Annotated in this window: 44 protein-coding genes and 1 tRNA gene; 24 read left to right on the plus strand and 21 right to left on the minus strand. The window is 42.8% G+C overall.

What is annotated here, in order from left to right; translation table 11 throughout:
- Positions 1-279: 279 nt before the first annotated feature.
- From V6C21_RS10310 to V6C21_RS10325, 4 genes are all read left to right on the plus strand, one after another.
- Positions 280-1,557, plus strand: a complete 1,278-nt coding sequence (locus V6C21_RS10310) for a DUF1015 domain-containing protein (protein ID WP_045085344.1) — start codon at positions 280-282, stop codon at positions 1,555-1,557.
- Positions 1,558-1,710: 153 nt separating this feature from the next.
- Positions 1,711-2,019, plus strand: coding sequence for a hypothetical protein (locus V6C21_RS10315; protein ID WP_034838954.1), 309 nt, complete (start codon positions 1,711-1,713; stop codon positions 2,017-2,019).
- A gap of 39 nt (positions 2,020-2,058) precedes the next feature.
- Complete coding sequence (locus tag V6C21_RS10320; protein ID WP_479268981.1) at positions 2,059-2,970, plus strand: ABC transporter ATP-binding protein; 912 nt, start codon at positions 2,059-2,061, stop codon at positions 2,968-2,970.
- Positions 2,958-4,106, plus strand: a complete 1,149-nt coding sequence (locus tag V6C21_RS10325) for an ABC transporter permease subunit (protein ID WP_479268982.1) — start codon at positions 2,958-2,960, stop codon at positions 4,104-4,106. The genes V6C21_RS10320 and V6C21_RS10325 overlap by 13 nt, the downstream gene beginning before the upstream one ends.
- A gap of 135 nt (positions 4,107-4,241) precedes the next feature.
- Here the strand turns inward: V6C21_RS10325 and safA are convergent, their stop codons facing one another.
- From safA to V6C21_RS10365, 8 genes are all read right to left on the minus strand, one after another.
- On the minus strand, positions 4,242-4,811 hold the full coding sequence (safA, locus tag V6C21_RS10330; RefSeq protein ID WP_479269009.1) for a SafA/ExsA family spore coat assembly protein: 570 nt from the start codon (positions 4,809-4,811) through the stop codon (positions 4,242-4,244).
- A 236-nt stretch (positions 4,812-5,047) separates the two neighbouring features.
- Positions 5,048-6,775, minus strand: coding sequence for an aspartate--tRNA ligase (gene aspS / locus V6C21_RS10335; RefSeq protein ID WP_479268983.1), 1,728 nt, complete (start codon positions 6,773-6,775; stop codon positions 5,048-5,050).
- 334 nt (positions 6,776-7,109) lie between these two features.
- Positions 7,110-7,568, minus strand: a complete 459-nt coding sequence (locus tag V6C21_RS10340; protein ID WP_479268984.1) for a putative ABC transporter permease — start codon at positions 7,566-7,568, stop codon at positions 7,110-7,112.
- A gap of 158 nt (positions 7,569-7,726) precedes the next feature.
- Positions 7,727-8,167 (minus strand): RrF2 family transcriptional regulator, encoded by a 441-nt coding sequence (locus tag V6C21_RS10345; protein WP_479268985.1) that lies wholly within the window; start codon positions 8,165-8,167, stop codon positions 7,727-7,729.
- A gap of 31 nt (positions 8,168-8,198) precedes the next feature.
- Complete coding sequence (locus V6C21_RS10350; protein ID WP_034838939.1) at positions 8,199-8,789, minus strand: HDIG domain-containing metalloprotein; 591 nt, start codon at positions 8,787-8,789, stop codon at positions 8,199-8,201.
- Positions 8,790-8,908: 119 nt separating this feature from the next.
- Positions 8,909-10,669, minus strand: coding sequence for an ABC transporter ATP-binding protein (locus V6C21_RS10355; RefSeq protein ID WP_034838936.1), 1,761 nt, complete (start codon positions 10,667-10,669; stop codon positions 8,909-8,911).
- Positions 10,670-10,687: 18 nt separating this feature from the next.
- A complete protein-coding gene (locus tag V6C21_RS10360) occupies positions 10,688-10,921 on the minus strand; it encodes a hypothetical protein (protein ID WP_479268986.1) in 234 nt (77 codons plus the stop codon).
- Positions 10,899-11,597, minus strand: coding sequence for a M48 family metallopeptidase (locus V6C21_RS10365; protein ID WP_479268987.1), 699 nt, complete (start codon positions 11,595-11,597; stop codon positions 10,899-10,901). The genes V6C21_RS10360 and V6C21_RS10365 overlap by 23 nt, the downstream gene beginning before the upstream one ends.
- A 214-nt stretch (positions 11,598-11,811) precedes the next feature.
- On the opposite strand from V6C21_RS10365, the gene V6C21_RS10370 reads away from it, so the two are divergent.
- From V6C21_RS10370 to V6C21_RS10435, 14 genes are all read left to right on the plus strand, one after another.
- Positions 11,812-12,504 carry a response regulator transcription factor gene (locus tag V6C21_RS10370; RefSeq protein WP_479268988.1) on the plus strand — a complete coding sequence of 231 codons (693 nt, stop codon included), beginning with the start codon at positions 11,812-11,814 and terminating at the stop codon, positions 12,502-12,504.
- Positions 12,504-13,751: a sensor histidine kinase gene (locus V6C21_RS10375; RefSeq protein ID WP_051492430.1), complete on the plus strand. Its 1,248-nt coding sequence runs from the start codon at positions 12,504-12,506 to the stop codon at positions 13,749-13,751. The genes V6C21_RS10370 and V6C21_RS10375 overlap by 1 nt, the downstream gene beginning before the upstream one ends.
- 229 nt (positions 13,752-13,980) lie before the next feature.
- Positions 13,981-14,673 carry an ABC transporter ATP-binding protein gene (locus tag V6C21_RS10380; protein WP_479268989.1) on the plus strand — a complete coding sequence of 231 codons (693 nt, stop codon included), beginning with the start codon at positions 13,981-13,983 and terminating at the stop codon, positions 14,671-14,673.
- Positions 14,663-17,095: an ABC transporter permease gene (locus tag V6C21_RS10385; protein ID WP_479268990.1), complete on the plus strand. Its 2,433-nt coding sequence runs from the start codon at positions 14,663-14,665 to the stop codon at positions 17,093-17,095. The genes V6C21_RS10380 and V6C21_RS10385 overlap by 11 nt, the downstream gene beginning before the upstream one ends.
- Positions 17,096-17,510: 415 nt before the next feature.
- A complete protein-coding gene (locus V6C21_RS10390) occupies positions 17,511-19,262 on the plus strand; it encodes a cache domain-containing sensor histidine kinase (protein WP_479268991.1) in 1,752 nt (583 codons plus the stop codon).
- Positions 19,259-19,390 carry a hypothetical protein gene (locus tag V6C21_RS10395; protein ID WP_479268992.1) on the plus strand — a complete coding sequence of 44 codons (132 nt, stop codon included), beginning with the start codon at positions 19,259-19,261 and terminating at the stop codon, positions 19,388-19,390. The genes V6C21_RS10390 and V6C21_RS10395 overlap by 4 nt, the downstream gene beginning before the upstream one ends.
- Positions 19,390-20,364: an extracellular solute-binding protein gene (locus tag V6C21_RS10400; RefSeq protein ID WP_479269010.1), complete on the plus strand. Its 975-nt coding sequence runs from the start codon at positions 19,390-19,392 to the stop codon at positions 20,362-20,364. The genes V6C21_RS10395 and V6C21_RS10400 overlap by 1 nt, the downstream gene beginning before the upstream one ends.
- Before the next feature lie 65 nt (positions 20,365-20,429).
- Positions 20,430-21,320, plus strand: a complete 891-nt coding sequence (locus tag V6C21_RS10405; RefSeq protein WP_034838915.1) for a carbohydrate ABC transporter permease — start codon at positions 20,430-20,432, stop codon at positions 21,318-21,320.
- Entirely contained in the window at positions 21,310-22,146 is an 837-nt protein-coding gene (locus tag V6C21_RS10410) for a carbohydrate ABC transporter permease (protein ID WP_479268993.1), read from the plus strand. The genes V6C21_RS10405 and V6C21_RS10410 overlap by 11 nt, the downstream gene beginning before the upstream one ends.
- Before the next feature lie 22 nt (positions 22,147-22,168).
- Positions 22,169-24,346, plus strand: a complete 2,178-nt coding sequence (locus V6C21_RS10415; protein ID WP_479268994.1) for a hypothetical protein — start codon at positions 22,169-22,171, stop codon at positions 24,344-24,346.
- Between the two features lie 17 nt (positions 24,347-24,363).
- Entirely contained in the window at positions 24,364-24,909 is a 546-nt protein-coding gene (locus V6C21_RS10420) for a D-lyxose/D-mannose family sugar isomerase (protein WP_034838908.1), read from the plus strand.
- Positions 24,910-24,948: 39 nt separating this feature from the next.
- Entirely contained in the window at positions 24,949-25,995 is a 1,047-nt protein-coding gene (locus V6C21_RS10425; protein WP_479268995.1) for an NAD(P)-dependent alcohol dehydrogenase, read from the plus strand.
- 46 nt (positions 25,996-26,041) lie between these two features.
- On the plus strand, positions 26,042-27,064 hold the full coding sequence (locus tag V6C21_RS10430; protein WP_479268996.1) for a peroxiredoxin: 1,023 nt from the start codon (positions 26,042-26,044) through the stop codon (positions 27,062-27,064).
- Between the two features lie 233 nt (positions 27,065-27,297).
- A tRNA-Pro gene (locus V6C21_RS10435) sits at positions 27,298-27,373 on the plus strand.
- 744 nt (positions 27,374-28,117) lie between these two features.
- Here V6C21_RS10435 and V6C21_RS10440 read toward each other — a convergent pair.
- The 13 genes from V6C21_RS10440 to iorA all read right to left on the minus strand — a co-directional run bounded on the left by V6C21_RS10440 (position 28,118) and on the right by iorA (position 40,336).
- On the minus strand, positions 28,118-28,381 hold the full coding sequence (locus V6C21_RS10440) for a Txe/YoeB family addiction module toxin (protein WP_479268997.1): 264 nt from the start codon (positions 28,379-28,381) through the stop codon (positions 28,118-28,120).
- Entirely contained in the window at positions 28,381-28,629 is a 249-nt protein-coding gene (locus tag V6C21_RS10445) for a type II toxin-antitoxin system Phd/YefM family antitoxin (protein ID WP_479268998.1), read from the minus strand. The genes V6C21_RS10440 and V6C21_RS10445 overlap by 1 nt, the downstream gene beginning before the upstream one ends.
- A gap of 711 nt (positions 28,630-29,340) precedes the next feature.
- The gene (locus V6C21_RS10450; RefSeq protein WP_479268999.1) at positions 29,341-30,576 is read right to left on the minus strand and encodes a hypothetical protein; all 1,236 of its coding nucleotides are present in this window, start codon (positions 30,574-30,576) and stop codon (positions 29,341-29,343) included.
- Positions 30,577-30,650: 74 nt separating this feature from the next.
- Positions 30,651-31,022: a hypothetical protein gene (locus V6C21_RS10455; protein WP_479269000.1), complete on the minus strand. Its 372-nt coding sequence runs from the start codon at positions 31,020-31,022 to the stop codon at positions 30,651-30,653.
- 82 nt (positions 31,023-31,104) lie between these two features.
- Positions 31,105-32,937, minus strand: coding sequence for a type IV secretory system conjugative DNA transfer family protein (locus V6C21_RS10460; protein WP_479269001.1), 1,833 nt, complete (start codon positions 32,935-32,937; stop codon positions 31,105-31,107).
- Entirely contained in the window at positions 32,938-33,390 is a 453-nt protein-coding gene (locus tag V6C21_RS10465) for a prepilin peptidase (protein ID WP_479269002.1), read from the minus strand.
- Between the two features lie 34 nt (positions 33,391-33,424).
- Positions 33,425-34,795, minus strand: coding sequence for an ArdC-like ssDNA-binding domain-containing protein (locus V6C21_RS10470; RefSeq protein WP_479269003.1), 1,371 nt, complete (start codon positions 34,793-34,795; stop codon positions 33,425-33,427).
- A gap of 13 nt (positions 34,796-34,808) precedes the next feature.
- Positions 34,809-35,117 carry a hypothetical protein gene (locus tag V6C21_RS10475; RefSeq protein ID WP_045085331.1) on the minus strand — a complete coding sequence of 103 codons (309 nt, stop codon included), beginning with the start codon at positions 35,115-35,117 and terminating at the stop codon, positions 34,809-34,811.
- 79 nt (positions 35,118-35,196) lie between these two features.
- Positions 35,197-35,718, minus strand: a complete 522-nt coding sequence (locus V6C21_RS10480) for a hypothetical protein (RefSeq protein WP_479269004.1) — start codon at positions 35,716-35,718, stop codon at positions 35,197-35,199.
- Positions 35,719-36,209: 491 nt separating this feature from the next.
- A complete protein-coding gene (locus tag V6C21_RS10485) occupies positions 36,210-36,638 on the minus strand; it encodes an ACT domain-containing protein (protein ID WP_034838819.1) in 429 nt (142 codons plus the stop codon).
- 35 nt (positions 36,639-36,673) lie between these two features.
- Positions 36,674-37,975 carry a phenylacetate--CoA ligase family protein gene (locus V6C21_RS10490; RefSeq protein WP_479269005.1) on the minus strand — a complete coding sequence of 434 codons (1,302 nt, stop codon included), beginning with the start codon at positions 37,973-37,975 and terminating at the stop codon, positions 36,674-36,676.
- A complete protein-coding gene (locus tag V6C21_RS10495) occupies positions 37,972-38,562 on the minus strand; it encodes an indolepyruvate oxidoreductase subunit beta (RefSeq protein WP_034838814.1) in 591 nt (196 codons plus the stop codon). Before V6C21_RS10495 ends, V6C21_RS10490 begins: the two co-directional genes overlap by 4 nt.
- A gap of 16 nt (positions 38,563-38,578) precedes the next feature.
- On the minus strand, positions 38,579-40,336 hold the full coding sequence (gene iorA / locus V6C21_RS10500) for an indolepyruvate ferredoxin oxidoreductase subunit alpha (protein ID WP_479269006.1): 1,758 nt from the start codon (positions 40,334-40,336) through the stop codon (positions 38,579-38,581).
- Between the two features lie 321 nt (positions 40,337-40,657).
- On the opposite strand from iorA, the gene V6C21_RS10505 reads away from it, so the two are divergent.
- From V6C21_RS10505 to V6C21_RS10530, 6 genes are all read left to right on the plus strand, one after another.
- On the plus strand, positions 40,658-41,332 hold the full coding sequence (locus V6C21_RS10505) for a ParA family protein (RefSeq protein ID WP_479269007.1): 675 nt from the start codon (positions 40,658-40,660) through the stop codon (positions 41,330-41,332).
- A gap of 128 nt (positions 41,333-41,460) precedes the next feature.
- Entirely contained in the window at positions 41,461-41,664 is a 204-nt protein-coding gene (locus V6C21_RS10510; RefSeq protein WP_034838809.1) for a 4Fe-4S dicluster domain-containing protein, read from the plus strand.
- A 73-nt stretch (positions 41,665-41,737) separates the two neighbouring features.
- Entirely contained in the window at positions 41,738-42,802 is a 1,065-nt protein-coding gene (locus tag V6C21_RS10515) for a 3-methyl-2-oxobutanoate dehydrogenase subunit VorB (RefSeq protein ID WP_034838806.1), read from the plus strand.
- Positions 42,802-43,554 carry a thiamine pyrophosphate-dependent enzyme gene (locus V6C21_RS10520; protein WP_034838804.1) on the plus strand — a complete coding sequence of 251 codons (753 nt, stop codon included), beginning with the start codon at positions 42,802-42,804 and terminating at the stop codon, positions 43,552-43,554. Before V6C21_RS10515 ends, V6C21_RS10520 begins: the two co-directional genes overlap by 1 nt.
- Complete coding sequence (locus V6C21_RS10525) at positions 43,554-44,090, plus strand: 2-oxoacid:acceptor oxidoreductase family protein (RefSeq protein WP_034838801.1); 537 nt, start codon at positions 43,554-43,556, stop codon at positions 44,088-44,090. The genes V6C21_RS10520 and V6C21_RS10525 overlap by 1 nt, the downstream gene beginning before the upstream one ends.
- Before the next feature lie 183 nt (positions 44,091-44,273).
- Positions 44,274-44,837, plus strand: coding sequence for an HDIG domain-containing metalloprotein (locus V6C21_RS10530; RefSeq protein WP_479269008.1), 564 nt, complete (start codon positions 44,274-44,276; stop codon positions 44,835-44,837).
- Positions 44,838-44,981 lie beyond the last annotated feature (144 nt).

Raw genomic sequence — 44,981 nt, forward strand, 5'->3', positions numbered from 1 at the left:
TTATTCATAGCGAATAGGAAACCTCCTTGCTTTGTTGGTGGGTTGCAGCTCAACTATAGCACAGGCTTTTCCTATTCGCTATCTTTTTTTATCCGCTAGTGTAACACATCTATTGTAATCCTACAATCAAATTAATTTGATATACCCATCCAGTGTTGCCTTATTCCTTTGCCTGCATTATAATGTATATTGTGTTTTCTTGTAAAATATAATTGCATGAAAATTCCGTGTGGAAAATGTTTCACCTTGTCATTATCAATTTATCTGGAGTGAAAGTAATTGAACGAAAAATTTTGTAAACTTGGGTTCCGCCCTGCGGATATCTTACTCCCAAAGAACTGCAACATGGAAAAATGGAGCGTTGTTGCATGTGACCAATATACCTCTGAGCCGGAATATTGGAAAAGTGTTGAAGATTTTGTGGGTAACGCACCTTCTACGCTGCATATGATTCTCCCTGAAGCGGAGTTAAATGCTGACGGCGTTGAAGAGCGTATCTCATCAATCAATAAAAATATGGACGATTACCTTGACAGCGGCGTCTTTAAAGAAATCAAGGAATCTTTTATTCTCGTTGAACGCACCCTCAAAAACGGAGATGTGCGCACTGGCCTTGTCGGAGCAGTCGACCTGGAACAATACGATTATAACAAAGGTGCAGCTTCGCTGATACGTGCGACCGAAGGCACTGTCCTTGAAAGAATTCCTCCGCGCGTCCGCGTCAGGGAAGGCGCAAGTCTCGAACTGCCCCATGTTATGCTGCTGATTGACGACCCAGAGTGCACAGTTATCGAACCGCTAACCGAGCAAAAGGCACAGCTTGAGACATTATATGATTTTGACCTTATGTTCGGCAGCGGACATATAAAAGGCTACAGGGTAAGCGGCAAGGCACTTGACAGCGTTGCTGACGCACTTTCTGCCTTAGGAGACCCCACATCATTCAACAAAAAATATGGGTTAGAAAACAAGCCCGTTTTGCTGTTTGCGGTTGGAGACGGCAACCATTCACTTGCTACTGCAAAAGAATGTTGGGAACGAATCAAAAAGACTTTACCTTGCGGAGAATACAATCATCCGGCGCGGTACGCTCTCGTGGAACTTGTAAACATCCATGACAAATCCCTTAATTTTGAGCCTATCCACCGCGTCGTGTTTGAAACAGACCCTGACAAGATAATTAGAGAGTTCTTAAACTTCTATCCAAGCGCAAAGCTCGGCGAAGGCGAGGGGCAGCGCATAGAATTCGTAAGCGCCCAGAAACGCGGCGTTTTGACGGTTAAGAATCCGGAGAGCGGACTCGCCGTTGGAACACTCCAGAATTTCCTCGACCAATACATAAAGAAAAACGGCGGCAGGGTTGATTATGTCCACGGCGAAGAAGTCGCCGAGTCGCTCGGCTCAAAGCCCGGCAATATCGGATTTTTACTTCCGCCGATGGGCAAGTCGGAGCTTTTCACAACCATTATTACCGACGGCGTTTTGCCGCGCAAGACATTTTCAATGGGTCATGCCTATGACAAGCGTTTCTACCTCGAGTGCAGAAAAATAAAATAATTTATATGCAAATAAGGCTGCCGAAACGGCAGCCTTTTGTTTTGAAATCTATTTAATTATAATTGCTTATGCATTATTTTGTTACTTATTGACTTTTATATGCATAAGTAGTAAAGTAGTAAATAATGGGGGGGAAGATAGGGAGTGATATGTTTGGAGAAAATTAAAAAATCGTTGTTAATAACACTTGCTTCAATCATGACTGTCTTCTCGTTAACTTTTACCGTAAACGCTTCATATATGGAAAGAGTAGTAGCTAGTTTTGACGAAACTTTTATTTTTAATAAGGGTATGCACTATTATAATAACTATTCATATAAAGACCTTATTATTCCAGTTGGCTATACATATAAAAAACTTCCTGATACCATAAAAGAAAAAACTAACATTCTTGAAGGATTGATGCAAATAGCTATTTTGCACCATACATGTAATTATCAAGTATATAAAGTAAAGCGTTAAATTTAAATTTTCCCCCATAAAATTTTATTGGAGGATATAATGGAGACACTTATTTTAAATAATATATCAAAGACATTGTCCAAAAGACAGATCTTAAAGAATATATCATTCAAAATGAACGATCATGAAATTGCCGGTTTTATTGGGCCAAACGGCGCCGGCAAAACAACTACTATGAAGGTCATCACCGACTTGCTCCGACCGGACGAAGGAACTATACGCATATGTGGATTTGATTTAAAAAATCAGCGGGAAAAGGCACTGGAAAAATGTTCGGCGATAATCGAAACTCCAAGTCTTTACAACTACTTGACTGGAAAAGAAATTTTACAGTATATAAGTAAAATACGAGGCATTAAAAAGGAAAGAGTGGAGGAAATCATAGATTTCACCGGTCTTGGAGAAAGAATATGTGACAAGGTCAGAAAATATTCGCTTGGCATGAAGCAACGGTTAGCCCTTGGAATTTGTCTACTGACGGCCCCCGCTCTTTTATTATTGGATGAACCGACAAACGGCTTGGATCCCCAGGGAATTATAGATCTCAGGGTAATGCTGAAAAAACTAAAGGACCAGAACGGCACATCCATACTTGTCTCTTCACATAACTTAAGCGAAATTCAAAAAATCTGTGACAGGTTTATCTTTATTAATGACGGTAAAATAATTTCTCAAAAAAATAATATAAACACCAACATAAAAACATTTAGAATGGAAATAAGCGATGCTGAAAAAGTAAATAAATTATTCAGTGAGCGCAGCGATATAGAGCAATTTAAAATACATAACAATAATGTTCAATTTTCGATTAACAACAGTAAACTATCGGAACTCCTTAAGGAACTTTTGAATAATAACATTGATTTTACGGACTTTGAGCAAATTACATGGAATATTGAACAGGAATACGACTGGATATACAACAGGGAGGATTTAAATTGCGATCACTGATATCTTTTGAATTATTTAAATTATTTAAACGGAGGAAGAATATAGCAGGAATAGTCGCATTTATTGTTTTAATATTGATTTATATTTTTACTTCAATTGGAATGGAGAAATCAAGATATGCAACAGATATATCTCTATGTAAGGACGATATTCAGTCTAACGAATCTATGATAAAATCAACAGACACTCCAAAAGAAACTGTGAAATTATTATCAAAACATGTCAGTTTAGTAAAAACAGAATTAAAGGCCCTTGACAATGGCGATTGGAAAACGTTTTTAAAGGCAAAAATACAAGACAATAATAATAAAATCAGTGAGATAAATAACGATTCTCTTATCAGTGGCGATAACCCAGACGAGCTAAAGGCTGAAAACAGAAAATATCAGTATTTATTAAATAACAACATAAAACCTATATATGAAAACTGCAATACGCAGGCCTTTAATTTCCTAAAGAACGTACTTACCGATATAATGCCGATAATTATGCTGATACTACTGTTTTTGATTTCAGCCGATATAGTTTCCAATGAAGCAGAAGGAGGCAGTCTCCGATTGCTTTTGGTTCAGCCTGTTTCAAGGAGTAAAATTATTTTCTCAAAATTCGCAGCGTCTGTCATATACTGCTTTTCTGTAATAATTTTTATTTTCGGAACCTTTTTTGTTATTTTAGGCTTAACACGCGGTTTTGGTTCTGCTTATTACCCGATATCTTTTAACAACAACTGCTTTTTAACCTTTTTTAACGCAAGAGACGTAAGCGTATCCATAATACCTCTGTATGCCTTTCTTCTATTATCAGTTCCAATATTAATACTGCTGATTATTGCAACGGTATCCTTTTCATTATTGTTCTCTACAATATTTAATAGCAGCGCAACCTCAATTTCGTTATTGATTATACTTACCGTGGCTGTTTATGTTTTCTTGAATCGTTTCAATATTCTAAAGCCTGCCGCACCAATATTGTTCTTTTCATATACAAATATACCGGGGCTTCTGGACGGTACAATATCTAAATCAATGCATCTTAATTCGATTACTTATACAAGCGGTGTGATTGTTTTTATTCTCTATACAATAATTTGTTACGCAACTTCAAGTTTTATATTCAATAAAAAAGATATCCATTGATTATTGCTGTATCATCAGTTAAACACGAACATAAGGTATAGTAAATTCTAAATAAAAAGGATTGTTTTCAGCCGGTTTTGGCGGGGAACAATCCTTTTTTGGGTATTGTAGATTATCCGAATCAATATAATTGATTTATGACGCTTTGATAAATTCCTGTGTCCAGAAAACAACTCCGGCGCTGTTTTTCGCCATGCCGACACCTATCTGATTATATGCCGGACTCAAGATATTTGCCTTATGTCCCGCCGAATTCATCCAAGCATTCATTACTTCCTGCGGGGTTCTCTGTCCCATGGCGATGTTTTCGCCGGCAGCTGAAAAACGAATACCGAAATTCTGCATCATCGTAAAAGGCGAACCGTAAGTCGGAGACGTATGTGAGAAATAATGCTTGTTTTCCATATCCTGAGATTTGTAGCGCGCCACGCGGGAAAGCTCCCAGTTTTTCGTGAGTTTCATAAGTCCCCGTTTTGCGCGTTCGTTATTTACGAGCCTTATAACCTCATCTTCAAAGGCTGTCGTGCTCGGCTGAGCCGGAATCGTGATTTTCTGACCTGGATAGATAAGCGAGATGTTTTTAATCTGCGGATTTGCAGCAATCAGTTCACTTAATCCAACCTGATGTTTAGATGCAATTTTCCACAGCGTGTCGCCTGATTTAACAGTATAAGTTGACTGCGCCGATGCAGTAATAGTCAGCATACATGCCGAAACAATGGCAGCAATGGTTCTTTTTAAATGCAACTTTACCACCTCATCCGTATTTTTATCTGTCGGAGGTGGTTTATGTCTGGTATATAAATGAAGTTTGATATATTTCATTATTATTTCTATTATTTAATTTAATATAATTAATTGCACCCGCAGCTTAAGCGTCAAATAATATTAAACTAAAAGCGGCCTGATGGTATTCAGGCCGCCTATATAATGTTATTACGTCAGCGAAGCTTTATATGCACTTCACGGAGCTGTTGTTCGGTGACTTCGCTCGGCGCTCCCATCAGAAGATCCTGCGCATTTCCGTTAAGCGGGAAGGCAATGACGTCGCGGATTGTATCCTCGCCGGCAAGCAGCATTACTATCCTGTCTATACCTGGTGCCATACCGGCGTGAGGCGGGGCACCGTAGTGGAACGCCGTATAAAGAGCGCCAAATTTTTGGATAAGATCCTCTTCCGAATATCCAGCTATTTCAAACGCCTTTTTCATAATCTGCGGCGAATGGTTTCTCACTGCACCTGACGACAATTCGACACCGTTGCATACTACATCGTACTGGTAAGCCAGTATATCTAACGGGTCTTTGTTCTCAAGGGCTTCAAGCCCTCCCTGAGGCATTGAGAACGGGTTGTGAGTAAACTCAATCTTGTCTGTTTCCGGATTATATTCGTACATCGGGAAATCGACAATAAAGCAGAACTCAAACGCATCCTTGTCGATGAGATTGAGGTTTTCACCGAGCCATGTCCTTATCTGGCCCGCATACAAATCAACTGTCTTAGGCTTGTCGCTGATAAAGAACAGCGTCTCTCCCTGTTTTATGCCGCTAAGTTTAATGATTTCCTGCTTTTGTTCCGGCGACAGGAATTTTTCAATCGGGCCCTTGAATTTGCCGTCATTAAGTGTGATATAGCCGAGCCCCTTCATGCCGATACTCAGGGCAAATTTCAGAGAGTTTTCAAAGAAACTCCTCGAACAGCCGGAGCAGTCAGCTACGATGCCGCGGACAGGTTTATTCTTGAACGCTTTGAATTCAACATTTGAGAAAAATTCGGTGAGGTCGCAGATTGTGAGGGGATTTCTCAAGTCAGGCTTGTCAGTGCCGTATTTGAGCATGGCTTCTTTATAGGTAATGCGTTTGAACGGAGCGGGGGAAACACGCTTGTTTGAAAATTTCGTAAACGCCTCATACAGGACAGTTTCGGCGATTTTCAGCACATCCTCCTGCTCAGCAAAGGCCATCTCGAAATCGAGCTGATAAAATTCGCCCGGAGAACGGTCTTGCCTTGCGTCTTCGTCGCGGAAACAGGGCGCAATCTGAAAATATTTATCGAAACCAGACACCATCAGCATCTGCTTAAACTGCTGGGGAGCCTGCGGCAGGGCATAGAATTTGCCCTTGTGCTTGCGGCTCGGAACAAGGTAATCCCTCGCGCCTTCCGGTGAGGAAGCGGTAAGAATCGGGGTCTGGATCTCCATAAAACCGAGTTCCTGCATGCGGTTTCTGAAAAAGCTTATAACCTCTGAACGCAAAACTATATTTTTATGAATCTTCGGATTGCGCAGATCAAGATAGCGGTATTTCAAGCGGATTTCCTCGCGCGTGGCGACAGAGTCTTTGATTTCAAACGGCAGCATATTTTTACATTCGCCCAAAACCTTAATGCTGTCTGCGTGCAGTTCAACAAGTCCTGTGTCGAGTTTTGGATTTATTGTATCCTCGTCTCTTTTGCGGACAATTCCTGTGGCCGAAATGACGGTCTCACGGTTTATACCCTCGAGCATTGAATCGTCGTGAAATACTATCTGCGTAACTCCATAATGGTCACGCAAATCCAAAAACTTGACGCTTCCATGGTCACGTATCGTGTCAACCCAACCGGCAAGAGTGGCTCTTGTGCCGACATGCTCAACCCTGAGCTCGTTGCAGTGATGAGTCCTTAACATCTTTTAACCTCCCAAAACAAAAAATCCCGGAAATTATCTTTTTAAAATAATTTCCGGGACGAGCATTCTTTGTTTTGCCCGCGGTGCCACCCGCATTGACGCGAAAACCGCGCCCACTTTAATATTTAATTTCCGGTATATTAAAAGGTGAAGTGTTCCCCGGCTTACTACTCTTCCAGAACGCGCTCTCAGTCGGTGACGCGTATTCCCTGTTGGAATTTCCACAAAAGCGGAGTCTTCGGGTTCTATTATATTCCATACCAAAATATCTGTCAACATATATTATTGGGATTTTGTATATCAAAATACTGAATAATTTTACTTTAATTTGCATTTAAGCTCCCGTAAAGAGCATTACATAATTGGCAAGGGGGCCGCCGCGCGGTTTTTTCTCATAAAAAAGCTTCCATCTAAGCCAATCGTCAAGATAGACTGCAAACGGCATAAGAAAAAACCACAGTATGCCATAAGGCAGGCAAATCTGACCCATTAAGTTAAAAGGAATACTGGAGTAATCCCAGATATCAAGCCCGAGTTTTATATTCAATATATAGCCGCTCACAAATTCAATCACGAGTGTAATCAATGTGCCGATAAGACACTGCTGCCACATGCGGCAGCCGCAAAAAAATGGGTGTTGATTTAATAGCCCGACACAGAGTCCGCATAGGCCGCCAACCCATATCATCGGAAGATATGTAACGCCCCGCCAAAGAAGCTCGACAGTCGCATAGCACATTCCGAGGACAAACCACAAAACCATCAGCCGCCACAAGTGCCTTAATACACGCAATTATATCACCCCACAGCACTACCCGTAAATTTTATGAGGCATGCTGTAACCATATACCTTGCGGCAAAACAAAAACCTGAACCGATACAATAAACCCTTCAGTTTATCATATGGTTCAGGTCTTTGTTTTAATTCGGAAAATCACACTGTCAGCAGCATTAAATATAAAACATCGGGCTGCTCGCCATGTCCCTGTAATTCTCAACGAGGTCGCGCAGTGATATTGAGTCGGCTGCCTCGGCGAGGCTTTCGTTTAGTTTATCCCATACATTTTTCCTGAGACACTGCTGAATATCATTGCTATCTGCGCCGCTGTCTGTATCCTCATCAACTACCATAAGGTCACCCTCAAGGCTGCGGAGAATATCGCCGACTCTTATTTTTGAAGGCTCCATCGCAAGGAGATATCCCCCCGAGGCGCCTTTTATACTGCTGACAAATCCCGCCTTTCTGAGCAGTGAAAACACCTGTTCGAGGTAGTTTACAGAAATATTTTGCCTTTTTGCAATACTGAACAGCGACACCTTTTCCCCGTTTGAGTTTACCGCCAAATCGAGCATGGCTCTCAAACCATATCTGCCTTTTGTTGAGATCCTCATACTAATTCCTTACCTATATTTTGTATTATGATTATACCGCCGCTGATTCGATATTTCCGCGAAGTCCAATCTCATCAGCAACAGTCTTCATACCCTCTATTGTCTGTTCAATTATATAATCTAACGGCTTGCCGAGCATCTCAGCGCCCTCGGCAATTACCTCGCGGTTGACATTGGCGGCAAAACTCTTCTGTTTCCACTTCTTCTTGACAGACTTTGTCTCAAGGTCAAATATGCTTTTGCTCGGCCTTAGAATTGCCACCGCGGATATAAGCCCCGTCAGTTCATCAATTGTATACAGGACTTTTTCCGCGTCTGTTTCAGGTTTAACATCGTTGACAAGCTTATAGCCATGGCTCTCAATCGCCCGAATTATGTTATCCGGAACGCCATAGGGCGTCAGTATCTCGCGGGTTTTATGACAGTGCTGCTCCGGATATTTTTCAAAATCCACATCATGTAAAAGCCCTATTACGCCCCACTCTTCCTCGTCAGCTCCAAAGAGCTTTGCAAAATGGCGCATAACCGCTTCAACCGTTATCGAGTGGCGCAGCAGGCTCTCCCCTTTAATGTTTTCATTAAGGATTTTTAATGCAGATTCACGGGTAATCACTTTTACCAGTCCTTTTATTACTAATCTTATATTAATAATGGGTATATTATACCATAGATAAAGAATATTTCAAATCTCTGCTGATAATTTAAGATGATAAAAGGCAACAAAATCAGCCACTATGAAAATTATTTTATAAGTGCGTCATCAATGCCTTCAAACTGCATATTGTAATATTTCGCGTAAATGCCGTTGAGCTTTAACAGCTCGGCATGTGTTCCCCGTTCAACAATACTTCCATCGTTTATAACTATAATTTCATCTGCGCTGCGTACAGTGCTAAGCCTGTGGGCTATAACCAGCGTAGTGCGGTTTTCCGCAAGACTGTCGAGGGATTTTTGTATATATCTCTCGCTCTCGTTATCAAGGGCAGAGGTTGCCTCGTCAAGTATCAATATAGGCGGATTCTTAAGGAATACGCGGGCTATTGAGATTCGCTGTTTCTGGCCGCCGGAAAGTCGTACACCACGTTCACCGACATAGGTGTCATAACCGTCCTCAAGGGACATTATAAAATCGTGGATATTCGCTTTCTTTGCAGCCTCTTCGATTTCTTCCTGAGTGGCCCCCGGTTTGCCGTAAGCTATATTGTCCCTGATACTGCCGGCAAAGAGGTAAACATCCTGCTGAACGACGCCGATTGCATTTCTAAGCGACTGCTGCTTGAATTTTCTGATATCCTGACCGTCGATAAGTACGCTTCCTGACGTTACGTCGTAAAACCTCGGCAAAAGCGAACATATAGTCGTTTTCCCGCCGCCGGACGGGCCGACCAGAGCAACCTTACGCCCTGCGGGTATCTTTATGTTGATGTTATTAAGCACCGGGTGCTCCTTGTCATAGCTGAACGAGACGTTCCTGTACTCGATATCGCCCTTGACATTTTTGAGTTCCACAGCGTCTTCAGCGTCTTTGATTTCCGGCTGGGTCTCAACGACCTCAAGAAAACGCTTAAAACCTGCATAGCCCTTTTGGAACTGCTCTGTGAAATTGATAAGCAGGTCGATAGGATTAATATAGATGTTGATATAGAGGGCGTAAACCGCAAGGTCGGCGGCTGAAAGCGTGCCGTTGACGATAAAAAACGCCCCTGACGCGACAATAACAATATACAAAAGGCCTTCAAAGAACGAGTTGCCGGCATGATAGCGGCCCATAATCATATAATTGTTAACCTTTGATTCAAGGAAAGCATTGTTGCTGCAGTCGAACTTCCTGCGCTCCACAGGCTCGTTTGCAAAAGACTTGACTACCCTTATGCCGGAAAGGCTGTCCTGAACACTGGCGTTTACTTTAGCTATCTTGACACGGTTGTCAAAGAAAACGGAAGTCATCTTCTTATTCATGAAATAGGAGTAAACGACCATTACCGCGGTTACCGCGAACAGAATAAGCGTCATTTTTACATTTATCGACATAAGTATGGCAAAAGAACCGACGATTTTTAACAGTGAAATAAACACGTTTTCTGGGCCATGATGGGCAAGCTCCGAGATATCGAACAGGTCGGAAACCAGCTTCGACATCATTTCGCCCGTATTGTTCCGGTCATAATAGGAAAAAGAAAGCTTCTGCATGTGATAAAACAAATCACGCCTCATATCGCTTTCCATACGGGCGCCCATTATATGTCCCCACGAGGTTATGAAATACTGGCAGAAATACTTGGCAATATACATTGCGACCAGTACTACCCCGATAATACCGATAGAATGAAGTATAACGCTTTTGCTTTGAGTAAAGACTGATTTTGTCACATAGCTCAGAATCAGGGGAAAAGCTAAATCTACGGCTGAAACAACCAGCGCGCAAAACAGGTCAAAGAAAAATAGAAATTTATATGGTTTATAGTAACTTAAAAACTTTTTTAAAACGCTCGACTTCTTCACGATATCCTCCAAATAAAATTAGTTTTTATATTCCTCGATAAACCCGCAGCGCGGGCATTGCGTATATGTTGAAACATTTATAGGCAGTGGGATAACCAAAAGCAGCAGCCAGCGCTTTCGGGTATAAATATAATGCGTCCCGCTGTAACCGCAGGCAGCGCAGTAACGCTCTATATTACCCTGCAAGACAGGTTTTCCGTCAAACATACCGAATGAAAAGAACAAGATATCAGCCTCCCCGTTCTTTCGCAAAATAATCCTTTCCAAGGAGATAAGAATGTGTCTTGAACCACTGGCGCCTTAAGTCATAATCGGGCATCAGCTCACTGACACGGTTCCAAAACGCATGTGAATGGTCAAGATGACTTAAATGCGAAAGTTCATGCACCACTACATAATCTATCATATCTATAGGCGCCATAACCAGCCGCCATGTAAAACACAGCCCGCCTTTCGATGAGCATGAGCCCCAGCGGGTCAGCGCGCTCGTCGTTTTAAGCGACGTATATTTTATATTGTGCTTTTCCGCGTAAAACCGCACACGCTCTGAAAAAACCTTTTTTGCCTCTTTCTTATACCAGTTAATTATAGCAGTCTGCGCACTACCTTTATACGCCGCCGGCACTGTCAGATATCCGTTTTCCGCTGTAATTTTACTTGCACTATCGGAAAAAGTGAGTGTATATTCGCTGCCTAAAAATACGAACTTCTCGCCCTCGGCCCACTGTTTCGGCGGGTTCTCACGCTTTCTTTTCAACATCTCTTTTTGCTTTTTTAAAATCCAGTCAGCTTTTTGCTCCACTGCACGCTTTATCAATGCTTCGGGTGTTTTAAGAGGCGCGCGGACAACAAGCCTTCCGTCGTTTTTTATCTCAAGAGAAATAGTTTTTCTCCTCGACCTTATTATTTCTTCAGCTTTTATTTTCAAAACGGACACCTGCCGAATATTGTACTTTTCCTTTGCATTATCATTAAAGTTTAACGTATTTCAATATAAAAGTCAAAACGAGTTGATTACTATATTAGCGGTTGATTGGAGCGCCTTCTTAAACTAATGACGAGATTTATTTATTATGATATACTTTAATTATCCAAAAGCAGCCAATACCGCTTATATAAATCGATTACCGGGAGATAAAGTTATGGAAAAAATATTGCTTGTAGAGGACGACTCCGCCCTTGCTGTCGGGCTCAAATACAGCATGGAAAAAGAAAACTTCTCTGTTGTAACCGCAGGCGGGGTAAAGGAAGGTTTCGAAAAGTTTCAAAGCGAGACATTTGACCTCGTTGTTTTGGATATCGGACTTCCGGACGGCACAGGGTTCGAGCTTTGCAAAATGATTCGTGAAATATCAAATGTGCCTATTCTGTTTTTAACCGCATGCGATGAGGAAACTAACGTCGTAATGGGGCTCGACATGGGCGGAGATGAGTATATAACAAAGCCTTTCAGGCTTCGCGAGCTGATATCCCGGATTAAGGCGCTACTAAGGCGCGCCAAAGGTAAAAACAGCGAAAGAATCGAGTCGCTGGGGTATGTCCTTCACCCTGAAGAATGTAGGCTTTTAAAAGGCGAAACCGAGATACCTCTAACGCCGGCCGAATGCCGCCTTGTCTATCTTTTGATGTCAAACCCCGGCAGAACACTTACGCGCGGCCAACTGCTTTCAAAGCTGTGGGACAGCGGCGGGGATTTTGTAGACGAGAATACGCTGACGGTCTATATAAGGCTCCTGAGGACAAAGATAGAGGAAAATCCCTCCTCCCCTAAGATAATCCTTACAGTCAGAGGAATCGGCTACAAATGGAACGTCGGCAGCGGAGGTGCAAACTGATGTTTCAGTCAAACATTTTTGAAAACAGTGAAAACAAGCGGCTCTTTGCAGTATTCGCTGTCACAGCCGCTCTTTTTATAGTCTGGACTATCCTATTCACTGGTTTTTTTATAAATAATTTAAAGGAATCTGTTGTTGAAAGAGAAGCATCTATCGCGGGTCAGCTTATAAGCAGCGGGGTGGCCGACAAGGACAGCGTTATTGCGGCGTTTACGTCGGGCAATAACGCGGAATTTGCGTCTCAAGGCGAACAGGCATTCAAGGCAGCAGGATATAATATCAAAACCACCGACTTCGTGCTGCCGTTTCTTGGCGGCGAAAAAAAGTCCTTTTATATCGGTATAATTGCCGCCGCTATCATATTATTGGGAATAATCTTCTTAGCATATTGCGTTCGCATGAACCGAGTTTATACAAAAATCGAAGAGGCCAGGCGCCAAGCAATAAAGATAAGCCGCGGAGATTTCAATACACGGCTCGACGATACGGAAGAAGGCGCCTTTGCAAGGCTGTTCCATGCGTTTAATGAGATGTCCGCCGGCGTCAGCGCAAAATATGAAAAGCTATCAGAGGATCGTCTTTTTCTTAAGAACCTGATTTCGGATATATCACATCAGCTTAAAACGCCGTTGTCCGCGTTAAAGATGTATAATGAGATACTTTTGCAGGAACCTTTGAGCGACGCGGCCCTTGAATTCACAAAAAAGAGTCAGGAACAGCTTGAGCGCATGGAATGGCTTATATTGGGTCTTTTGAAAATGGCAATGGTTGAAACAGGGTTCCTTGATTTAAATATTAAAGAACACAATTTAATGTCGATTATAAAGGATTCAATCAACGATTTCGAACTCAGCCTCAACAATAAAAACATTGAAGTAATCCTGTCCGGCGATGACAAAATTTCATTAAACTGCGACGCCGGATGGCTTAAAGAAGCATTCGGCAATGTAATTAAAAACTGTATGGAGTATACTCCTCAAAACGGAAAGATTACAATTACAATCGAAGAAACCCCCATTATGATTTCTGTCAAGTTCCACGATTCGGGAAAGGGTATTCACAGAGATGACCTGCCTTTCATCTTTAAGCGCTTCTATCGCGGGAAGGGCAGCCACAGTTCCGGCAGCGGGATAGGGCTTCCCCTTGCCAAGTCCATTACCGAACAGATGGGCGGGACCCTCACAGCGGGAGGCGCATACGGAAGCGGCGCGGAATTTACCTTTTCTTTCCCAAAAACCGTTATCTAATTTGGTCAGGCGCTTCAATTCTGCCGCATTACCGTTTTACCCCGCCGGTGACATCTTACACAACATTAAAAAACTGTAAGGTTTTGTCCGGTTTTATTTATGGATTTGTAAGAATGGATTGTTATAATGTTGCCGTAAGATGAAAACCACCGGTTCACGCCGGCAGCTTGCCTGCGCCGGGTCTTGTCAAAAGCACGGCAGACAGGCTCTAAACACAGGAGGTCATCATATGCAGATTTTAGCAACCCACGACCTGTCCAAGGTCTATGGAAAAGGCGAAACGAAAGTTGTAGCGCTCAAACCGACTAATTTAACGGTTAATAAGGGAGAATTTATTTCGATTATCGGGCCGTCTGGTTCAGGCAAATCAACACTTCTTCATCTGCTCGGCGGGCTCGACTACCCCACGTCCGGCAGCGTTACCATCGACGGCACCGATTTATTTTCAATGAAAGAAAAGAATCTGTCGATTTTCAGGCGTCGCAAAATCGGGTTCGTATTTCAGGCATACAACCTCGTCCCTGTCCTTACGGTCGAGGAGAATATCACCCTGCCTATCTTGCTCGACCACGCCACTCCGGATATGCAGTATATCAACGAGCTTATAAATACGCTCGGCCTTGACAACAGAAGAAAACACCTGCCGTCACAGTTGTCCGGCGGCCAGCAGCAAAGGGTGGCTATTGGGCGCGCCCTCGCGACCAAACCATCTATTATCCTTGCCGACGAACCGACAGGAAACCTTGACAGCAAATCCAGCAAAGAGGTTCTGTCGCTGCTGCACATGAGCGTTCAGCGCTTTAACCAGACTCTTATTGTAATTACCCATAACCCTGAAATCGCCGAGGGGGCTGACCGCATACTGCGCATTGAAGACGGAGTCGTAACTGAAGTCAAGGCAGGTGAGCGGCATGATGGATGAGAGAGGTATCGCCCTGCGCTATTTGAAAGCGCAAAAAAAACGCAGCATACTTCTGGCTTTCGGCGTAACCCTCGCCATTGCGCTTATCTGCGCCGTCTTTTCAATGTTAAACGCCATGCAGATGTATACGGTTATTGAGGCGAGCGAAAACGGTATATGGCATATTGTCGTCAAAAAAACCTCATCTGAGCAGGCTGGCCAGTTAGCAAAAAGAATTGATGTTGCCGCATCCGGACGGTCATTAGAAGCAGGAACGGCAATAATTAATGAAGATTTATCCATGGGGCTGACAGGCTGCGACGCTGACGGCGCAAATCAGCTTAATTTACACATAAAAAACGGCAAGCTGCCCCAGTCTGATAATGAAATTGCGCTGGAAGAATGGGCAGCCCGCAAAATCAACTCAAAGCTTGCTGTCGGCGATACGATTACAGTCACTCTGATGGACAAAACCTCAAAAACATATAGAATCAGCGGAATCCTTAAAGACCACAACAAAAACAAGAGTAGTAATTATATTGCCGGCACCATCACTTTGAACGAGGCTAAACGTATAATGAAAACCGATAAATCCGATACCCTGTTGCAGGTTAAAAGCGGGGTTGATATAGAGGATTTTGTAAACAGCCTTGTCAAAGACCAGAAAATCAGCAAAGACTCGATTCTGCAGCATACCACCCTGCTCGCCGCAGAGGGAAGGTCAAAAAATGATAGTGCGAAGCAAATCTATATAATCGGCGGATTTCTCGCTCTGCTCGTGGTCTTTGCCGCCATTATAATGATTTACAACGTATTTAACATCTCCGTAGCCCAACGGGTCAGACAATTCGGTATGTTAAGGGCGCTCGGGGCTACTCCCAAACAAATCCGCACGCTTGTAAAATCAGAGGCAGTGTTTGTTTCGCTGTTTGGAGTGCTCCCAGGTATTCTGTGCGGCATAATTGCAACAAATGTGCTGCTTCTCTTCCTTAGGACAATAATGCCGGAGTATTTCAGTTTTTACAGCGGCAGTATTTATATCTCTTGGATTTCGCTTGTAATAGGCGCTGTAGTCGGAATACTGGCAACATTCATTTCTTCCCTGCTGCCAGCCCGAAAAGCTGGAAAGATTTCACCAATTGAAGCGATGACGTCAGTTGTACGCAGCGGCAACATTAAGAAAAAAACTGCCTGGGGTATTCTTACCAAAATACTTCCGATTGAGGCGGCTGTTTACCAAAGGCGCCTTATGTTCCGCAAGCGTTCATTTATTGTTACAGCACTGTCGCTGTCTTTTGGCATACTGCTCATCCTGTCTTTCAGCCCGCTTACGGAACTATTCAAAATGGGAACCTCTCACAACTACGATTTAGGCGATATGTATATTATCACTGCCGACGGCTCAGGCATTCCAGACGACCTTATTGATTCCATCGGAAAGATAGACGGCGTAGATAGGATATATCCAAAAAGAATGGCATCTGTTGACGCGACATTTGAATATAAACTGCTGGGCGACGACTACAAGGACAGCATTAAAGACGGTTCTCCGTTTTCGTTAAAAGCCGATTCAAATGGGTTTGTAAAGCCGCCGAGCAAGTCAACGCTTATCGGCATTAGTGACAGCGACCTTAATAATCTCAAATCAAAACTCGTTTTCGGACGCATTGACCCAAATCAGCTCAATAATGAAAACGGCGTAATTCTAATTTTGAATATGTCAACCTCCGCATGCAACTCTGACCTTCGTCCCGGACAATTTATCAAAGTCGGGCCGCGCAAGCTTAAAATATGCGGCATTGTTAAGCCTGACGCTCTGATGTATGCAGCTAATGACAAGGTATTTCTGGGTATGTATACAACAGAAAAGGTCTTTAACTCAATTAATTCAAATAAACCGAGCCTTGTTACGCTTAACCTTAAACGGGACGCAGACAGCGATATCGTTTTCAGCAAATTAAAGGAATTGACCAAGGGCAATAAAAATCTTAAGGTTTACAACCAAGCTGAAGGTCAGGATGTCTCAAAGAGGATTGTGCTGGTCGTTGACGTATTTGTGTATGGCTTCATCACAATAATTGCATTAATCGGAATCCTTAACATCATAAACACTATGAGCACCAGCATTATTACGAGAACCCGCGAAATAGGCCTGCTGCGGGCAAGCGGCATGACTATGGGGCAGGTTACGGCGATGGTTGCCTGTGAGTCGGCACTTTACGGCATACTTGCACTCATTATCGGCCTTGCCGCAGGTATACCGCTGCACCGCCAATTCTTTATCCTTTTGATAAAACGCAATTACGGCATTCCGTGGGGCATGCCATGGTATCTCGTCATAATATCTTCTGTCATCACTGTAGCCGCGATTATGATATCTATCATTTCCCCGCTCTCGCATATTAAGAAAATTGAAATCACACAGGCAGTAACAGTGGATTAAGGTGTTTTCATACCTACACAAGTCAAGTACCATCGGCTAAGCCGGCGGCTTGATTAAAACCTATAAGGGCATAATACTGGCAGGCACTATTTACGCTCTGAAAACTTCCTATCCCAAAACATTCCAAAGAAAGGTGACCAGTCCTACAATGGGCTGGTCGCCTTTTTTGTTACCCTACTTTTGTAATTCCCTCTTTAAACATGCCTGTTCTGTTCCTCTTGTGATGATAGGGATCATGAATTTTTTATAACAAAATTTTTATTTGTGATAATATATAAAATATGATAAGCTTAAAGTAATCTTTTTGACATCTTGCAGCTGAGCAGCAAGGTGTCTTTTTGTTATATGCGAAATTTAGAATAGTTTTAATCTATTTTGCTCGTTATGTATAAACAAAAAGGCGCAATTTGGGGGTATGGCTTTGAGAAAGAAGAGATTTTTTCCTTTGCAGATAAAAATACTGCTGCTTTCGCTATTTGTCGTTATCATTCCTATTACGACCTTTGGAATAATATCGTTTAATCAAACTTCACAGATTATGCAGCAGAAAATCAGTCTTTCAAATATGAATACGGTTGAACAAATCGGCAATAACATCGAATTCATTGTGCAAAATGTCCACGACATATCTTTATATTTAATCCAAAACGAAAATGTGAGAACTTATTTTCATCTGCAGGGTAACGAATCGATAGACACAATTTATCACAACAAGCTGAAGATCGAAAGCGATTTACAGCAACTGATATCACCGAAAATTTTCATAGACTCTATCTATATAAAAGGTGTTAACAATCTCGAATTGAATACAGCAGATCACCGGAATGAGTTAAGTCCCAATACGGTCAGCCGGTCAGCTGAGCTTTATGGGAAACCTATTTGGTATCTGGACACAGTTTATGATTATAAAAACAGGCCGATAAAAGTCTTCTCCATGGTAAGGTCTATTTATGACACAAGCAACATCACAAGAAAGCTGGCGGTAATGAAAATTAATGTAAATGCCGACGCTTTTTATAATATTTACAAAGATAAAATGATTGTGGAAAGCGATGAGTTTTTTGTTCTGGACAACAACGACACTATCATTTCAGCCACAAGTTCGAATAAAGTCGGAGATACATTCGATTATTCAATGTTCAGCAAAAGCCGGTTGAATTCAGATATGGGTTACTTCCAGATCAAATTCAAGGGTCTTGTCTATCTGGTAACATACTATAAGTTCGGGAACAACGGATGGAAAATTATAAATATTGTTCCATTGAAGCAACTCTTGAAAGACAACACAAAGGTTCAGGACGACCTTATTATTACCATTATTATTTGCTTTGCGGTATGTACAGCAATAATAACGTTCTTTTCAGGAAGAATACTTGCCAGGCTTAAAAAATTGTCAAAATTAATGGGAAAAGTTGAAAACGAAGATTTTGACGTTTATATTGAGCCGAAAGGCAATGATGAGATAACCCGGTTATATCACAGCTTTAACAGAATGTCAGCCAAGCTTAAGGAACTGATACAAAAAGTCTATTCTGTTCAGCTAAAACAAAGAGAAGCTGAATTAATGGCTTTGCAGGCACAAATCAATCCGCACTTTCTGTATAATACGCTGGACAATATCTACTGGATGGGAAGAATGGAAAAGGCCTTTGAAACAAGTAAAATGGTTCAGGCTTTGTCAAAACTTTTCCGCCAGAGCTTGAACAACGGCGAAGAAACTACCAAAGTCAGAAATGAAATCGAGCATATAAAGAATTACATTATCATTCAGCAGATCAGATATAAGGATAAAATTACCTTTTCATTAAATGTCGAAGATGATACCCTCGATTACTTAACAATTAAGTTCGTGCTGCAGCCTTTGGTTGAAAACGCGATTGTCCACGGGTGCAGAGATCAGGATAAATGCGGCATGATTGAAATAAGCGTTTTCAAAGAAAACGGAAAGCTGTTATTTAAGGTGGAAGATAACGGCGTTGGAGTAGATCTGGACGAGATTAACAGACTTTTAGAAGAGCCCGACGGTAAGCGCGGAATGGCAATAAAGAATGTAAATGACCGGATACAGCTTTTCTTCGGCGATGAGTATGGATTGAAATTTATAAAAAAGGAGAACGGCACAACAGTAATTGTAACACAACCGTTAATAGAGGAGGGCAAGCAATGATTAAGGTAATGATTATCGATGATGAGCATATAATCCGCACCGGCATCAGGACATCAATCGACTGGAATTCCTATGGTATGGCTGTCGTGGGTGAAGCGTCAAACGGCAAAGAGGCCCCAACAAACTGATTAATGCGGTTGACGATGTTCTTGACAAAGACCCAGAATGGAAAAATGGTTTCTATGATGGTATATTTAATGATTTCGTAAAGGATGGCAAAACCTACGGTATTCCCTTCCAAAAGCTCGATACGCATTTGATTTTTTATAACACAAAAATATTCAACGATGTAGGCATTTCTGAATTCCCGACAACCTGGGCGGGATTTGTGGATGCTATCAAAAAGATTAAAGCTAAAGGCCTCACACCTATTTCACTCGGCAATAAGGATAACTGGGTTGCGGAGTCCTGCATACTCAGCACGCTGGCTGATCGTTTTACCGGACCGGACTGGTTTGACAGCATAAAGAACAAGGGCGGTGCAAAGTTTACCGATCCTGAGTTTGTGCAGGCGCTGACAACATTGCAGGAACTTGCAAAAATCGGCGCTTTCAACAGCGATATGAACTCCCTTGATAACATGCAGCAGAAAACAGCTTACTATAACGGCAAAGCCGCCATGTTCATGGAAGGCAACTGGGCAATCAGCAGCGTTGTCAATGATGCTCCAAAGGAAATCTCCGAAAACACCAGCCTTGCAATCCTTCCGGCGGTTGACGGCGGCAAGGGCGATGCCCTTGATAACTCAGCGGGCGCCGCATGGTCTTGGAATGTTAACGCAAATGTAACAGGCGCTAAGAGAGACGCGGCATTTAAGTTTATCAAAGCAGTAACAGATTCTCATTATGCTACAATCGCCGTTGAAAACAACGCCTTCCCTGCCAGCAAACCCGAAAAAGTTGATAACAGCAAACTGGCTTCTCTTTCTGTAAAGTATCTTGATATTTCGGCAAAATTCAAGCCGGTTCCGATCTACGACTCACAGCTCCCGGCAGACCTGATTAATGTTATGAATACCGGTATTCAGAGCCTGATGATAAACAAAATGACCCCGCAGGAACTTGCTCAAAAGATACAAGCAGCCTACGAGGCAAGTAAATAAGAGATAACCCTTAGAGATATTTTTCCAGGGAGGCAACTCCCTGGAAAAAAATTAAGGAGTGCATCATGATTACCAAAACACTTCAGCCTAAGCGCGGCGTTATAGCCGCACTTCTTTTTCCTGGATTATTTATATATGGATTCATCGTCATTCTGCCACTTTTCACCTCTCTGTACTACAGTCTGTTCAATTACAGCGGCGGTCTAGCTTCGAAATTTATCGGCTTCCAGAACTATGCGCAGCTAATAAAAGACATGGATTTTTGGAATGCCTTTAAAAATAATTTGATAATTATTGCACTCTGCTTGATAGGCCAGTTGGGAATTGCAATGATTATCACAGTATTCATGACGTCCAAGCTGTTAAGATTCAATGCATTCCATAGAAATGTTATTTTCCTTCCGGCTGTTATATCGGCTGTTGTTGTAGGCTTTTTGTGGACCATCATATACAACAAGGATTATGGATTCTTAAATGTAATTTTGAAGAATATCGGTCTTGGTTCCTTGATTAAACCGTGGCTGGATGACCCGAAAATCGTAATGATTTCTGTAAGTATTCCAATAATATGGCAGTACATTGGATTTTATATGGTTATCTTTCTTTCGGCATATCAGAGCATTTCGCCTGATATTTTTGAAAGTGCGGAGCTGGACGGCGCAACCGGAATTAAAAGAACATTTTTTATTACACTGCCACTGATGAAGGATACAATGAAGGTCGCCGTAATGCTCTGCATAGCAGGCAACATGAAAATATTTGACCAGATTTACGTCATGACCGGCGGCGGACCAGGCAACAGTTCAACTGTGCTGGCGCAATACGCCTATCAGAATTCCTTTATCATGTTCAGACTGGGCTATGGCAGTGCAATTTCTATCGGTATCCTGATTCTTAGTGTCTCAATCATTCTTATCAGCCGGAGACTCTTTGGAGGAGATAAAGATGATACATAAAATTGCACGCGGCCTATTAAAATTGGCAATAAACCTGTTTGTACTCTTGTTATCCATTTCGTGCATATTCCCGCTTATATGGATGCTCTATTCATCATTCAAGACAAGCAAGGAATTCAATCGTGATATTATTTCGCTTCCCACTCACATTCAGTTTGACAACTATCAAACAGTCATGAAAACCGCAAATTTTGTTGTTCCATTTCTTAATAGCATATTCAACAGTGTAATCTCAGTTATTCTTGTTATTATACTGGCTTTTGTAATAAGTTACTGCATAAGTAGGTACAGATTCAAAGCAAAAGGCTTTATTTATATATTGCTTTTATGCGGAATGCTGATTCCTATACACAGCCTGCTGGTGCCATTGTTTATACAGTTTAGGATTATCGGCCTGACTAATCAGCATTTTACGCTGATTCCTCCTTATGTGGCGATAGGTTTGCCGATGGCGGTGTTTCTGTTTGAAAGTTTTCTAAAATCAACACCGACCGAAATTGAAGAGGCGGCCTATATCGACGGAAGCAATCTGATGACCGTAATATTCAGAATTGTAATGCCGGTATGCCGTCCGGTTATCGCAACGGTTCTCATCCTTACGTTCTTGAACTCCTGGAACGAGTTCCCGTTTGCATTGGTGCTGCTTACAAATCCGAAATTAATGACTATTCCGGTAGCACTAACCAACTTCAACGGCCAGTATACAATTAATTATCCACAGCTTTTGGCTGCAATGACAATAGCGGTTCTGCCGGTTGTTCTGGTTTATATCTTATTCTCAAAGAATATTATACAGGGCATGACGGCGGGTTCAGTTAAAGGTTAGTCGAAAAATACTTTGTTAGAGGGTGAAATTATTGGAAAGAGGCGTATATTTTGACGGATGGTACAAGGACAATCATTGCTACCATCCCAGCTTGCCAATAAGAAATATCCGCATGATTGAGGATTTGGAGAAATACCGCGCTACGCTGCTTGTCTGGTCTGCATTGGGCGGCGGTTCAATATCACTGTCGTACCTTGAAAACGAGGCGTTTGGCAAGGTTGACCCAAGACTCAGGTTCTACGGATTTATGAACGATTCCGAGTATATCGCGGAATGCAATAAAAGGGGCATAAAGGTTTTCGGTATTGTCTTTGAGGTACAGGGCTGGGAGTTCCCGGTTGTACTAAGCGAAGATAAAAAGGAATTCCTTGATTTTAATATCATAAAAGGAGACAAGCCTCACGATTGGTACGGCCTGCGTGAATTCACCAGCGATAAATATCCCGATCTTTTTGAAAAGAAGTTCAGGGATTACTTCCCCGACGGATTATATAACAGCGACGGCGAAGAAGTAACCGATATCTGGGAAGAATGCTGCTCAAGAGATTTCTACGGCAATCCGACTCATTCGGAATGGGTCGAAGTAAAGGGACACAAGCATCAGGCGTATCAGATGTGCCGCAACAATCCCGTATGGCGCGAGTATTTGAAAAAAATAATAGAAATTCAAATCGACGCCGGGGTCGCCGGAGTTCAGCTTGATGAATGTGAGCTGCCGATGACATCTGTAAGATACGGCGGATGCTTCTGTAAAGACTGCATGAAACAGTTTAATGAATATCTGAAAGAGCTGAAAGCAAAAGGTGAACTGCCGTCAGAGCTTGCAGATGTTGACCTTGACAAATTCAATTACGGTGATTATCTGCGCGCAACTGGGCTGCCTTATCCGGGAAACATCAGCGACCTGCCTCTTTATAAATACTACTGGGATTTTCAGATGAGGGCCGTTAAGAAGCATTTCAACGAACTCGCGGATTACATACGGGAATACGGTGAAAAGAAGGGCAGAAAAGTACTCGTTTCAGGCAACTTCTTTAACATTATGCCGGTGTATTACCCGCTCGAGAGCAATGTGGACGTTATTATAACGGAAATGAGGCAAACCCTTTTTAAAGAAATAAGCTGGTACAGATATGTAGCGGGTTTTGCCGGTGACAAGCCTGTCATCGTGGCCGAAAATCCTTACGGAAGCGTAGTAATAGACCTTGTTAAAATGCTTAACAATGGCAAGGGGTATGACCTGTATAAATTATTGCTGGTTGAGGGTTCCGCATACGGCTGCAATATGGCGGTGCCTTACGGCGCATGGATGGGCAACACGGTAAAGGATGCCTTCTGGCCTCCGCGTGAAGTAACCGAGCAGGTACAGAACTTTATCGCCGATAATGAAAGGCTGTATTCTACCCATTCGGGCGCAAATTTACTTGTACTATACAGCTTCCCGAGCTATTACTGGAGAGAAGCGATAGCCGGTTACTCCAGCAGTGTACTGGATGACTCTGAAGGTGTTCTTTCATACAGCGTTATAGATGAAAATGATCCCAACAGCATCCGGCTTCCTTTCTGGGATGTAACGAAATGGCTTTCTAACAATCAGATTTGCTATGACGTAAAATTCATAGCTGACGGCGACTTGCGAGAGGATACGTTTAGCGGCGCTGATATTGATAAGTACGATTTGGTCGTATTGCCAGACTGCACTTATTTAACGCAAAATCAAGCTGATGTAATTGAGCAATTCGTCAAATCCGGCAAAAAAGTATTGGTATTCGGAAATACCGCGGAAAATATTCCGGGTTGGTTAGAGAACTTAAGGAAAATGGACGGCGTTTTCTATTGTCCGAATCCACGCGACAGAGCTGCCGCACTAAACGAATTTGCAAGCTGCTTTGAAAAAGCGTATGAGGGCATGCGTCAGATCTCAACAGACAATGATACTGTCGGTATACAAACTCACGAGATTGAGGGTGGGCTTGCCGTACATATCATAAACTATAACTATTCAGAAGATGCTGATGCGATTACGCCGATAGATAGGCTTAAACTCAAAGTTAATATTCCCGGAACAGAGTTTAAGAGCATAAAAGTCCATACGCTTGAAGGTAAGCCGTTAGAATTTAGCAGCAATTCGGAAGAAAACATCTTTAATATTGAACTTCATAACGTTCCTCTTTATACCGTTGTTGAGCTTATTAAATAATGAAAGCTGGTAATAGAATGATAAGCAGGAAACAGTATGAAACAATATGTGAAAAAGTGTTGAAATTCTTTGAGAAAGCTTCAATAGCGATTACCGAAGACGAAAAGAAGAAAATTGAGGTTGCGGACTTCGGATTGAATGACATTGAAAATACAGGGCTTCAGTTGGTTACTTTTGTAAATACCGACAGGGTCTGCGCAAAGGAAATGGTACTCTTCCCTCACCAGACCTGCCCCGAACACCGGCATCCCGAAATGGGAAATTCGCCCGGCAAGGAGGAAACCTTCAGATGCAGATATGGAAAGGTTTATCTCTATGTTGAAGGCGAGAAAACAGAAAATCCACACTGCAAACCGCCTGCAGGCAGCGAACAGTATTATACAGTATTTCATGAAATTGTGCTCAATCCCGGCGAACAATATACTATCTACCCCAATACGCTGCATTGGTTTCAGGCTGGTGACGATGGTGCCATTGTATCGGAATTTTCAACCCATTCCGAGGACTCCCTTGACATTTTCACCGACGTCAGAATTGACAGAATCCCAAAGATAGGAGATTAAGTCCTAATAATCGCAATAAAAATTCAAGAAGGTGAAAACATGAATGGTAAAATGAAAGTCGGAGTTTTGAAGAGCACCGGAAATATAGTATTTGAGGAAAGAGAAATCCCTCAGATCAAAGAGAACGAAATTCTGGTAAAGATAAAACATGTCGGCATATGCGGTTCGGATTTACACTATTATGAGTACGGAAGAATCGGCGATTTCGTTGTAAAAAATCCAATCGTCCTCGGTCATGAGAGCGCCGGTGAAGTTGTAGCCGTCGGAGAAAAGGTAGCTGATCTCAAAATCGGTGACCTTGTAACGCTTGAACCCGGCTATACCTGCGGTAAATGTGGATTCTGCAAAACCGGCAGATATAATCTCTGCCCCGATGTAGTGTTTATGGCAACCCCGCCATATGACGGAGCGTTCGCGGAATATGTCGCGTATCCTGCCGACATGGCGTTTAAGCTGCCGGACGGAATGGATACGGTACAGGGCGCACTCATAGAGCCGCTCGCAGTAGGTATTTATGCTGCGCAACAGGGTAATGCCGGACTTGGGCAGTCGGCTGCTATTCTTGGCTCAGGATGTATCGGCCTCGTTACACTAATGGCTCTTAAAGCCATGGGAGTAACACGCATTTATGTGGCCGATGTTATTGAAAAGCGCCTGGCTAAAGCCGCAGAGCTTGGAGCGACAAAAGTTATTAATGCGGGTGAGCAGGATACGGTGAAAACCATTATGGAACTTACCTGCGGCAAAGGCGTTGATATGGTATTTGAAACAGCAGGCAGTAAGATTACCACATTGCAGACTGCAGAACTTGTCAAGCGCGGCGGAACTGTTGTTTTGGTGGGTATGGCTCCCGAATCGAAATTGAACTATGATATCGGAAAACTGATGGGCAAAGAAGCAAGTATAAAAACAGTTTTCAGATATCGTAATATCTACCCAATTGCAATAGAAGCCGTCCAGAACGGGCTTATTCCCATTGACAAGATTGTAACTGATACGTTTAGTTTTGATGAGCTTCCGAAGGCGATTAGATACTCTATCGATAATAAATCCGATATTGTAAAGGCGGTAATCGAATTTAAATAATCGGAAGTAAGCGGTATGCCTGCGGCAAGACCGGCAAATTTGAAACGTGCCCGCAAAATTATTGCGGGCACGTTTTTGGTTAGTCTTTGCGGTAACGTGCGGTTTCACGCCGGTATGCACAACTGAGCTTATGGCATTTGCCAAAATGGCAAATGAATTCAAATCAAACGGAAGCGAATTGCTCGGCCTCTCCATTGATTCCAACCCTTCTCATATTAACTGGAGCCGTACAATGGAGCGGTATTCCTGGAAGGATATAAAAAACCCTAAAATAAACTTCCCCATAATTGCAGATAATTTCGGTAACATAGCAAAGCTCTACGGTATGCTGATGCCTGCTGCATCCGCAACAAGAACGGTCAGAAGCGTCTTTATTATTGACCCAAGCGGCACTATTAGGGCCATTCTTGTTTACCCCGTCTCAGCCGGCAGGAATATTAAAGAGATAATGAGGCTTCTTTTAGCTCTGCAGGCCTATGACAAAACCGGCAACGCAACGCCGGCTGACTGGAACCCAGGAGACCCTCAGGTTATGCCCGCGCCACAGACCATGGCTGAAGCAGCGCAGCGGATGGAAGATAAGAAAAACGGTGCAAATTCCTGTCTTGACTGGTACATCAGCTTTACTAAAGAATCAAAACAAGAGCCTGTAATTCAATCAGTCAGGCCCGAAATGAAAGCTGCCGAAAAAAAGAGCACCCCTAACGACGGCAGCAGCTTTGATATGTCGGGAATTATCAGAATGATGGGCGCTGACGCAATACTGCCCCAGCAGAGTCAAAAACAATCTTCTTCAAATATGGCCGCTTCAAGGCTTTCCCCATCTTCTGTTTTTTCTGCCGCTTCGCCTTCAGTATCCTCCCCGTCTACTGCCCCAAGTAATCAAAAACAGGCAACTACACAGCCCTCCAAAAAACAGTCAGCCAAAACACCTTACCAGCCCTCTGCTCCATATTCCTTCGGCGGAGGAATAATGGAACAAAACAGGCTGTTATTTCCGTCAGATGATAAATTCGGTCTGAACAGAGAATATTTGATCACCCGCGACTATCCGAACAACAACAAATGATAAATATATAAAACAAGCCTCACATACATGGGGCTTGTTTTTATATGCAGATAATGCGCAGAAAATTAGCGGACCAACTTGCTTGTTTAACCTGTTTAAACTCGGCTAAAGGTATGTTATTAAAGCTTATTCCCGGCAGCATAGACTTAAAACACTGCAGAATTATTTTTAAAATTGAATTATAGTGCTTGAAATATTATTTTCTTTATGATATAATACTCAACGTCGCAAATCCGGGTGTGGCGCAGATGGTAGCGCGCTTGAATGGGGTTCAAGAGGCCGCTGGTTCAAATCCAGTCACTCGGACCATAAAATACTTATATCAAAGAAGGCATAAACCTACTTTGATATAAGTACTTTAAAGAGCAATAAAAAGCAAACCTGCCTGGTTAGGGCAGACATAGCGCTAATTTATAGCGTTCCCCCTCATCCGAGCGGGCCGCCCCCAATACAGTGACGTTGGCCGGGCGGAAGTATCATTATCCCTCTTGCGGTCATGGCGATTCAAGTGTACCACACTTGATTATTCCCTATTGGGTCGCTGCGACGCTATAAGCCCCGCGCAAGAGTTAAACGTTTGCTTTTTATTCTTTCAATTTTCAAGGTTCGTGGTTTTTTTAAGTGTTTTCAGGTGCTGGCTGAAAACACTCAAAAGGCAGACAAGTGACCAGTGCTTGTTTACCTTTTGACTGTCCTCAGAATCACTGGTAAAAAATAATCAAGGGCTTTAGTGCCTCGTAACATCATAAAGCCCTTGATAATCTATCGCGAATGTGCTAAGATTGTAGCACATTACCTGCTCCCTAAAAGGTCTTATATGATGTACCGTGTATACATCTTGTAAGGCTGCCATGTAAGTCTCGGGAAAGACTTACATGGCTGGGGAGCATTTATATTGCTCCCTCTCCTATAATTATACACCTTTTTGGACAGATTTTCAATATTTTCGGCTTAAAAAGTAAATTTTTTTGCTAAAAAAGGTAGTGCCAATTCGGCACTGCCTTTTTTCAATCCTACAGTTACCACAAAACACTCTTCATCATGAAGCGTGTCCTAAAATTCATAGTGTGTCCACATGCTTAATATTTTTATTATCTTTTCGTCTTCTAAAACCTCATAGACAAGCCTGTGCTGAATATTTATCCTTCTCGAATAAGCTCCTCGTAAATCTCCCTGTAATTTTTCATATGGTGGAGGGTTCTTAAATGGATCGTCCTTTATAAGTTCAATCAGTGCCTTTGCCTTTTTATCAAGCTTTGCAGCTTTTAGTTTCGGTATATCCTTTAGAGTTTTCTTGTAATAAACAACCGAATACATTACCACTCCACCTCATCTTCCGGAACACATTCGGAAGCAGGCGTCTTCATTCCTTCGATAATCTGCTCCTTAACATTTGGTATCGAGCTTAAATGCAGCGTTTCTATAAGGCCATTGTAGTCCTCCTCACTGAGTATTACAGCATTACCGTCCTTAGTACTGACGTTTACTGGCTCGTTGTATTTAATTGTCTGTTCGAGTATTCCAAAAATATTTTTTCTAAAATTTGTTATGTTTATGTTAATCATTATTATCTCCTCCTTTGTGTACATTATAGCGTACATTTGAGATTTTGTCAATACCTATGTACATAATTGTGTGCATTACTTTCTTGACACTGTTTTGGTCGTGCGCTAAAATCGCGTTCTTGTATCGCTGGCAAAATCCCACCTATGGCCAATTTTAAGGCTTGTAAGCCGTTTTTATCCTCAGTTCAATAAAAAACCTTGGTTTAATTTAAAATCGCTTATAGGCAAAATTTCTAGCGTATACAGGCAATGCAATTTCAGCAGGTTTTCTTGACACTGTTTTGGTCGTGCGCTAAAATCGTGTTCTTGTATCGCTGGCTCTGGAGCCTGCTGCTGATATATAATCCATAACCACTTTATTCAAGCAGCTCATGACTAATTGATTCTGCTGTCAACAGAAGTGCGAAATCATTGTAAGCACACTGCAAAATTGGAAATTTTGAGCGCATTTTTAGCCCTGTGATTTTTTATGCAGGATAAAGCGTGATATCATCAGTGATATCACGCAGGTACATCAGCCAGCAAAGCTGGCTGATTCTTTATGCTATCACTTTTGATATCATAGACATCATTTTGAAAATTGGAAATGATATCACTTTCTCTGCAAACCCGCATAGTTATTGCTTTTGTTATGATATCACCAGTGATATCACATTTTTAAGAAACCTTCATTTTTCCTTGCTTTACTGTGCTATCACTATGTCTTTGATTTTAGTTTTCCGCATGGAGTTGTTCCATCGACATCCTGATAAACTCATCCATGTCATAACTCGGTTTATCTTGTTTTTCTTTTTTGCTGTCAGCTATTGCAAGACTTCTCAGCTTTGCAGCGCGACCAGCTTTTAGCAGCGACGCCCTTAAATACTCTTCGGGTGATATTATCTGTCCCAAGCGGCTTTTTTCGGCAAAGCGTTCAATCACTCCATCAATGTCAGCAGCAGTAAGTGAGGATATTGCGTCTTCGCCGTTTTTGCGTACAATACCGCATAAGATATCCTTTAGTGGATTAATCATTTCTTTGTGCTGTATAGATTCAAGACCTGTTGCTTCGACAATTTTTTTGACTTCTTCGCTTGCTTTTTCTTTTTCGTTCTTTTTCACCTTATCATTTTTTCTATCAAAACTTCGATAAGGGGAGAAAGAGGGGATAGATATATTATCTATAATAGTCTCTATAATAGTCTCTGGTATTGTTTGGACACAGTGTCCCTTCGATTGGACACTGTGTCCCTTCGATTGGACATTTTGTCCCTTCGATTGGACATTTTGTCCCTTCGATTGGACATTTTGTCCCTTCGATTGGACATTTTGTCCCTTCGACTGGACATTTTGTCCCTTCGACTGGACATTTTGTCCCTTCGATTGGACATTTTGTCCCTTCGACTGGACATTTTGTCCCTTCGACTGGACATTTTGTCCCTTCGATTGGACATTTTGTCCCTCCGTATTCTCAGACATATTTTCAGATAAAGAATTATCATTTTTATCTCCTGTTTGTTCTGAAAAATCGACTCGATATCCTTCGAGAGAATATCCTTTCGAGTACAGTGCATCAATTATTTTTATTAGATTTACTCTGTACTGGTACTTGTGATCATAAAGAGATTGAGGGTTATTGCGACGTTCAAGAAAACCTTTTTTTACGAGGTTATTAAGTTTGCGCCCGATAGTTTTTACGCTCTCCATACTCATAATTTCATCTTTCATTTCGGCAGCAGATTTATGTATCCATCCATTCAGCAGAGGCAAATTCATATCCACTGCTTCTCCTGTCGCCTCGCAGCGCTGTTTTTCTTCCTCTATAAATTTATCAAAATCACTGACACGTTCACTCCAGTAGATCATTTGGTTCAATATAATAGCTTCGGTCAAATCACCGGTTATCGCTATGTATTCCTCTTTTATTACCGCACGTTTTACTCTGCGAGCTTCCTTTTCCTCTAACATCTTTACATCTCTCCTTAATTTACAAATAATGGGAGACGAAACATACCGCCTCCCTATAATGCAACTTATTTCAATTAACCCAAAATAAAGAAATTTGCTCGACCACAGAGCTTCTTTTGGTCATATTCTGCAAGCCGCACAAGGAAGCGTGCTGCTTCCTGTTTCGGAACCGCGTTTTCTTGAGCAATCAAATCTATAAAATCAGATAAAGAATTTGTAACCCAAATATTCAGCTTATTTACATACTGTACAGAACTTCCTCTTACAAGTCTCATACTGGTTTCCTTTAGAAGCTGCGAATAATAACATTTAGAATACTCAAGAATCGTTCTTAATGCGCGAAGATATATCATTCCATACTTTTCGGCAAAGAGTTTTACAAACTCGTCATCATCCTTTGTAAGTCTTATGGTAATAGGTTTTGCAAAAAGCTTTCTGTTCTGCATTTTTCCACCCCCTTTCAAAGTGCCGAATTAGTATTCAAAAAACACATAAAAATAGCGGGTGCCAAATTGGCACTCGCTATTTTTAATCGTCGAACATCCCAACTCTGAGAGTTGCTCTTTTCCTGGCTACATAATTTTTAATTTCATCGCTGGTGAGATAAGAAACATTTGATATTTCCACCTGCTTACTCCGTGTAAAAGGCTCTAACTTTTTAATGTAATTCCAGTAAAAATCAAGCTTAACCTTTACCGGAAGACATCCGCCTTTCATGACAACAAAAGTGCCTTTTGGCATCCCTATTATTTCACCCGGTGTCATAAGCGGGCGAGCTATCATATTGAGGTTTGTAGACGTTCTTGAGCCGGCGGAAATACTGCCTGACTGAACCGTCATGGTATCAAGCGTTTTTGATAGTTCCTCGGCTGTCGAACGTGAAGAAGGTGACATATACGAGAACATTGTTATCTGGCAGGCATCTCGTAGTATTTTTGCCATCTTCGAGTCATAATTTTTTTCGAGCTGCGCATAGCTTTGAAGCGCGATCATAAACCGTATCCCGCGTGACCTTACTGCGGTAAACAAAACATCAATGTCTTTTATCGGCGGCATATTACCAAATTCGTCCCAAAGACAAAGTACTTGGCGTGAAAGCTCACCAGACGGATTTTCATTTGCTTGTTCAATAAGATCATTCATAAGATATCGAATGAAAAGCGACGCAAAAAAATGCCTCGTCGTATTTTCGTCAGGCACAACAAGGAATATTGCGGTTGGTTCTTTAATAAAGTCTATATCATTTATTTCCGGAGACTGTTCGCAGACCATCTGTTCTAATTCGGCATCAATAAATGATACGAGCTTTCCAAGAGCAGATGAAAAAATGTTCATACTTGTCCGTACATCTGCTTTCATAGACGGTCCTGCAAAGTTCATAATTCTGTCATTGTCTACATATTTCAGAAGTTCTTCGAGGCGGTTTTTCTGTACGGTTTCAGTACTGTCTTCCGTCAAGCCGTTTAGCTCAATTAACAGCTTAAATACGGATATTATATGGCGTTGGTTTTTCTCTCCATATTCCGAAACAAGAAGTATTAGGGCTGTTATAAGTCCCTCAGAAGTTTCATTGAAAAACTGTCCGCTGTCACTTATACCCTTGACGTCAACATTTTTAACAATCGACGCCGAAAGGATTTTCGCATACCGTTCAGCTCTTGCATAATGCAATATTTTTTTGCTCTGATCGCTTTCTGACTTGTACTTGTCTATTTCTTCATTTACCGTGTTCATAAGATTAACCTTAAAGCTTTTTAACGGATAACGAAAATCAAGATATAGAACCCTATAACCGTCTTTTTCAAGCTGTTTCCCACAAGTGGAGAGTTCTTCACCTTTGCAGTCAAGTATGAGCATACTTGCGCCCTTACCTTTCGTCTTGCGGTTTACAGCACCGTTATATAGTATCGTAGGTATAAACACCCTTTTCGTCTTGCCACCGCCTGGAGGTGAGATAAGAAGTAGATTTTGATCAGAAGTATCAATTTTCCAATACTTTCGTTTGCTTTCACGCTCAATGACAAATCCAGGCTGACGTTCGTAACCGGGCTGCACTTCTGGATATTGTTTTATTTTTTCTTCTTTACTCGCCCAACGTGCAGTACCGTGCTGCCCGTTACCAACGCGGGTTGCACTTATCTCATTAAGGTTATGACCAAAAAATAATAGAGGTATTACGCAAATACCCGATAATAGTAGCTTTGCCGGCCACATATACGGTATGCATGCAAAAAATGCTGACGTCTTGTCTGCGGCGTTAAATATACTGCCTATTGAAAAAATGTATGTAAGCATACCATAAATCATAATAAAAGCGAAAATGCCGACAACGGCCTTTTCTCCTTTTGAATGAGTAAACAACTATATCCCTCCTAAAATAAGTGTAATTATAAATCCTGCTGAAATAAACGGCGCGAAAGGTATACGCGATTTTCCGTTAGCGTATCTTATTGCTATCATTACAAACGCCGCTATCCCGCCAAGAAAAAACGCAACAACAAGTGACCAAATCGCTCTTATCCCTCCAACAAAAAGGCCGGCCGCTGCGGCAAGTTTTACGTCGCCGCCTCCCATGCCTGAGTGCATAGAAATTAAAAGTATTGGTATACCACCTGCAAGAGCGCCAACAATATGACGATAAAAAGGCGGAGACAAAAAGCTATAAACAAGCCCCGTCCCCGCTATAATTATGTTTATAATGTCTGGTATCTTCATCGTCTTTAAATCTATTACAGCCGCGGCCGAGAGTTCGGCTATAAACGCCGCAGCAAGAATATATAGTGCCGTGACCGTCACTCCTTTTTGTTTTTCCATTTTGATTTTTCAGGTTCAATACTTATTACATCACTCATTCCTCCAGTCCATTGAAAAAATTTTCTTTTACCTGTTCTTTCTTCGGTTTCTGTTGCTGAGCTCGTTCCCTATTCTGATACCTGTCGCGTCCAATCGTAATTCCGCGATTTTCAAGTTCTTTATCAAGGCCTTGCGTAATGTGGTTGTAAGCTTTGCTTATCCTTCTAAAGCACTTCTCAATTGGTATGTTGTTACCCTTAATTTTATCGTAATATTGAGCGAGATAATCCTTTCGGAATTCATATAATGGAAGGTTCAGACGCCGCTGTATCATATGGCTTAGTACTTCTGCCTCAAATTCCATAATTTCTTTCGGTTGTGTGCTCGTCTTGTGCATCAATGCGTGGGCGAATTCGTGTACCATTGTGGCTACTTTCTCACTGTCATTCAACAAGTTGTTTATCGTAATTGTACTGCTGCTTGGACTATAAAAGCCTTTAAGCGCTATCGAATGGACATTGTCCTCAATTACCCTTAAACCTGACATTATAGCGAAAGATTTAAGGCTATCGCAAATAACAGCATGGCCGCCACTATCATATCCCATATCATAAAATTTCGGGTAATCTGATGTAGGACAGGTAGTCTGTGATATATCGAAAACATACGCGGTAGTGTAGTATGTTTTCTTTTTAGTTTCAACTTCATTTGAATATATCTTGTCAAGCATTTCACGCGAAGCATAGCGGACATTTTTCCACTCTTCAGTCTTCGGGTCTTTGTAGTATGTCACCTCATATGGACGCAAGATTTTTATTGCCTTTTCCCCACGCTTTACGTTATACCCAAGTTCTTTCCATCGCCTGAAGCCAGCGACAAAGGTTGCGCCTCTATTTTGCTTATGTATGAGAATAGTATTGTTAAGGCTGTAAATCCAAAATCTCGACTTAAAGTCTATAAGTTCCGCCATTAGACGAGGATCACGTTTATAGTTCTCTATTTCTTTAATAATACTGCGACTTATTTTATCAAATTCAGTATCATGTGAATCTGCCTTGTTGTAAACTCTACGGACTTTGTTTTGTCCTTTTAACAGCTCATGCCTCGCCATAACTCGGTTAAAATCTTCATCGGAAAGTCTTATACCTAATTTTTTTACATCTGAATAAACAGAAGCCGGATCTATTATGTATTCGACGTCCGTTTTTACATAGCTGTCATGATGGAGGCCATTTTCTTTGGTTTTTGAAACAAACACGGAACCTGGATATTTTTTATTATCCTTATACGTTTTATCAGATGTTATGTTGAAGCAAATATATTCCCCTGTTTCGGTCATCCCGGCAACAAGCAAAAGACGCCGGGCTTCCTCCTTTGAGTCGTAAAATTTTATTGTTCCCTGAACGATTTCATGATTATTTTCCATTTCAAAACACTCCTTATTTCTTAAATTTGAACACAAAAAAGAGCCGCAATAACGGCTCTGATAATTTATTATTTATTACCATGCAGGATTTTCGACCATGCATCCCAGCTTCCGCAATGCAAAAAACTTCATTTTCTTTCCCTGATTCGCAGAATTCAATGAGCTGAGTGTATTTACCGTCTTCGCCCTTATCCTTTAGTATATCTATAGAGTCGTAAGGGAAAACATTGAGAAAAAGTTTGGCAATTTCAAGGACTATGCTGGTTTCAGGTAGTATTAATTCCGCAATTATCTTCTCCCCATAAGGTGTTCCACTCCACATTTTATATAAAGTAAGTAATATGAGATTAAAAAGGCACTGAAATTCAATTGAATTTCAGTGCCTTTTTACCTAAATATTATTAGTAAGCTATCATCGTGTCCCCGTCAAACTGAATATGATAGGGATTATCTATTGTTCTTTCCTCTTTGTAAGTGAGAAGCTCGTCAGCCTGTGCCTTTGTCAGCTTCTGAGCATCCGGAACAGTTATATAAAAATAAGTGTTCTGCGGATGAAGTGGATGGGCGATTATTGCTTTTGCTGGGTCATCTGGACCGGTGGATTTTTCTATCGCTACAGCACAGATACCCTTTTGAGATAATCCGTTATTAAGTTCGTTCAGTGCAAAAAGCATTTCAGCTTCGCTGTCGCTTAATTCTTCAATCGGCTTTAAAAACCGAGCTTCGATCTGTTCTCCGAGAAGAAACTGCTCGGCATCTTCCTCCGGCAGCTCCGTAAACATATATTTTCCGCTGTCTGTCTTTACAATTACCTTTCCGTTAATGTAATAAATTGCCTGATTTGGTTCTTGCATTAAAAATTCTTTCTCAGCTGCATAAATCGATACATCCTCACTAATCGGCTGCTTTACTTCTTTAATCATATTGTTTTCTCCCTTTCTTAATATGATTTCGTCAGCATAATTTTGCCGACAAGAATGTTTTCTGCGGACTCTAAACCTCGCGGCCCTATGTGTCCCATGAAGTTTAATGTCTGCAGAATGACCCAAATCATATCGAGTATCACTGCCGATTGTGTAAGCGATTTCACGCATTGGAAGTAGCGACGTATATGCAGCTTCTTGTCTGTTATTATTTTGATATTATAACATATTTTTAGTAGGAATACTACCTTTTTGCAGCTGATTTAAAACAAACTCGGCGTAGTTGTTACCAGCGGCAACAGAATATTTGAGCTAACATCTTTGCTACCCTATTCCTTTCGGCGCCTTCACTGCGACTAAGAAGCTTCCAGAGAGCAAATTCTGTATTGCTATTATTCATTTTCGCAGCAGTTCCATATAAGCAAAAAGGGGCTGTATCCAACACTGATAAAACCCAGTGTTTGATACAGCCCTTTACAATATTTCAACTGTTATAGATTATAGAGTTCTTCTGCTTCCATTACAGAAATACCGTTCTGCTTAAGTACTTCAGTCGCTTTTTCATTATCGGAAACCTTAAAGATTACCAGCGCTTTTCCGCCCACTTTTCCGGCAAAGGCATACATATATTCTATTGCTATGTCCGCTTTCTGGAATATAGACAGTACTTTTGAGAGTGCGCCCGGTTCGTCAGAAATGCCTACCGCAAGCACTTCCTTTACTATGACTGTGAATTCCGCCTCGTTAAGCACTTTGTTCGCAAGCTCAGGGTCGTTGACAATAAGACGCAGTATGCCAAAGTCTGTGGTATCGGCGATAGACATGGCACGGATATTTATTCCGCTGTCAGCAAGCGTTTTTGTTACTTCGGCAAGCCTTCCCTCTTTGTTCTCAAGGAAAACGGAAATTTGTTTTACCATAACAACTCACCCCAGTTTTATATTTGTTAAGACTGCTATATCCTGCGGTTGTCAATTACGCGCTTTACCTTGCCCTCACTGCGTACCAACGTTTTCGGCTCAACCATACGCACTTTGGCATTTATCCCAAGTACCGTATCAAGCCTTGTCCTGATCTTTTGCTCAACATTTTCGACCTCTTTTACCTCATCCGAGAAAATAGACGGGTTCATTTCAACCTGAACCTCGAGAACGTCCATATTATCAACACGATTGACGATAATCTGATAGTTTGGGGTAGTACCCGCAACCTCGAGAAGCACGCCTTCAATCTGGGACGGAAATACGTTGACTCCACGAATAATCAGCATGTCATCGGAACGGCCAGTGACTTTCTTCATTCTCGCAGTCGTGCGCCCGCATGAGCACCTTTCCGTCACAAGCTGTGAAATATCATGGGTGCAGTAGCGAATAAGCGGAAGCCCCTCTTTTGACAGCGTCGTGAAAACTATTTCGCCGGTACTTCCCTCCGGCAAAACTTCTCCGGTATCTGGATCTATTATTTCCGCTATAAAATTGTCCTCCTGTATGTGCATGCCGTCCTGTGCCTCACATTCGCACGCGACGCCGGGACCCATAACCTCGCTGAGACCATAGATATCAATGGCTTTAATGCCAAGGCTCCGCTCAATATCGGCGCGCATCTGCTCCGACCACGGCTCAGCGCCGAAAATGCCCAACCTAAGCTTTGTGTCCTCCGGCTTTATACCCATTTCTGCCATTGTTTCGGCTATATAAAGGCAATATGACGGCGTACATGCGAGGACAGTCGTTCCGAAATCAACCATGGTCTGTATCTGGCGCTTTGTATTGCCGCCGGAAATCGGAATAACTGAAGCTCCGATCTTTTCACAGCCATAATGGATACCCAGCCCGCCGGTGAACAGTCCATATCCGTAAGCAATCTGGACAATGTCGCCGCGGGTAACGCCGGCTGAGGTCAAAGCCCTCGCAAGACATTCCGCCCACATGTCGATATCGTGAGCAGTGTAGCCGACAACGGTTTGTTTGCCCGTCGTTCCAGATGAAGCATGAATACGGACAATCTGCTCCATTGGAGCGGCAAACATACCGAACGGGTATGTATCTCGCAGATCCTGTTTATATGTAAACGGCAAAAGCTTTAAGTCATCAACTGACTTTATATCGCCGGGCAAAAGACCAATTTTCTGCATTTTTTCTCTATAGTGCGGAACATTGGTGTAAACATATTTAACAAGCCTGCAGAGTTTTTGTGACTGGATATTCCTAATCTCGTCCCTGGACATTGTTTCAGCGTATTCGTTGAAATATTTCACTTACAGCTTCCCCTTTCAAATCCCATGTCAAACGCTTTGAGGTTAAGCTCTAACGCCTTTTGCGGGACGCATTTCGCCACCGAATCGCGCCATATCTCGCGGTCAATCCCTCCAAGGCCAAGTCCCGCCATCACGCCGATAAGCACAATGTTTACCGCCCTGATGTCGCCGCACTGAGTGGCAATTTCAGCAGCGTCGAGCGTTATCGCGTTAATATCGCTCTTCTTGAGAGAATCAATAATGCCTTCAGGATATTTTTCCGCACCTGCAATAACAGGCATCGGGTCAATTTGCTGTTCATTGACAATCAATGTGCCCTGCGGTTTTAGATATTTCAAAAAGCGTACAGCTTCAAGCGCCTCGAAGGACAGTATCAAATCCGCGTCACCGATATCTACAAGCGGCGAATTTACCTTTTGACCGAAACGCACATATGTTACAACACTTCCGCCGCGCTGTGACATTCCATGAACTTCCGAAACCTTTACGTCATATCCGGCGGCAAGCGCTGCTCCGCCGATAACTCGGCTTGCGAGAAGAGTGCCCTGACCGCCGACACCGACAATCATTATATTCATTCCCTGCATAATCTCCATTACTCCTTTACCTTACAATAGCGCCAAAGGCACACATTTTTGTGCAAAGGCCGCAGCCGCAGCACAGAGCATTGTTAATCATAATGCCGTCATCTTTCTTTACTATTGCCGGACATCCAAGTCGCATGCAACTGCTGCACTTTTTGCACTTTTCGGTATCAATAGCGTAAGGCGCCCCGTAATGAACATTTTTGAGCAGAGCGCAGGGACGCTGCGAAATGACAACTGAAGGCTCTTCCACAGCCGTTTCCTCGCGAAGAACCTTTTCGAATTCTTTAAGGTCGAACGGGTCGCAGATTCGGACGCGCGAAACGCCGATGGCCTCGCAAAGCTTTTCGAGGTCCACCTGTTTTGTCGGCTCGTTCTTTATGGTAAAGCCGGTGGTCGGGTTGTGCTGGTGTCCCGTCATACCGGTTATTGAGTTGTCAAGGATAACAACTGTAGATACGCCTTTGTTGTAAACTATGTCGATAAGTCCCGTAATACCCGAATGGATAAATGTAGAATCGCCCAGAACAGCAATCGTCTTCTTTGCAAAATCCTTGCCGCGTGCTTTTTCCATGCCGTGGGCCATGCCTATGCTGGCACCCATGCAGACGCAGGTATCCATTGCTTCCGACGGCGGCAGAGCACCGAGCGTATAGCAGCCGATATCGCCGCAGACGGTAAGCCCAAGCTTTTTAAATACAAAGAACGCTGCTCGATGGGGGCACCCCGGGCACATAACCGGCGGCCTCTGCGGAATATTGCCGAACGCAGCAGGCTGTTTGAAGTCTTGACGATAGTCCTCTTCAACAAGGTCAGCGCAGATATCGGCAAAGCTGTTCCTGACCATATTTGTAGAAAGCTCGCCCTGAAGCGTCAGCCTCTCTTTTCCGATGACCTTTATGCCGAGCTTTTTGATGTGGTCCTCGAAATACGGTTCAAGTTCCTCGACGACAATGAGGGTTTTGACCTGCGACGCAAAATCAGCGATTTTCTTTTCCGGAAGCGGATAGACAAGGCCCAATTTTAAGAAACTCGCCTTTGGATAAGCTTCCTTTGCATATTGGTATGCTATGCCCGAGCAGATTATACCGACCTCACGGCTGCCCCATTCAATACGATTGAGCTCCGTTTCTTCAGCAAATTCCCGCAAGTCATTGTCGCGTTTCTCAACAACCTGATGGCGTACTTTCGCCATGCCCGGCATCATGACATATTTTCTGAAATCCTTCTTATATTCCTTTAATTTATAGTCCTCGCGCGGGGATGTTTCAACAAGGCTCTGGGAATGAGCGATTCTTGTGGTCAGCCTTAAAAGGAAGGGCGTGTCAAACCGCTCGCTCAGTTTGAGGGCCTCACGTGTGAAATCATAACACTCTTGGCTGTCGGCAGGCTCAAGCATCGGGACATGCGCAGAGCGGGCGTAATAGCGGCTGTCCTGCTCATTCTGGCTCGAGTGCATGCCCGGGTCATCGGCAACAGCTATAATCATACCGCCGTTTACGCCTGTGTACGAAACGGTAAAAAGCGGGTCTGCAGCGACATTTAAGCCGACGTGCTTCATGGCGCAGATTGAACGCGCACCGGCAACTGACGCGCCGATAGCAACCTCAGTCGCTACTTTTTCATTCGGCGCCCATTCGCTGTAAACATCATCAAACTTGGCAATATTCTCTGTAATCTCTGTGCTTGGCGTTCCGGGATATGCCGAAGCAACCGTACCGCCGCCATCGCGGAATCCGTGTGCAACGGCTTCATTTCCTAACATCAATCGTTTCAATTCCATACCTCCAAAAAGCGTCTGCGTTCTTTTTCTTTTACCAATAAATGTCCTTAAAATAAACGTATTTTTATGTATCAATGAATATACATAGATATACAAATTGCATCTAATTCTTGAGTTTTAAATGTGAACCGGTGCATATTTAATAATGTATGTTAATATTTATTCTATCACATTTGTTTGTGCTGTTCAATGTGCATTTTGCAAGGCCGTTCCAAAAAAAATTCTTTTTTACGAAATTTACTGCCAATTTATTTGCCCCTATACGCTATTATGTGATATAATAGTAAACACATCATGCATCAAGGGGTTATTTAATTGGTAAGTATAACTTCAAAACGAGTAATCATAATCACAGGCCATTACGGCAGCGGAAAAACCAATTTTGCTATAAACCTCGCCCTTGACATATCGCATAACGAACGGGTCTGTCTTGCAGATTTGGATATAGTTAATCCATATTTCAGAGCGGCGGACAGCAAAGATATATTGGAAAAGTCAGGAGTGCAAGTTTTGGCTCCGATTTATGCGGGATCAAACCTTGATATACCAGCCCTGCCGCCTCAGTTTTATTCACTTTTTACTGATAAATTAAGGCGGGTTATCCTTGATGTAGGCGGTGATGACGCCGGAGCGGCTGCTCTTGGGCAATATGCAAAGATTATCAAAGAAGAGGACAACTTCGAGCACCTCTATGTAATCAACGCCCGCAGAGCGCTGACCCAGACGCCAGAGGATGCCGTTCAAATCCTTCATGAAATTGAGGCCGCTGGCCATGTTCCAATAACCGCTATTGTCAATAACACCAACCTTTCAAACGAAACCGATGCCGGAATTGTCCGGGAATCCGTCGCGTTTGCAAATGAGGTATCGCGCCTGTCTTCCCTTCCTATTAAATGCACTACGGTCAAAGAATCAATAGCCAAAGAGCTTTCCGACATAGAGAACATCTATCCAGTAAAAATTTATGTCAAAACGCCTTGGCAGGAATGATTTCAGCTAATAAATATACAGTACGTTCTACGTATTGCTTCATATATAAATAATCTTACGGTTTTACCGAAAACATTACGCCAATCTCACCACCGCGGTGATTTTATATATTCTTAGGAGGTGTCGCAATGCCAAAAGTCACTGTCAATGAAGACTTGTGCAAAGGCTGTGGACTGTGTGTAACAGCCTGTCCGAAAAAAATTATGGTTCTAAGCGATAAGCTTAACAAAAAGGGATATCACCCGGCCCATGTCTTTGAAATCGAAAAATGCATAGGCTGTGCTATGTGTGCCGTTATGTGTCCCGATGTCGCCATTAAAGTCGAAAAGTAATTTTCCGGCTTGCTTCACATTTCGTAAGTCTTTTGGAACTTTTCAATTGTAAATGAACGGAGGTTTTTACATAATGGCTGAAAAAGTATTAATGAAAGGAAATGAGGCACTGGCCGAAGCCGCTATTCAAGCAGGCTGCCGCCATTTTTTCGGCTACCCGATTACGCCTCAGACTGAAGTCGCAGCTTATATGTCAAAGCGCATGCCTAAAATCGGCGGTACATATCTGCAGGCCGAATCAGAAATCGCTGCCATAAACATGGTTTTGGGTGCTGCATCCGCCGGCGTACGTGCTATGACATCATCTTCCTCGCCTGGAATTAGCCTTAAAAGTGAAGGTGTATCATATATAGCGGGTTCCGATCTGCCCTGCCTGATTGTAAACGTCGAAAGAGGTGGCCCTGGCCTCGGCGGTATCCAGCCGTCACAGTCCGACTATTGGCAGGCCACACGCGCCCTCGGCCACGGCGATTTCCAGCTCATCGTCCTTGCTCCTTCAACCGTTCAGGAAATGGTCGATTTTGTATTTTTGGCATTCGACCTTGCAGATACATACCGTATGCCCGCTATGATTCTCGCCGACGGTATGCTCGGCCAGATGATGGAACCGGTCGTCATCGAGAAACCGGAAAACCACAATATTCCGCCAAAAACCTGGGCTACAACAGGCACAGAGTGCAAGAGAAAACACAACATCATAAACTCACTCTATCTGAAACCTGAAGAGCTTAACGAAATAAACGTCAAGCGCTTTGAAAGGTATGAGATAGTCAAAGCTAAAGAAGCACGCGCAGAATGTCTCTATACTGAAGACGCAGACCTTATTGTAACAGCGTTCGGTGCGACATCCCGAATAGTCAAGAGCGCCGTCAAAGCTGCCCGCGAGAAGGGCCTCAAGGTCGGCGTTATACGTCCTATCACGCTCTGGCCGTTCCCGGTTGAAGCATATAAGAAAGCTGCAAAGACTGCAAAGGCTTTCTTGTCAGTTGAAATGAACATGGGACAGATGGTTGACGACGTTAAACTCGCAATCGACTGCTCACGCCCTGTGCATTTCTTTGGACACACCGGCGGCGTAATTCCCACCCCCGCCGAAGTCCTCGAAAACATTGAAAAAATCCTGGGAGGTGTTCAATAATGGCTGTAGTGTTCGATAGACCCCACGCACTTCTCGACGTGCCGTTCCACTATTGCCCCGGCTGCACGCACGGCATTATCCACAGGCTGGTGGCTGAAGCCATTGACGAGCTTGGTATTGAGGGCAAAACAATAGGTGTCGCACCTGTTGGCTGCGCCGTTATGGCATACGACTACTTCGCATGCGACATGGTTGAGGCCGCTCACGGACGTGCGCCCGCAGTTGCAACCGGACTCAAGAGAGCGCTTCCCGACCGCATAGTTTTCACATATCAGGGCGACGGCGACCTTGCCGCTATCGGTACCGCTGAAACCGTTCACAGCGCTACCAGAGGGGAAAACATCACTGTTATCTTCGTCAACAACGCGATTTACGGCATGACCGGCGGACAGATGGCGCCGACAACACTTCCGGGCCAGGTCACACAGACAACTCCTTACGGCAGAGACGTCAAATACGCCGGATACCCTGTCCGCGTATGCGAGATGCTCTCAACGCTTGACGGCGTTGCCTATGCAGAGCGCGTTTCCGTCGACTGCGTAAAGAATATAAACACCGCTAAAAAGGCCATCAAAAAAGCTTTCGAGAATCAGATTAAGGGCCTTGGATTCTCAATTGTAGAGGTTATTTCAAGCTGCCCGACAAACTGGGGTATGTCCCCGAAAGACGCACTGCAGTGGATTCGGGACAATATGATCCCCTACTACCCGCTCGGTGTTTATAAAGACAAAACGCAGGAGGTGGACAAATAATGGCTTTCACACACAGCATACTGCTCGCTGGATTCGGCGGTCAGGGCATACTTTTCGCAGGTAAAGTCATCGCTTATGCGGGCCTTGTCGACGGCCGCGAAGTTTCTTGGCTCCCGTCATACGGCCCCGAAATGCGCGGTGGCACAGCTAACTGCAGTGTTACAATTTCAGACGAGCCCATTGGTTCGCCGCTTATCATAAACCCATCCATTCTTATTGCCATGAACCTCCCGTCCCTTGATAAATTTATCAATAATGTCATTCCCGGAGGCATTGTCATTGTCGATTCCACACTCATCAACAAGAAAGTTGAACGCACCGACGTTAAAACATTCTATGTTCCGGCAACAGGTCTTGCAGACGAAAAGGGTCTCCGCGGCCTTGCCAACATGATTATCCTCGGCAAGCTGCTCAAAGAAACCAAGTTTGCGGATTATGATTCGGTTATCGCCGGACTTCGCAAGTCAGTCCCCCCGCGCAAGGCACAGTTGATTGACTCGAATATTAAGGCAATCGGCATTGGCATGGAACTCTGATAACTTTTTGAAAACTTCCGCCGAATATGGCCCATGTATTATGGGATGTCATATTCGGCGGATTTTTTATTATAAATAAGGCTTTTTTGAGCATTAATAATTATTGCAATAAATATTGACTTCTGTGCTCATCAGCTATAAAATAATGACATTAATACACATTTAAAAGGAATTATAAAATGTATGAATATATATGATAAAGATTTTTATGCGCACAGCGATAAAGATCGCAATCTTAAACAATATCTGAAGTGCATAGAGGATCTCCTGGCAAACGACAAAGTAAAATCCATGTCAAAATACATCCAGCACAGCGATGTTAACTGCCTTGAACATTCTCTATCGGTTTCATATTACAGCTTCATAGTCTGCCGTTATTTGCATCTTGACTGGCGCTCTGCGGCTCGCGGCGGGCTGCTGCATGACCTTTTTCTTTACGATTGGCATAAGCCGCACCCCGGCAGGTTTCATGCCTTCTCTCACCCCTCTATTGCTCTTAAAAATGCCGAAATCTTTAACCTGAATAAAACCGAAAAAGATATAATTAAAAAACGTATGTGGCCTTTGACGATAATTCCGCCGCGTTCCCTTGAATCGCTTATCGTCTCTTTAGTGGATAAATACTGCGCCTTTATTGAATCCTCTGGACTGCGCTACGCTTTCCCTATATTTCGCTTTCGCGGCCATCTTTTCGGAATGAACGAACGGTATATCCGCAATATGGTTATTGCCCAACCAGATTACTAAATTTAAAAGCCCCGGTTTTATGATCCGCCCCTGTCAATGTAGACCAGGGAAATAATTAAAACATGGTTATTGAATAGCTACTGCCAAATGGTGGTAGCTCTTTTTATGCAGCAAACTTTGCCTTGTACTTCAGAATCCGTTTGT

Origin of the sequence: [Clostridium] cellulosi (assembly GCF_036762875.1) — a bacterium.
Lineage (GTDB): Bacteria > Bacillota > Clostridia > Oscillospirales > Ethanoligenentaceae > Ruminiclostridium_D > Ruminiclostridium_D cellulosi.

Coding starts and splice junctions, on each gene's coding strand:
- safA (WP_479269009.1), bottom strand. CDS start 4,811: ATGCTGACTATTACTGCATCGGCGCAGTCAACTTATACTGTTAAATCA.
- V6C21_RS10440 (WP_479268997.1), bottom strand. CDS start 28,381: ATGTATTCGGTTGTTTATTACAAGAAAACTCTAAAGGATATACCGAAA.
- V6C21_RS10370 (WP_479268988.1), top strand. CDS start 11,812: ATGGAAAAAATATTGCTTGTAGAGGACGACTCCGCCCTTGCTGTCGGG.
- V6C21_RS10470 (WP_479269003.1), bottom strand. CDS start 34,795: ATGGAAAATAATCATGAAATCGTTCAGGGAACAATAAAATTTTACGAC.
- V6C21_RS10510 (WP_034838809.1), top strand. CDS start 41,461: ATGCCAAAAGTCACTGTCAATGAAGACTTGTGCAAAGGCTGTGGACTG.
- V6C21_RS10345 (WP_479268985.1), bottom strand. CDS start 8,167: ATGAGGATCTCAACAAAAGGCAGATATGGTTTGAGAGCCATGCTCGAT.
- V6C21_RS10385 (WP_479268990.1), top strand. CDS start 14,663: ATGATGGATGAGAGAGGTATCGCCCTGCGCTATTTGAAAGCGCAAAAA.
- V6C21_RS10380 (WP_479268989.1), top strand. CDS start 13,981: ATGCAGATTTTAGCAACCCACGACCTGTCCAAGGTCTATGGAAAAGGC.
- V6C21_RS10525 (WP_034838801.1), top strand. CDS start 43,554: ATGGCTTTCACACACAGCATACTGCTCGCTGGATTCGGCGGTCAGGGC.
- V6C21_RS10375 (WP_051492430.1), top strand. CDS start 12,504: ATGTTTCAGTCAAACATTTTTGAAAACAGTGAAAACAAGCGGCTCTTT.
- V6C21_RS10485 (WP_034838819.1), bottom strand. CDS start 36,638: ATGGTAAAACAAATTTCCGTTTTCCTTGAGAACAAAGAGGGAAGGCTT.
- V6C21_RS10450 (WP_479268999.1), bottom strand. CDS start 30,576: ATGTTAGAGGAAAAGGAAGCTCGCAGAGTAAAACGTGCGGTAATAAAA.
- V6C21_RS10495 (WP_034838814.1), bottom strand. CDS start 38,562: ATGCAGGGAATGAATATAATGATTGTCGGTGTCGGCGGTCAGGGCACT.
- V6C21_RS10445 (WP_479268998.1), bottom strand. CDS start 28,629: ATGATTAACATAAACATAACAAATTTTAGAAAAAATATTTTTGGAATA.
- V6C21_RS10410 (WP_479268993.1), top strand. CDS start 21,310: ATGATACATAAAATTGCACGCGGCCTATTAAAATTGGCAATAAACCTG.
- V6C21_RS10475 (WP_045085331.1), bottom strand. CDS start 35,117: ATGTGGAGTGGAACACCTTATGGGGAGAAGATAATTGCGGAATTAATA.
- V6C21_RS10515 (WP_034838806.1), top strand. CDS start 41,738: ATGGCTGAAAAAGTATTAATGAAAGGAAATGAGGCACTGGCCGAAGCC.
- aspS (WP_479268983.1), bottom strand. CDS start 6,775: ATGTTAAGGACTCATCACTGCAACGAGCTCAGGGTTGAGCATGTCGGC.
- V6C21_RS10480 (WP_479269004.1), bottom strand. CDS start 35,718: ATGATTAAAGAAGTAAAGCAGCCGATTAGTGAGGATGTATCGATTTAT.
- V6C21_RS10455 (WP_479269000.1), bottom strand. CDS start 31,022: ATGCAGAACAGAAAGCTTTTTGCAAAACCTATTACCATAAGACTTACA.
- V6C21_RS10405 (WP_034838915.1), top strand. CDS start 20,430: ATGATTACCAAAACACTTCAGCCTAAGCGCGGCGTTATAGCCGCACTT.
- V6C21_RS10425 (WP_479268995.1), top strand. CDS start 24,949: ATGAATGGTAAAATGAAAGTCGGAGTTTTGAAGAGCACCGGAAATATA.
- V6C21_RS10320 (WP_479268981.1), top strand. CDS start 2,059: ATGGAGACACTTATTTTAAATAATATATCAAAGACATTGTCCAAAAGA.
- V6C21_RS10530 (WP_479269008.1), top strand. CDS start 44,274: ATGAATATATATGATAAAGATTTTTATGCGCACAGCGATAAAGATCGC.
- V6C21_RS10390 (WP_479268991.1), top strand. CDS start 17,511: ATGGCTTTGAGAAAGAAGAGATTTTTTCCTTTGCAGATAAAAATACTG.
- V6C21_RS10465 (WP_479269002.1), bottom strand. CDS start 33,390: ATGGAAAAACAAAAAGGAGTGACGGTCACGGCACTATATATTCTTGCT.
- V6C21_RS10420 (WP_034838908.1), top strand. CDS start 24,364: ATGATAAGCAGGAAACAGTATGAAACAATATGTGAAAAAGTGTTGAAA.
- V6C21_RS10395 (WP_479268992.1), top strand. CDS start 19,259: ATGATTAAGGTAATGATTATCGATGATGAGCATATAATCCGCACCGGC.
- V6C21_RS10520 (WP_034838804.1), top strand. CDS start 42,802: ATGGCTGTAGTGTTCGATAGACCCCACGCACTTCTCGACGTGCCGTTC.